Here is a 56,158-nt window from a genome sequence, read left to right as displayed (position 1 = left end):
CGTTCTCCATCGCGCCCTTAGGCGCGGGTGATCAATTCGTCGAGCACCCGGTCGACGCCTAAGCGCCAGTCGGGCAGAGAGAGGTTGAAAGCGGTTTCGAATTTGCGGCAGTCAAGGCGGGAATTGGCCGCCCGCCGTGCCGGCGTCGGATAGTCGCTGGTGGCGATGGGCTCGATGCGTTCGGGCGTGGCACGCAAGGACTGGCCGCGCGCCATCGCTCCGGCGACGACGTGCCGGGCGTAGGCGTGCCAGTTCGTTTCGCCGCCCGCCGCCAGATGATAAAGGCCGGCCTGCTCGGGACATTCGAGTGCGCGACGCAAGGCATGTGCGGTCGCATCGGCGATCAGCTCGGCGCCGGTCGGCGCCCCGTACTGGTCTGCGATCACGCGCAGGGTCTCGCGCTCGCTCGCCAGGCGCAGCATCGTGCGCAAAAAATTGGCACCGCGCGCGGCATAGACCCAGCTCGTGCGCAGCACCAAGCGGCGCGAACACGCCTCGACCGCCAACTCCCCCGCGCGCTTGCTCGTGCCGTAGGCGTTGAGCGGTGCGCAGACATCGTCCTCACGCCAAGGCGTTTCACCCTGGCCTGCGAAGACATAGTCGGTCGAGTAATGCACCAGCCAGGCGCCGAGGCGTTCAGCCTCGCATGCCATCGCGCCCGGCGCTTCGGCATTGATCGTGTGTGCCCGCTCGGGCTCGCTTTCGGCCTTGTCGACTGCTGTGTAAGCGGCGGCATTGACGATGACCTGCGGCGCCACGGCACGCACGGTCGCCGCGATGCCGTCCGGATCGGCGAGGTCACCGCACAAACCGTCCGCTCCGGCACGGTCGAGGGCGACCAGTTCGCCAAGCGGCGCCAGGCTGCGCTGCAGCTCCCAGCCAACCTGTCCGTTCTTGCCGAAAAGCAGAATTTTCACGCGCCGCGCCCATCGTAATTCTTGTTCACCCACTCGCGGTAGGCCCCGGACTGCACGTTGGCCACCCACTGCGGATGATCAAGGTACCACTGCACGGTCTTCAGGATGCCGGTGGCAAACGTCTCCTGTGGTCGCCAGCCCAGCTCGTGCTCGATCTTGCGTGCGTCGATCGCATAGCGACGGTCGTGCCCCGGGCGGTCGGTGACGTAGGTGATCTGCGCCCGGTAGCTCTTGCCGTCGACGCGTGGCCGCAAGGCGTCGAGCAGGTCGCAGATGGCATGCACAATGTCGATGTTCGGCTGCTCGTTCCAGCCGCCGACGTTATACGTCTCGCCGACCTGCCCCGCTTCGAGCACCCGGCGGATCGCCGCGCAGTGGTCGCTCACATAAAGCCAGTCGCGAATCTGCCGTCCGTCGCCGTAAATTGGCAGCGCTTTCCCGGCCAAGGCGTTGACGACCATCAGCGGAATCAACTTTTCCGGAAACTGGAAAGGCCCGTAGTTGTTCGAACAGTTGGTGGTCAGCACTGGCAAGCCGTAGGTGTGATGGTAGGCGCGCACAAGGTGGTCGGACGCCGCCTTCGACGCCGAATATGGGCTGTTCGGCTCGTAACGATGCGCTTCGGTAAAGGCCGGCGCCTCCGGCGCGAGCGAGCCGTAGACCTCGTCGGTCGACACATGCAGGAAGCGGAAAGCAGCCTGTCCGGCATGATCGAGGCCGGCGTAGTAGGCGCGTACGCTGTCGAGCAGCTTGAAGGTCCCGACGATATTGGTCTGGATGAATTCGCCCGGGCCATGGATCGAGCGATCGACATGGCTTTCCGCGGCAAAATTCACCACCGCGCGCGGCGCGTGCTTGGTGAGCAGGCTCTCGATCAGCGCCTGATCGGCGATATCGCCCTGCACAAAGGCGTAACGCGGATCGCCGGCCAGCTCGGCCAGACTCTCACAGTTGCCGGCATAGGTCAGTTTGTCGAGGTTGAGCACCGGCTCGTCGCTCACGCGCAGCCAGTCGAGGATGAAATTCGCGCCGATAAAGCCGGCGCCGCCGGTTACGAGGATCACAGCCGCCCCTTTCGATGTCGTCAGCATGCCTGCAAAACACGGACGCCCTCCACTGCTGGTCCGCAGCTTTTATAATGGACGTCGTTCCAACCTCGTATTCTACGTCCGATGCACGTCCTGCTGGTCAAAACCTCGTCGCTCGGCGATGTCATCCACAACCTGCCGGTGGTCAGCGACCTCAAGCGCATGCACCCCGAAGCCCAGATCGACTGGTGCGTCGAGGAATCCTGCGCGGCCATTCCCCGGCTGCACCCCGGCGTGCGCGAGGTGATTCCCGTCGCCCTGCGCCGTTGGCGCAAGACGCCCTTCGCCGCCGCGGTCTGGCGCGAATTCGCCGATTTCCGCCGCCGCCTGGGTGCGCAACGCTACGACTTCGTGCTCGACACTCAGGGCCTCGTCAAGAGTGCCCTGATTGCCAGCCAGGCCAACGGCCTGCGCTGCGGCTACGCCGCCGGGGTCGCGCGCGAGCCTTTTGCGGCACGCTTCTACGACCGGACCTTCGTCATCCCGACCAACGCCAACGCCGTGCTGCGCAACCGCTGGCTGGCCGCAGCGGCGTTCGACTACCCCGTCGACCTGCCGCTGGACTATGGCCTCGCCGCGCCCGAGTTGCCGCTGCCCTGGCTGGAAAAGTCTAGCCACGCCCCCCGGCACGCGGTGCTGCTCACCGCGACGAGTCGTGACGACAAGCTGTGGTCCGAAGACGCTTGGGGTACGGTGGCGCGCGAACTGCTCCGCCAAGGCATCACCCCCATCCTCCCCTCGGGCAGCGCCCGTGAACGCGAACGCACCGAGCGCATCGCTGCGCAGGCGCCCGGCTGCTGCGTCGCACCGCCGCTCGGACTGCCCGAACTCGCGGCGCTCACCGGACGCGCCGCGGTCGCCGTCGGCGTCGACACCGGCCTCGTGCATCTGGCAGCGGCGCTCGCTACGCCCACCATCGCCCTGTACACAGCGACCGACCCCGAGCGCACCGGCGTCCTGGGCACGGGCTTCTTCCGCAACCTCGGCGGCCCCGGCCTCGCGCCCTCGCCCGACGCCGTCCTCGCCGCCATCGACCAAGGCCTGCGCGCATGAGCCGCCTCGTTTATTCGCTTTGCTTTTACCTCGCCCAGCCGCTCGTCTGGCTGCGCCTGGCGTGGCGCGCCCGTCAGCAACCCGAGTACCTGCAGCACCTCGGCGAACGCTACGGGTTGTATCCGGCGCGGCCGGCGGGACGCCTGCTCTGGCTGCACGTGGTCTCGGTCGGCGAAACGCGCGCCGCGGAGCCGCTGATCAAGGCACTGCTCGCCCGCTACCCAGAACACGGCCTGTTGCTCACCCACATGACGCCCACCGGCCGCGCCGTCGGCACCGAACTGATCGCCAAGCTGGGCGCACGTCTGCATCAAGCCTACCTCCCTTACGACCTGCCCGACGCCAGCGCACGCTTCTTCGCTCACTTTCGCCCCGAATTCGGCCTGCTGATGGAAACCGAGCTGTGGCCGAACCTCATCGCCGCGGCCAAAGCACGCGGCGTTCCGCTGGCGCTGGTCAACGCTCGCCTCTCTGCCCGCTCGCTGCACGGCTACCGTCGCTTCCTGCCGCTGATCGGCCCGGCCGTCGCCGCGCTCGACCTCGTTGCCGCGCAAACCGCCGCCGACGCCGAGCGCCTCGCCGAACTGGGTGCCCGCACACCACACGTATGCGGCAACATCAAATTCGACGTCACTCCGCCGGCCGACAAGCTCGAACTGGGCCGACAGTGGCGCGCCACCCTCGATTCACGCCCAATATGGCTGTGCGCCAGCACCCGCGAAGGCGAGGAAGCTCCACTGCTCGACGCCTTGATGCTGCACGCGCCTTCCGACGTTCTGCTCCTCCTCGTGCCGCGCCACCCGCAGCGTTTCGATGAGGTCGCAACGGCCATCGAGGCGCGCGGCTTGCCGTTCAAACGACGCAGTTCGGGTGACTTTCCCGACGCGGGAACCCGCGTCTGGCTCGGCGACAGCATGGGGGAGATGGCAGCGTATTACGCGCTGGCCGACCTCGCGCTGATCGGCGGCAGCCTGCAACCGCTCGGCGGACAGAACCTGATCGAAGCCGCGGCCTGCGGTTGCCCCGTGCTCGTCGGTCCACACACGTTCAATTTTGCCCAAGCGACCGAAGACGCCCTGGCGTGCGGTGCCGCACGCCGGGTCGAAGACGCCGAGGCGGCCGCCCAGGCGGCGAGTGCGTTGCTGGCGCCGGACGGTTCGGGCCAGACGGCGCTCGCGGCAATGCGCCAAGCGGCGGTGGAATTCAGCGCCGCGCACCGCGGCGCCACGGCACGCACCCTTGAGCTGATCGCCGAACGGCTGACGTCGCCCCGCCCGGACGCGCCTGGAAAATGAGCGACGTGTCGGAATGAGCGGCAACCACCGCTGAACCCGCAAAAATTGACCCGCCCCCGCCGGTCTAAAAGGCGACGACAGCGATAACAGCGCCCCCAAGGTGGCGGCGCTGCGCCTTCCCGATCAGTTCGCCGGCGGCTCGAACAACGGATTGATCTGCTCGAGATCGGTCTCGCTAAGGGCGCCGACGGAGGCCTTGAGCTTGAGCTGGGCGAGCAGGGTGTCGAAGCGAACCTTGGCCAGATCGCGGCGGGTGTTGTACACCTGCTGCTCGGCGTTCAGGACGTCGATGTTGATGCGTACCCCGACTTCATAGCCGAGCTTGTTCGATTCCAGCGCGCTGCTGCTCGACACCAACGCAGCCTTCAGTGCATTGATCCCGGCCAGGCCGTTGACCACTCCGAGGTAGGACTGGCGGGCGCCCAGCGCCGCCGTCCGCCGCGTATTTTCCAGGCTGGCATTGGCCGCCGTGCGGTTGGCCTCGGCCTCACGCGTTTTGGAATTGACGTAACCGCCCTGGAAAATCGGAATGTTGAGCTGCAGACCGACGTTGCGCGAAGTGGTGTCGAGGGTATCGTTGCCGACGAAGGAAAGGGCGCTGTTGTTCTTGCCGTAGTTGGCGACCACGTCGACGGTCGGGTAATGCCCGGCACGCATCCGGTCGACTTCCTTTTCGGCCACTGCGGCAGCGGCCTGCTGAGCCTGAACGGTAAAGCTGTCCGTCTCGGCCGAAGCGACCCACGGGTCCATGCTCGCAGGCTGCGGCGGCGCGAGTTCGGCGTCGGCACGCAGGCGATTGAGCGACGGATAATCCTTGCCGACGATCACCCGCAGGGCGTAGCGCTTGACCTCGCGCTCGTTCTCGGCCGCGATCTCCTGCGCGCTCGCCAGGTCGTAACGCGACTGCGCTTCTTGCGAGTCGGTGATCGTCGCCGTCCCGACCTCGAAATTCTTTTTCGCCTGTTCGAGCTGCTGCGCGATCGCCTGCTTGTTGGCACGCACTGCGCGCAGGTTTTCCTCGGCGTAGAGGACGTCGAAATACGCCTGCGCCACGCGCAGAATCAGATCCTGCGACGCCTGGGCGAAATTCGCCTCGGCCTGCACCACCTGCAGCTTGGCCTGCCCGTACTGGACGATGTTCTGCCAGCGGAAGAGCGGCTGGGTCAGGCTGACGTTGTACGCATGCGTGTTGTAGTCCTTGCGGATGACGTCCGTGCGGTTGCTGGCTTCGTACTTGTTTTCGTTCCACAGCGTGTTGGCGCTGGCGCCGAGCGTCGGCAGCAGCCCGGCCAGCCCTTGCGGCAGTTTTTCGCGTCCGGCCTCGGCCGTCGCCCGGGCCGCCATGTACTGGGCGTCGTTGGCCAGCGCGTCGCGATAGACCTGGACGATGTCGGCGGCCTGCAGCGGCGCGGCGAACACGGTCGCCAACAGCAAGGACGAATAACGAAGACGGGCGGGCATGCGCATGAAAGCGACCTCGGTGCGACTAGAAGACGAAGGCCGAACGCGCCTGGGCATTGACCAGCGGCGCGGCGACCGTCTCGAAAACGGTGATGGCGGTGTAGGCGTCCTCGCCGGTGCGGGTCACCAACTTGACCTGCATCGCCGGCGCCTCGCCGACGATGGCCACCAGGCGGCCGCCGATGCGCAGCTGCTGCTGGATCGCCTCGGGCAGAACCGGCGTCGACCCCGACAAAACGATGACGTCGTAAGGCGCATAGAGCGGCCAGCCGTGAGCGCCGTCGCCGAGATCGACGCTGACGTTGGCGACCCCGGCGCGCTTCAGGTTGGCGCGGGCGAATTCGACGAGTTCGGGCACGATCTCGACGCTATAGACGAACTCGGCCTTGGCCGCGAGCAGCGCCGCCATGTAGCCGCTGCCGGTCCCGATCTCGAGCACCTTGTCGGTGTTCTTGATCGCCAGCTCCTGCAGGATGCGCGCTTCGACGCGCGGCGCCAGCATGCTCTGGCCATAGCCCAGCGGCAGTTCGACGTCGGCAAAGGCGAGGTCGCGTTGCGCCTCGGGGACGTACGCCTCGCGGCGTACCACGGAGAGCAGGGAGAGGACGCTCGGATCGAGCACCTCCCACGGACGAATCTGCTGCTCGATCATGTTGAAACGTGCCTGCTCGGTATTCATTGTCGTTGCGGCCATAGTCGTTCCGATCACCTAAAGTCGAGGGTCCAGTTATCGAGGAATTATACCTTCACCCGATACCACGCCGCGTAGAGCGCGGGCAGGAAAAACACGGTCAATACGGTGGCCACGATCAGTCCGCCCATGATGGCCACCGCCATCGGCCCCCAGAATACGCTGCGGGTGAGCGGAATCATCGCCAGGATGGCCGCCGCGGCGGTCAGCATGATCGGCCGGAAACGCCGCACGGTCGAGCCGACGATGGCTTCGAACGGTGACTTCCCGGCCTTTTCGTCCTGCTCGATCTGGTCGACGAGAATCACCGAATTGCGCATGATCATTCCCGAAAGCGCGATGACGCCGAGGTTGGCGACAAAGCCGAAAGGCACATTGAACACCAGCAAAGCTATGGCAACGCCAATGAGCCCGAGCGGGGCGGTAAGCAGGACCATCAGCGTGCGCCCGATGTTTTGCAGTTGGATCATCAGCAGGGTGACGACGGTCATCAGCATCCATGGCATCACCGCTTTGATCGAGTCCTCGCCTTTGGCCGATTCCTCGGTCGCACCACCAACCTCGATCTTGAACCCGGCCGGCAAGGTCTCGCGCACCGGCGTGAGCAGACGATCGATCTGCGCGGCGACCACCGGCGCCTGCACGTGGTCGCGCAAGTCGGCGCGGACGGTGATGGTCGGCAAGCGGTTGCGCCGCACGATCAGGCCGTCTTCGAGTACCGGCTTCAATTTCGCCACCTGCGCCAGCGGCACGTAGCGTCCACTGGCGGTGCGCACGTTGATCCCGGACAGTTCGGCCAGTTGCGCGCGCTCTTCGCCACGCGCCCGCACCACCACGTCGATCAGCTGATCACCCTCACGGAACTGGGTCACCGCCAAGCCCGAAAGCAGCAGGTTGATCGAATTCGACAACTCCTGCGAGCTGATCCCGAGCGCACGCGCACGATCCTGATCGACGTCGAGACGCACCGTCTTGCTCATCTCGTTCCAGTCGAAATGCACGTCCTTGACGTGCGGATTGCCCCGCACCACCTCCGCCACCGCCTCAGCCCCCCGGCGCAGCGCGCCGAGGTCTTCGCCCGAAACCCGGAACTGGATCGGATATCCGACCGGCGGCCCATTTTCCAGGCGCAGCACCCGGGTCCGGGCGTTGGCCAGGCCGGCCTGCCATTCAGCATTTTCGCTGGCGAAATGCGCCTCGAGCCGACGTTTGAGATCCTCGCGCGCCGCCGTATCGTGCGTCACCACGACGAACTGCGCGAAATTGTCGTTGAACAGCTGCTGATCGAGCGGCAAATAGAACCGCGGGCTGCCGTTGCCGACGTAGCTGACAAAATCCTTGACCGAGCGCTTCATTTCCGGCGTTTCGCGCAGCAGACGCTCGATCTGCATCACTTGCGCCTCGGTCGCCTTGAGCGAGGCGCCTTGCGGCAGCCAGACGTCGATCATGAGTTCGGGCCGGCTGGCCGGCGGGAAAAACTGTTTCTGCACGCCAACGCTGAAGGCCGCGATGGACAGCGCAAAAGCCAGCACCGTGGCGCCGATCACCGTCCAGCGACGACGCACGCACCACGCCACGGCCGTCTGCACCCGACGATAGAAGGGCGTGGCGTAGATGTCCTCGCCATGCTGCTGCGCCTTGGCGTGGAGCTTGGCCGGATCGAGCAGCTTGTAGCCGAGAAAAGGGGTGAACACCACGGCGACGACCCACGAGACAAGCAAGGCGATCGTCACCACGGCGAAGATCGAGAACGTGTATTCGCCGGCCGCTGAGCGCGCGAACCCCACCGGCATAAAGCCGGCGGCGGTAATCAAAGTCCCGGTGAGCATCGGAAAGGCGGTCGAGGTGTAGGCGAAAGTCGCGGCGCGGAAACGATCCCAGCCCTGCTCCATTTTCACCACCATCATCTCCACCGCGATGATTGCGTCATCGACAAGCAGGCCAAGGGCGATGATCAGCGCGCCGAGCGAAACGCGCTGCAGGTCGATGCCGAAGATCTCCATGCACACGAAGGTGATCGCCAGCACCAGCGGGATCGACAACGCCACCACCGTCCCGGTGCGCAAACCGAGACTGAGGAAGGACACCACCAGGACGATGACCACTGCTTCGCTGAGCGAGGCCACGAACAGGCTGATCGATTCGCGCACCACCTCGGGCTGATCGGCCACCGTATGCAAATCGATGCCGGTCGGCAGGGTTTGCTGCAAGCGCCCAATTTCCGTACGCAAGCGCTCGCCCAGATGAATCACATCGCCACCCTTGCTCATCGTCACCGCGATGCCAACTGCCGGCTCGCCACCCACGCGCATGCGCGGTGCAGGCGGGTCGACGAAGCCACGCCGCACTTCGGCCAGGTCGCCCAGACGGAAGGCCCGCCCGCCAACCTGGACGCTCAAGGCGCGCACGCTCTCCACACCATCGAATTCACCGGTCACCCGGAGGCGTACGCGATCGCTTGCCGTCTCGAAGAAACCGCTCGGCGCCATCGCGTTCTGCTTCTGCAAGGCATCGAAGATCAGCGCCGGATCGACGCCCAACGCCGCCAGCTTGGCTTGCGCCAGTTCGACGTAGATCTTTTCATCCTGCACCCCGATCAGCTCGATCTTCTTCACGTCCGGCACGGCACGCAGCTCGCGCGCGATCCGATCAGCCTCGCGCCGCAGTTCGGCGAGGTCGAAACCATCGCCGGTCAGGGCGAAAATATTGGTGAAGGTATCGCCAAACTCATCGTTGAAGAACGGCCCCTGCACGCCCGCAGGCAAGGTGTGGCGGATGTCGCCGAGCTTCTTGCGCACCTGGTACCAGGCTTCGGGCACTTCTTTCTTGGGCGTGTAGTCCTTCAGCAAGATGAACACCAGCGACTCGCCCGCCTTGGAATTCGAGCGCACGACATCGACCCAGGGCACGTCCTGCAGCTTCTTCTCGATCCGCTCGGTGAGCTGCAGCTCGACCTCGCCCGCTGTCGCGCCGGGCCAGAGCGTACGCACGACCATGACCTTGAAGGTGAAGTCGGGATCTTCCGCCCGCCCCAGCTTGAGGTAGGAGAAAACACCGCCGAGCATCAGCACGACGATCAGGTAGGCCACCATCGAACGGTGGCGCAGCGCCCATTCGGAGAGGTTGAGGTGGGTCATCGCTCGGTCGCCAGCTGGCGTTCAACCGCTTTGATCTTTTCTCCGGCCCGCAGCTTATGCACTCCGGCCACCACGATGCGTTCGCCCACCCGCACTCCGCCGCGTTCGCCGGGCGCCAGCACGGCCGCGCGTTCCCCGAACCGCAGCACCTCGACCGGACGCAGCACCAACGCCTGCTCCGCATCGACGATCCACAACGCCGGTTTTCCATCCTTCTGGAACACCGCCCCCAGCGGCACGCTGAGGCTTTGCGACGGCGCATCGGTGGTGGCAAAGCGTACGCTGGCGGTCATCCCCAGCAGGACGCGCGCATCGGGCGCCTTGATCTTCACCCGTGCCGCATAGGTCCGGGTCTGGGCGTCGGCCACCGTCGCCAGTTCGCGCAGTTCGCCGGCGTAGCGGGCTCCTTCCTCGGCCCACAGGCTCACTTCCGCCGCCATGCCCGGACGCAGTTCGCGCACCCGCGACTCGGGCACGGCGATCGCCACCTCGGGCGCGTCGGCGCGCGCCAGGCGCAATACTCCCTGCCCGGCGCTGACCACCTGCCCGACCTCGGCCAGAACCTGGGCCACGACACCGTCGTGATCGGCGCGCAGGGTCGCATAAGCCGTCTGGTTGCGCGCCAGATCAGCCTGCGCCCGAGCCGCGCGGTAGGCGGTTTCCTTCGCATCAAGCGCCGCCTGGCTGACGAATTGGCGGGACTGGAGTTCGCGAAAGCGGCGCACATCGGCCTCGGCCAGCTCGAGCTGCGCCGTCGCCGCCGCCGCGTTCAGGGCCAGGTCGCTCGGGTCGAGCGTCGCCAGCGCCTGCCCAGCCTTGACCACGCTTCCGGCATCGACGAGGCGAGTGCTGATTTTGCCCGGAACGCGGAAACCGAGCTGGGTTTCATACCGCGCGCGGACCTCGCCCGCGTAGGGCACGTCGCTTTCGGCATCGCCCGCCCCGACGCGCTCAGTCAGCACCGGACGGGGCGGATCCTGCGGTGGCGACGCCGAATTGCACGCGGACAACCAAGGCAGGGCGCACAGCAGCAATGCCGCGGCGCCTCGAGCAACAACAGGAGATGAGTTCATCATTACCGTACCCGCAGAGCGCGCAAGAGAAATTCGTAATGCGTACGTAAATAGGCTTGGGGATCGATCTCACGCCCGTGCAGGGGCAAGGAATGGCGCCAGATCATCAGCATCAGCATCGGCGCGAACGCCACGTCGACTGCCGATTCGATATCGACCGCCACGAATTCGCCGCGCGCGATGCCGCACTCCAGAATCGAGCGCACCAGACTGCGGGCGCGGACAATCACGGTGTCGTGGTAATAGCGGGCAACTTCGGGGAAGTTGTTGGCTTCGGCGTGGATCAGCTTCACCACCCCGGTCAAGCCCCGCTGGTCGTACATCGCCCACCAGCCGAACAGCAATTCACGCAGCAATTCGGTAATCGGTCCCTGATAGGACGCCACCTGCGCTTCCGCCGCGCTCAAGGTCGGGACGATGCTCTCCTCGACCACCGCCTTGAACAGGGCTTCCTTGCTGTTGAAATACAGGTACAGCGTCCCCTTGGAGACGCCGGCGCGGGCGGCGACATCGTCCAGCCGCGTCGCCGCATAGCCCTTTTCGACGAAGAGCGCGAGCGCCGCGGCGGTCAACTCCGACGGCCGTGCTTCTTTGCGTCGACGCCGGGGTTCGGACGCCGCAGATGCATCGCGACCGGAAGTCGCGGAAGGCGAATTTGGAGACATGGCGCACCACAAACTGACTGACTGGTCAGTAAATATATGAAAAACCCCGGCCTGCGTCAATGCTCACCATACGACAATTCAATCCATCTCCCTCCCAAGGACAGGGATAATTACGGATTGCGGTATTTGAGGGACAGGAAGACTGTTTCGCTGTGGACACACCGAACCAAGCCTGCCGGCATGGGAAGCGCCGTCGTGCGTGGGCGGAGGATCGCACCGAACGGGAAGCGCAGCAGCGCGCCCCGCGCGGTGCCGATCGGCTTTTCCAGCGGGGTGCGTTCGCCAGGGCGACGCGCTTCAAGAACTCAGGATACCCCAATTAATGCTGTTTGCAACTCTCCGGACAGCGTGTGGTGTTGCCTTCGTCGTGAGACGACTGACGCCGTCCGGACATTATCCGTCGCCCGCGGTTGCGCACGCCGGGGGAGATACATCAGGAGAAACTGTATGACGTGGATGGACAATTTCACGCAAGCCACAGTGATCATGTCGCTCGGCATGGGTCTTGTGTTCTTGTTCGTGGCCTCGCTGGTCGTGCTGATTCAGGTATCAGCCCGCCTGCTCGCCAAATATGCCCCGGAAGAGCCGGCGCCTGCTCCTGTGAAGGCCGCGCCCGCCCAGAACGACGGGGCCGTCGTCGCCGCCATTGCGGCCGCTCTGCGTCAGTATTCTTCCGATAAGAAGTAGCAAGTCAGATTTTCAAGGGGAAACAATAGCCATGGCTAAAATCAGAATCAGTGAAAACGTCCTGCGCGACGCCCACCAGTCGCTCCACGCCACCCGCATGGTCACCGCCGACATGCTCCCGATCGCCGAGAAGCTCGACAAGGCCGGCTTCTGGTCGCTCGAATCCTGGGGCGGCGCCACGTTCGACTCCTGCATCCGCTTCCTGAACGAGGATCCGTGGGAGCGCATGCGCCAGCTCAAGAAGGCGATGCCGAACACCCCGCACCAGATGCTGCTGCGCGGCCAGTCCATCCTCGGCTATCGCCACTACGCCGACGACGTCGTCGAGAAGTGCGTCGAGCGCATGGCCGTCAACGGCGTCGACGTCTTCCGTGTCTTCGACGCACTGAACGACCCGCGTAACTTCCTGGTGCCGCTGAAGGCCGTCAAGAAGGCCGGCAAGCACGCCCAAGCCGCGATCAGCTACACCATCTCGCCGGTGCACACCATCGAGAGCTACGTCAAGCTGGCCAAGGAACTCGCCGAAATGGGCGCCGACAGCCTGTGCATCAAGGACATGGCCTCGCTGCTCAGCCCCTACGTCGCCTACGACCTGATCAAGGCGATCAAGAAGGTCACCGACCTGCCGATCCACGTCCACTCGCACGCCACCACCGGCATGTCGGTCGCGACGCTGGTCAAGGCCGCCGAAGCCGGCGCCGAGATCATCGACACCTCGATCTCGTCGATGTCGATGGGCCCCGGCCACTCGCCGACCGAAGCGATGGTCGAAATCTTCAAGGGCACCGAGTTCGACACCGGCCTCGACATGCACCTGCTGCTCGACATCTCGGCCTACTTCCGTGACGTCGTGCGTCCGAAGTACGCCCAGTTCGAAAGCTCCTTCGTCGGCGCCGATGCCCGCATCCTCGACGCGCAAATCCCCGGCGGCATGCTCTCCAACCTGGAAAGCCAGCTGCGTCAGCAGAACGCTTTCGACAAGCTGGACGAAGTGCTCAAGGAAAACGCCCGCGTCTGCAAGGACTTCGGCTACCCCCCCCTCGTCACCCCGACCTCGCAGATCGTCGGCACGCAAGCCGTCCTGAACGTTCTGATGGGCCGTTACAAGAACCTGACCGCCGAATCGATGAACCTGCTGGTCGGCAACTACGGCAAGACCCCGGCCGCCGCCGATCCGGAGCTCGTCAAGCAGGCGCTCAAGGGCCTCAACATGGACAAGCCGGTCACCGAGCGTCCGGCCGACACGATCCCGAACGAACTGCCGAAGATCGAAGCCGAACTCAAGGAAAAGCTGGGCGTCTCGAGCGTCGATATCGACGACGTGCTGACCTATGCCATGTTCCCGCAAGTCGCGCTCAAGTTCTTCGCCACCCGCGCCAACGGCCCGGTTTCGTTCGAAGCGCCGAAGGCTGCCACTGGTGCTGCCGCCGCTCCGGCCAAGGCCAGCGGCACGCAGAACTACGTCATCACCGTCGACAGCAAGAACTACAACGTCACCGTCGCTGACGGCAACGTCAAGGTCAACGGCAAGGACTACAAGGTCGACCTGCGCGAAGCCAGCGCTGCCGACGCCGCCGCTGCTGCCGCTCCGGCCGCCTCGTCGGGCGCCGAAACCCCGGTCGAAGCGCCGGTCGCCGGCACCGTCCTGCGTTACGTCCGTTCGAACGGCGATCACGTCGAGCAGGACGAGCTGGTGCTGATCCTCGAATCGATGAAGATGGAGCTCGAAGTCAAGAGCAAGGTCGCCGGCACCATCACCTACAAGGCCGACACGGGCGCCTCGGTTTCCGCTGGCCAAGTCATCGCCGTCGTTTCCTGAGGTTTTTCGCCATGCAAAAGACTCTCAAGAAACTACTGATGGGCCTCGCCTGCGGTCTCGCTTTGACCGTCGGCGCCGGCATCTCCAGCGACGCCAACGCCACCGAGACCACCGCAGCACCGATGGTGCTGGCTTCGGCGGCCACGGCCGCGCCGACGGCCGCTGACGCGGCTGCCGCGCCGGCCAAGGCGGAAACCAAGCGTGCCGTGCAGAAGCATGAAATCTCGGTCGGCAGCGGCATCAAGAGCATCGCCGAACGCACCGGTATCTACGGCTTCATGCAAGAAGGTGGCTGGAAGAACCTGATCATGATCCTCGTCGGCTGCGTGCTGCTCTACCTTGGCGTCGCCAAGGACTTCGAGCCGATGCTGCTGGTGCCGATCGGCTTCGGCACCCTGCTGGTGAACGTTCCGTTCGCCGGCATGGGCGAGCCGCCGCACGGTCTGCTCTACATGATCTTCGAGTACGGTCTGAACAACGAGTTGCTGCCGCTGCTGATCTTCATCGGCATCGGTTCGCTCTCCGACTTCGGCCCGCTGCTGGCTAACCCGCGCATGGCCATTCTCGGCGCGGCGGCCCAGTTCGGCGTGTTCGGCACGCTGCTCGGCGTCATGGCGCTGAACCTGCTGCCCGGCTTCGATTACAACCTGATGGAAGCCTGCGCGATCGCCATTATCGGTGGCGCCGACGGCCCGACCTCGATCTACGTGTCGTCGCTCTTCGCGCCGCACCTGATGGGTTCGATCGCTGTTGCCGCGTACTCGTACATGGCCCTCGTTCCGCTGATCCAACCGCCGATCATGCGCGCGCTGACCACGGAAGCCGAGCGTAAGATCCGCATGCACCAGGTCCGTCCGGTGCACAAGATGGAGAAGGTCCTCTTCCCGCTGTTCATCACCGCCCTGTGCGCGCTGATCCTGCCGGCGGCCCTGCCGCTGATGGGCTGCTTCGCCTTCGGCAACTTCGTCAAGGAATCGGGTTGCATCGAGCGTCTGACCAAGACGATGCAGAACGAACTGATGAACCTGGCGACCATCCTCCTGGGTCTGGGCGTCGGCATGCAGATGACCGGTGGCAAGTTCCTCAACCTCGAAACGCTGGGCATCCTGCTCCTGGGTATGGTCGCGTTCTCGCTCGGTACCGCCGGCGGCGTGATCTTCGCCAAGATCATGAACCTGATCTGGCCGAAGAACCCGATCAACCCGCTGATCGGTTCGGCTGGCGTGTCGGCCTTCCCGATGGCGGCTCGTGTGTCGAACAAGCTCGGTCTGGAAGCCGATCCGCACAACTTCCTGCTGATGCACGCCCTCGGCGCCAACGTGGCCGGCCAGATCGGCTCGGTCGTGGCCGGTGGTGTCATCCTGGCGATCTTCGGCTTCTAAGCCCGGATCGTTCCAAACAAAACGGGGTGCCGGTTTTCCGGCACCCCGTTTTTTTCGCCTGCCGGCCGCGGTCAGCCGCCAGCGCTCAACCCACGGCCCTAAACGCCGCCCTCAAGCGTTTCGATCTCTTCGCCGAGCGTCAGCCACTGCGCTTCCAGCGTTTCGAGCTGACCGGCATGGGCTTCGATCTCCAGCCCCAACGCCCCGATCTCCTGCGGCGCCAATGGTTCGCTAAGGCGCGCTTCGAGCGCATGTTTCGCGGCCTGCACCTCAAGCATCTGTGCTTCGATCTTGCCTTGTTCGCGCCGCAAGGTCTTGGCCCGGGTCGCGTTCTTCTTCGCCTGCTGGGCGACCGCCTGCGACTGCACGACAGCGGACTCACCGGCGCGCGTCTCGCGGACGGCTTCGCGCACGCTCTCGCGCACCCGCTTGGCTTCGTCGAGCAGGTAGCGTTGATAATCGTCGAGGTCGCCGTCGAAGGGTTCGACGCGGCCGCGCGCAACCAGCCAGAACTCGTCGCACACCGCGCGCAGAAGCGCCCGGTCGTGGCTGACCAGCATCACCGTGCCTTCGAACTCGTTGAGCGCCATCGACAGCGCCTCGCGCGTCGTCAGGTCGAGGTGGTTGGTCGGTTCGTCGAGCAGCAGCAGGTTGGGGCGCTGCCAGACCAGCATACACAGCACGAGGCGCGCCTTTTCGCCCCCACTCATCGTGCCGACGGCCTGCTTGACCATGTCGCCGGTGAAATTGAATGAGCCGAGGAAGTTGCGCAGGTCCTGCTCACGCCCACTCTCGCCCTCGGGCAGCTTCTCCTTGGCGAGGCGGATCATGTGTTCGAGCGGCGTTGCGTCGGGACGCAACACGTCGAGCTCCTGCTGCGCGAAGTAGCCGACCGAGAGGCCCTTGCCCTCAGTCACCGTGCCGGCGAGCGGCATCAGCGCCCCAGCCACCGTCTTCACCAGCGTCGATTTTCCCTGGCCGTTAGCACCGAGAATGCCGATGCGCTGGCCGGCGGCGACCGCACGGCTCACGTCGCGAACGATCACCTTGGGCGGCGTCCCCTCCGGAGCCTCGTCCGGCGGCGGATAACCGAAGGCGGCATCACGCAGCGCCAGCATCGGGTTGGGCAGGTTGGCCGGCGGCTTGAATTCGAAGGTGAACTCGGCGCTGGTCAGCACCGGCGCCAGGCGCTCCATGCGTTCGAGGGCCTTGACCCGGCTCTGTGCCTGCCGCGCCTTGGTGGCCTTGGCCTTGAAGCGGTCGATGAATTTCTGCAGGTGGGCGATCTTGTCCTGCTGCCGCGCGTAGGCATTCTGCTGCAGCTCGAGCTGCTGCGCCCGCGTTTCCTCGAAGGTGCTGTAGTTGCCGCCGTAGCGTGTCAACTTGCCCTGTTCGATGTGCAGGGTGACGTTGGTCACCGCGTCGAGAAATTCGCGGTCGTGGCTGATCACCAAAAGCGTGCCGGGATAGCGCTGCAACCAGGCCTCCAGCCAGACCAGGGCGTCGAGGTCGAGGTGGTTGGTCGGTTCGTCGAGCAGCAAAAGGTCGGACGGACACATCAGCGCGCGCGCCAACTGCAGACGCATGCGCCAACCGCCGGAGAAGCTGTTCACCGGCCGGCACAGTTCGTCGACCTGGAAGCCGAGCCCGAGAATCAGTGCCTGCGCCCGCGCCTGCGCGTCGTGCGCCCCGGCATCGTGCAGGGCGGCATAGGCGTGGCCCATGCGCTCGCCATCGCCGGCCGCTTCGGCGGCATGCACTTCGGCCTGTGCGGCCATCAGCCGGGTGTCGCCGGCAATGACGAAATCGGTTGCCGACTCAGCCGTCTCGGGCATCTCCTGTGCCACCTGCGCCATGCGCCAGGTCGGCGGAATCTGGAACTCGCCCGCGTCTTCGTGCAGAACACCGGAGAGCAGGGCAAAGAGCGAGGACTTGCCGGCGCCGTTGCGGCCGACGAGGCCGATCTTCTCGCCCGGATTGAGCGCGACCGTCGCCCCCTCGAGCAGCACTTTGGTGCCGCGACGCAGGGTGACGCCTTTGAGCGTGATCATGTCAAAACCTTGTTGAAACGATTCCCGGCGCAGAAAGCAGAACGGCGAAAAGCCCGCGGTTGCTGCCGCCAGCCTTTCGCCGTGGGCGCCGGATGCGCAGAATTCACTGCGCGATTAACGGAACACCACCGTCTTGTTGCCATGCACCAGGACACGGTCTTCGAGGTGGTAACGCAGGCCGCGCGCAAGCACCGTCTTCTCGATGTCCTTGCCGTAGCGGACCATGTCGTTCACCGAGTCGGAGTGGTCGATGCGGATCACGTCCTGCTCGATGATCGGCCCCTGATCGAGTTCGCTGGTCACGTAGTGGCAGGTCGCGCCGATCAGCTTGACGCCACGTTCGAAGGCCTGGTGATACGGCCGCGCGCCGACGAAACTGGGCAGGAAGCTGTGGTGGATGTTGAGGATGCGGCCCGGGAAGCGCGCGCAGAGGTCCGGCGAAAGGATCTGCATGTAGCGCGCGAGCACCATGGTGTCGCCCTTCACTTCCTCGAACAGGCGTTCGATCTCAGCGTAGGCGGCCGGCTTGGTGTCCGGCGTCACCGGCACGTGGTGGAAGGGGATACCGTGCCACTCGACGACGCCGCGGAACGTCTCGTGGTTGGAGATGACGCAGGGAATCTCGATGTCGAGTTCCTTCGACTGCCAGCGCGCGAGCAGATCGTAGAGGCAGTGCTCCTGCTTGCTGACCAGGATGACGACGCGCTTCTTGACCGCCGAATCGGTGATCTTCCAGTCCATGCCCAGCTCGTCGGCGAGGGGGCGGAAACGCTCACGGAACTCGGCCAAATGAAAGGGCAGCGAATCGGCCTTGACCTCGATGCGCATGAAATAACGTCCGCCGTCGATGCTGTCGTCGGAGTGGTAGCGCGATTCGAGAATCCAGCCGTTGTGCTCGGCGATGAAAGTGGACACGCGGGCGACGATGCCCACCCGGTCCGGGCAGGAGGCGGTCAAGGTGTAGAAACGTTGGTTGTGCATGGCCTGAGCTTCCTTACGCAGCGACGCGGGCAAACGCGGCGTCGATCTCGCGGCGCAGCGCGTCGAAGTCGCGCGTCACCGGGAACTGCGGGAACTCGCGCACCACGTTCTCGGGCGGATGGAAGAGGATGCCGGCATGCGCCTCGCCGAGCATCGCCGTGTCGTTGTACGAATCGCCGGCGGCGACGACGGTGAAGTTCAATTCCTTGAAACGCTTGACCGCTTCGCGCTTCTGGTCGGGCATGCGCAGGTGGTAGTTGACCAGCATGCCGCTGGCGTCAGCTTCCAGGCTGTGGCAGAAGAGCGTCGGCCAGGCCAGCTGACGCATCAGCGGATGGGCGAATTCGTAGAAGGTGTCCGAGAGGATGATGACCTCGTAATCCTCGCGCAACTGGTCGAGGAAAGCGCGTGCGCCGTCCATCGGGCCCATCTCGCCGATCACCTTCTGGATGTCGGGCAGGCCGAGTTTGTGCTGTGCCAGGATGCCCAGGCGGTACTTCATCAGCGTGTCGTAGTTCGGCTCGTCGCGGGTGGTGCGACGCAGCTCCGGAATCCCGGTGCGCTCGGCGAAGGTGATCCAGATTTCGGGGACAAGGACGCCCTCAAGGTCGAGGCAAACGATCTTCACGGAATACTCCTACGGTTCGGTCAGGACAAACAGGCAATTCTAGCAAAATTAAGGGCCTTCCTTCCCGCTCCGGCAGGCGGCGGCGAAGAATGGTAGAGTTCGGCCCTCGGAGGATCTCATGTTGTACAGCCCATCCCGCCCCCTGCATCGCCGCCTCGCGCATCTGGCCTTGGCCGCCTTCGCCCTGGCGCCCTTCGCGCATGCAGCCCCCCCCGCGCCCCGCACGCTGGAAGAAGCCGATGCGCAACGCGCACGCGCCAGCGAAATTCGCAACCAGGCCGAAAAAAACCTGGCTGCCGAACAAGCCGCGTGCTACCAGAAATTTCTGGTCAACAGCTGCCTCGAGGACGCCAAGAAGAAATACACCAATACCGTGATCGAGGCCCGTCAGCTCGATCAGCCGGCGCGCGACTTCCAACGCGAGCACAAGCGCGCAGAAGTCGAGGCCAAGGAAAAGCAGCGCGCCAGCGACAACGCCCAGCGCGCCATCGACCAGCAACAGCAAGCCACCGACTACCGCAACAAGGAAGCCGAACGCGCCGCCGAGCGCGAGCGCAAGAAGGCGGCCAAGGCCGAGAAAGCGGCTGCGGGGCGCGCCAAACGCGCCGAAGAAGAAGCCCAGCGGCAGAAGAAGAACGAGGAACGCGCCCGGCGCGACGCCCAGCGCGCCGAACGCAAGGCGCAGCGGGAAGCCAAGGAAGCCGCGGCGGCGAAGGCGCCACCGCCCTGAGCAAGAAGCAGGCGCCGGCTCAGCCGGCCGGCGAGCGGAAGCGGATGTCGCCGGCTTTTTCCGGCGCGTAACCCTGCTTGTCGGCGTAGTAGGCGCGGATCACCTCAAGGTCGGCCTCGACTTCGCCGGAAAGCGAGATCCAACGCTCGACCCCGGCCTCCTTACGGCCGAAATCGATGAAGCCCAGACCGACCGGAACACCGGCCTTGGTTGCCAGACGATAGAAGCCCGACTTCCAGTGATCGGTCCGTGCCCGCGTCCCTTCCGGGGTGATGCACAAGAACAGGCTGTCGTTGCGCGCGAACTCGTCGGCCAGCTGGTCGATCAGACCGACCGGATTGCGCCGGTTGATCGGCACCCCGCCGAGTCGCAACAGCAGGCCACGGATCGGCCAGCGAAAGAGCGAGTCCTTCGCCGCCCAACGGATCGGCACCCGGTAAAAAAACCGGAACAGCATGCCAACGGCAAAATCCCAGTTGCTGGTGTGCGGATAGACGATGATCACGCCCTTGGGCACCGGCCCCGGCCGATAGACCGTCCGCCACCCGAAGAGCCGCAACAACAGCGCGGCCAGCCGACTCAACATTGCTCCTCCCCGTTCCCTTTTTTTGTGCGGCTCGATGAGCCTTTGCCGGAGTTGCCTGCCAACGGCGCTCCGGATTATTCGATGCCCTGGCTGGCCAGATACTCCTCGTAGGTGCCGGGGTAGTTCACCAGCGTGCCGTCCTGACGGATCTCAAGGATGCGCGTGGCCAGCGACGAGACGAACTCGCGGTCGTGCGAGACGAAGACCAGCGTGCCCTTGAACAGCTCGAGCGCGGTGTTGAGCGACTCGATCGACTCCATGTCGAGGTGGTTGGTCGGTTCGTCCATGACCAGCACGTTCGGCTTTTGCAGCATCAGCTTGCCGAACAGCATGCGCCCCTGCTCGCCGCCGGAGATCACCCGCACCGCCTTGCGCACGTCGTCGCCGGAGAAGAGCAGGCGGCCGAGCGTGCCGCGGATCAGCGTTTCAAGGTCCTCGCCGGCATCGGCATTGGCGCGCGCGTACTCGGAGACCCAGTCGGTCAGGTTGGCGTCGCTGTCGAAATCAGCGGCGTGGTCCTGCGCGTAGTAGCCGTAGCGCGCCTTTTCAGCCCAGCGAATCTCGCCGCCCTGGGGCGCGAGCTCACCGGTCAGCAACTTGAGCAGCGTGGTCTTGCCGACGCCGTTCTCGCCGATCACGGCCAGCCGGTCACCCGCGTTGAGGGACAGGGTCAGGTCGTTGATGACCTTGCGCTCGCTGCCCGGATAGGCGAAGGACAGGTTCTCGATCTCCAGCGCCTGACGGTGCAGCTTCTCCTTCTCGTCGTACTCGAAGCGGATCCACGGGTACTGGCGCGACGAAGGCTTGATGTCCTCGGGCTTGAGCTTGTCAATCAGCTTCATCCGGCTGGTCGCCTGCTTGGCCTTGGACTTGTTGGCCGAGAAGCGGCGCACGAACTCCTGCAGTTCGGAAATGCGTTCCTTGGCCCGCGCGTTGGCATTGGCCTGCTGCTGCCGCGCCTGCGACGAAGCTTCCATGAAGTCGTCGTAGTTGCCCGGGTAGACCGTGATCTTGCCGTAATCGAGGTCCGCCATGTGCGTACACACCTGGTTCAGGAAGTGGCGGTCGTGCGAGATGATGATCATCGTGCTGCCGCGCTCGTTGAGCACTTCTTCGAGCCAGCGGATGGTGGCGATGTCGAGGTTGTTGGTCGGTTCGTCGAGGAGCAGGATCTCGGGGTTGGAGAACAACGCCTGCGCCAGCAGCACGCGCAGCTTCCAGCCCGGGGCGACTTCGCTCATCGGACCGAAATGCTGTGCCGACGGAATGCCGACGCCAAGCAGCAGTTCGCCGGCACGCGATTCGGCGGTGTAGCCACCGTATTCGGCGAAACGCGTCTCCAGCTCGGCGGCGTGCAGGTAGTCTTCTTCGCTGGCCTCCGGATTGGCGTAGATCGCGTCCTTCTCCTGCATGCAGGCCCACATCTCCTCGTGCCCCATCAGCACCACGTCGATGACGCGCTGCTCTTCGTAGGCGAACTGGTCCTGGCGCAGGAAGGCCATGCGCTCGTGCGCGTCCTTGCTGACGTTGCCGGCCGATGACTCGAGTTCACCGGCGAGGATCTTCATGAAGGTCGACTTGCCGGCACCGTTGGCGCCGATCAGGCCGTAGCGATAGCCCTCGCCGAACTTGACGGAGACGTTCTCAAAAAGGGGCTTGGCCCCGAACTGCATGGTGATGTTGTTGGCGACGAGCACGCGTTAACCCCGCAAAGCCTTTGATTCAAAAGGGCGCTATTGTACCCGAGCCACCCGTCCGCGTCCTCCGTTGCGACACAATAACGGTCAACCCGGCTTGCCGGAGGCCGCCGCCAGCGCCTGCTTGTCGGCGTACATGCGCTGATCGGCCAACTCCAGCAGGCCTGCCGCGGAAACGGCTTCTTGTGGAAAGAAAGCCATGCCGAAGGCTGCGGTCACCGTCACCGGCGTACCGTCGACGCGGAAGGGCGCCGCGACGATGGAGCGCAAACGATTGACGAGGTGCGCCACTTCTTCGGGTTGCGCGTCCTCGACGATCAGCGCGTACTCGTCGCCCGCCCAGCGCGATACGGTGTCGGACAGCCGCACTTCATCGCGCAGACGGCGGCCGACCACACGCAGCACGGTATCGCCAAAGCGGTGCCCGTGGTTGTCGTTGTAGGCTTTGAAACCGTTGAGGTCGACGAAAACCACCGCCACCGCGCGCTGGTTGTCGCGCGCCTGGCGACGCAGGCTTTGCTCCAGGCGGTCGTCGAACAGTCGCCGGTTCGGCAACTCGGTCAGGGCGTCGATTCCGGCCTGATGCGACAGCGCGCGTCGCTGCCCGAGCACGGTATGCACCACCGCCCCGGCCAACGCCGCGAGCAGGATCGCGAGCAAGCGGAACAACCAAGCCGCCCGCCCGTCCTCGACCTCCAGGTTGCGCACCGCATAAATCCAGTGCCCGCCCGGAACGTCGGACTCGAGACGGACACTGGCGGGATCGTCGAAGAGCGCCGCACGCCCCCACAGCAGCCCTCCGGCCATCGCTTCCGGCTCGACACTGCGCACCGCGAACTCGAAATTCGGCGTGCCGCTGCTGCGCAGGACTGCGGCATGAAAATCCGCCATGTCGATCACCGCGGAGAGCATGCCCCAGTACTTGTGATCGACGAAGATCGGCATCCGGTAGATCAGCCCCGTGCCGCCCTGAACCAGCAGCACCGGCCCGGTCAGCGTGCTGCTGTGACGTTCGATGGCACTCTTGACGATCGGCCATTGCCCCGGGAGCTGACGATAATCCTGGCCGAGGATCGACTCGTTCCCGGCACGCGGGTAGACGAAACTCGGCTGGTAACCGATCGCGACCACGATGTTGCGCAGGTGCCGTCCCTGGCCGTAGACCTCCTTGAGCAAGGCTTCGATCTCGACCGGATCGATCGTGGTGTGCCGGACGACGAAATACGCGGCCATCCCGTTCGCCAGATTGAGCACCGCGTTGAGTTCGCGATCGGCGCGGGCGCGCAGCTCGGAGGCATACGCCAAAGTTCTGGCGTTCCGGGCCGCAGCGCCTTCCGCCGCCCGGTAGGCCAAGAGCACCTCGCCCACCATGAGTACCGCCAGCACCACCCCCAGGGTCGTCCAGTAGGCGAAAGAGCGCGACAGCGTGGCGTTGTGCAGGGGCACCACGACCCGGTCGAACCAGCCCGACGCCAGACGCCGCCAAGCCAGCACGGAGGTCGGACGCAGCCCGCTCACGCCGCAACCCCACGGCGACAACGAGCGCGCGGCAGGCCATTCCGAAGGAGGCGGGCAGTCACGGACATAAGGCCACTGTAGTCCGGCCCCGGGCCGTTTGCATCCCGTGCCACCACACGGATACGAGGTCGCCGCGGATAGGCAATAGTTTTTCTATATCAAACATGTTTAAACAATCGATTGGAACTATTTCACGACGATCCTTAACATTCACCCATCGCCTCACATCAACCACCGACACACAAGGAGTTACACCATGAAATCGCTGATCAACACCGAAATCCTGCCCTTCAAATCGACCGCCTACCATCAGGGCAAGTTCATTCCCGTCACCGATGCCGACCTGCGCGGCAAGTGGTCGGTGGTCTTCTTCTACCCGGCCGACTTCACCTTCGTCTGCCCGACCGAACTCGGCGACCTCGCCGACGAATACGCCGACCTGCAGAAGATGGGCGTCGAGGTGTACTCGGTGTCGACCGACACCCACTTCACGCACAAGGCCTGGCACGACGCCTCGGAGACGATCAAGAAGATCAACTACCCGATGCTCGGCGACCCGACCGGCACGATCACCCGCAACTTCGGGGTGATGATCGAGGAGGAAGGCCTCGCCCTGCGCGGCACCTTCGTGATCAACCCCGAGGGCGTGATCAAGGTTTGTGAAATCCATGACCTCGGCATCGGCCGCGACGCCAAGGAATTGAAGCGCAAGATTCAGGCCGCGCAGTACGTCGCCGCGCACCCGGGCGAAGTCTGCCCCGCCAAGTGGACCCCGGGCGACGCCACGCTGGCCCCCTCGCTCGACCTCGTCGGCAAGATCTAAGGCCCGACGCCCCGCCCCCGCCACGGCGGGGGCGTTTTTTTGCCGCACGCCTCACCGCACATCCCAAGGGAGAATAAAAAATGCTCGACGCCGCGCTCAAAACCCAACTGTCCGCCTACCTCGAAAAACTGCAGCAGCCGATCGAACTCGTCGCCACGCTCGACGCCAGCGCCGCCGCGCAAGACATGCGCCGCCTGCTCGCCGACCTCGCTGCGCTCTCGCCCAAGGTTGCAGTGCGCGAAGACGGCCAGGACGCGCGCCGTCCCTCGTTTTCCGTCGGACTGCCAGGTACGGCCGCCCGCATCCGTTTTGCCGGGCTGCCGCTCGGCCACGAATTCACCTCGCTGGTCCTCGCCCTCCTACAGACCGGTGGCCACCCGCCGCGCGTCGAACCCGCGGTGATCGAACAGATCCGTGCGCTGCCCGTTGGCCAGCAAGGCCTGCGTTTCGAAACCTACATTTCCCTCTCCTGCCACAACTGCCCGGACATCGTGCAGGCGCTCAACCTGCTGGCCGTACTCAACCCCGGCATCGAGCACACGATGATCGACGGTGCCCTAGCGCAGGATGAAGTCGCCGCCCGCAAGATCATGGCCGTGCCGACGATTTACCTGAACGGCGAAGTCTTCGGCCAGGGCCGGATGGCGCTCGAGGACATCCTCGCCAAGCTCGACAGCGGCAGCGCCGCGCGCGAAGCCGCCACCCTCGCCGACAAGGCGCCCTACGACGTGCTTGTCGTCGGCGGCGGCCCGGCCGGTGCCGCGGCGGCGATCTACGCCGCGCGCAAAGGCGTGCGCACCGGCATCGTCGCCGAACGTTTCGGCGGCCAGGTGCTCGACACGCTGGCGATCGAGAACTTCATTTCGGTGCCGGCGACCGAAGGCCCCAAACTGGCCGGCGCGCTCGAGCAGCACGTCCTCGACTACGACGTCGACTTGATGAACCGCCAGCGCGCGGCAGGCCTCGTGCCGGGCGCGGACGGGCTGACCGAAATCCGCCTCGAGAACGGCGCCGTGCTGCGCAGCAAGACGGTGATCCTGAGCACCGGCGCCCGCTGGCGCGAACTCGGCGTGCCCGGCGAACGCGAATACCGCGGCCGCGGCGTTGCCTACTGCCCGCACTGCGACGGGCCACTGTTCAAGGGCAAACGCGTCGCCGTCGTCGGCGGCGGCAACTCGGGCGTCGAAGCAGCGATCGATCTGGCCGGTGTCGTCGGCCACGTCACCCTGCTCACCCGCAACGCCCTGCGCGCCGATGCGGTGCTGCAAAAGCGGCTGCGCAGCCTGGCCAACGTCACGATCATCGAGCACGCCGTCCCGGCAGCGATCGAAGGTCAGGGCGGCAAGGTGGGCGCGCTCGCCTACACCGACCGCAACAGCAACGAAACGCGGCGCATCGAGCTCGAAGGCGTCTTCATCCAGATCGGCCTGTTGCCGAACACCGAATGGCTCGACGACACACTGGCGCGCAACGCGCGCGGCGAAATTGAGGTCGACGCGCACGGCCGCACCTCGCTGCCCGGCGTTTTCGCCGCCGGCGATTGCACCACCGTGCCGTTCAAGCAGATCGTGATTGCCATGGGCGAAGGCGCCAAGGCTTCGCTCGCCGCCTTCGAACACCTGCTGCGCCAGCCCGTTCCCGCCTGACGCTACGCCGGCACGGCCTGAAAACAAGCCCCGGCGCGCCTTGTAACGGCGCCCGGGGCCGCGTCTTTGTTGGGCTCTAGGCCGATGCCGCCAGACGGCGCCGGTCGTAGGCCTGCAGGTGCGAGTAGGCCAGTGCCAGATTGGGCGCCGCGACGCCCTTCGCCTGCGCCCGAGCGACCAGGTCGCCGAGGATGTGCTCGGCCTCGGTCGGCCCGCCGCGCTCGACGTCGCGCAGCATCGAGGCCATCAGGCCGGAGGCCGGGTCGGTCAGCTGCCCGAGGTAGGCCACCTGCTGCGCTTCGCCCAAAGGCTGACCGCTGGCGGCGGCGATCGCCACGCCTTCGGCAAACAGGGCTAGCACGAAGGCCTCGCCGGCCAGGGTGTGCATGATGTCGCCGACGCTGGCGCGCATCAGGCAGGTCGAGCCGGCCAGGGTGGCGAGGAAGACGACCTTGTCCCACATCGCCTGCACGACGTTGGGCGAAGGGGTGAAATCGACGCCGCACTTGCCCAGCAGTTCGACGAGCGGCGCCAGCCAACGGTTTTCAGATGCCGAGCGGCTGCCGACGATGAGTTTGTGCACCTTGTTGAGGTGTTGCACCGTGCCGTCGGCGGCCAGCGCCACCGAGATCAGCGCTACGCCGCCCTGCACGCGCGCCGCGCCGAAGCGCTCGACCAGCAGGTCGACGTGGCGGATGCCGTTGAGCAAGGGGATGACCGCCGTCTCCGGACCGACCGCCGGAGCAATGGCCTCGATCGCCGAAGCCAGGTCGTAGGCCTTGCACGAAACAAAGACGACGTCATAGGTCGAATCCAGCGTTTCCTGCGTGACCGTCTGTGCCGGCAGCGTGAGGTCGCCGAACGGGCTCTGCACGCGCAGCCCGTCGTGTGCCAGCTGCGCCGCCCGCCCCGGACGCACGAGGAAGCTCACATCGCCGCCCGCCGCCTGCATCCGCCCGCCGAAATAACCGCCGATACCGCCGGCCCCAAGCATCAGAATCCGCATGACGTTCTCCCTTGGTTGTTGGACTGTTGTTGGAAATTCCGGGCCAGTGTAGCCCATTCGCCGAGGGGCGTACGGCCATGCAGACGAAAACGGCGCCGGAACACGCCGGCGCCGTGGCGGGAAGGCCAAAGACGATTATTTCCGGCCGTAGGTCAGCACCTGCAAGGTGTCGGGGAAATACGTGTTGGGGTAAAACGGCCCGACCCCGGTGTTGATCTTTTTGTCGAAGTCAGCCGAGCCTTCGGCCACCAGCGTGTAAAGCTTGCGCGTCTTCTCGTCGAGGGCGATCGTCCGCGCGCCCGGGCGCGTGCCCAGCGCTTCGACCGGTTTGTAGGTGTCCGGCCCGTACTGCTGGAAGACGACCAGGAACGCGTCATAGCCGTTGGCGGTGAAGATGCGCTTGCTGCCCGCGTCGTAGATCACCCCTCCGTTCTGGCGGCCGATCTCGTGCGTGAACACGGTCTTGCCCGACTGCGTATCGAGCACCGCGAGCACCGGCTTGACCTCGCCCTTGCCGCGGCAACCGACGAACAGGCGCTGGTTATCGGGGTCGATGTCCATCCCGCTCGGCACTTCGCAGTGGTCGATCTTCCATTCGGCATTGACCTGCAAGGTCTTCATGTCCACACGGAAGACGACGTTCTTGTCGCGCGCATCGACGAACAGCAGGCCCTTGCCATCGACCGCCGTGCCGTCGAGCCGCTTGGACGGCAGCTTGATCGTGCCCACCTTCTCCAGCGACGGAATGGCGAGCACCACGAATTCGGTCGCATCGCCCTTGGCGCCCATTTTGACGACCAGGCGTTTGGTGGCCGGATCGTAAACGCTGTCTTCGAGTTCGCCGCCCATGGCGATGGGCGCCGCCGCCTTGCCGGTCGACAGTTTGAAGGGGGTGATCGAACCCGCCGCGTTATTCGAAATGCCCAGGTCGAAATCCGGAATCAGGGTGCCGCCGCTCGAGCCCTCGGTGCCCGCGATCGTCCGGACCACCTTCTTCGTCTTCAGGTCGAAGACCTGCAGCCCCTCCTTGCGCAAACCGAGGTACAGCTTGCCCCGCTCCTGATCGAGGCTCACCCCGTCCCAGCCGCCGCCCTTGTTCTTGAGGGTGGTGGCCGACTCAAGCCGGTAACCGTCGAAAGCCTGAGCCGGAACGGAGAGTGCGGCGCACACCGCGAGTGTTGCTGCTGCAAATGCAAATTTCATCGTCTTACTCCTTTTCCCTGAGCGTAATGGTCATGAACTGAAGTAATGCTCATCGTTATGGTTCTAGCAGCGGGCGACACCGCCGCGCCCCGAGAGATGCGGCAGGCAACCCGCAAGCATCGTAGTCCCGGGTTTCGACGGCCATTCATCACCGTTCGCAATCGTTACCATCGGCCAGAGGCGCCGCGCCGGACGGGCGGGCTTTCCGGCGTATACTCGCGCTTTCCTTTGTTTCCCTTGCCCTCCATGCCGCCTGCCGATGCTTCCCGCCTGATTTCCGACTACGACCGGATCGCGCTCGGCCAGGTGTTCACCCCGCCGGCCATCGTCGACTGCATGTTGCGTCTCGTCCACAACCGTGGCCGGGTGCTTGAGCCGGCCTGCGGCGACGGCGCTTTCCTGCAGCACCTCCCGGACGCGCTCGGAATCGAGGTCGACCCGCGCCACGCGCCGCCGGGGGCGGAAGTGATGAACTTCTTCGAACTCGGCGAGGACGAGCGCTTCGACACCATCATCGGCAACCCGCCCTACGTCCGCTACCAGGACATTGCCCCGGGCACCCTCGGCCTGATCGGCGAGAGCGTGCTCGACAAGCGTGCCAACCTCTACCTGTTCTTCATCGAAAAATGCCTGCGCCTGCTCGAACCGGGCGGCGAGCTGATCTTCATCACCCCACGCGACTTCCTCAAGGCGACGTCGGCCGTGCCGCTCAACGCGCGGCTCTTCGAAGTCGGGACGATCACCGACTTCATCGACCTGGGCGACCTGCACCTCTTTGACGACGCGACCCCGAACTGCGCCATCTGGCGCTTCGTGCGCGGCGACGAGACCCGGCGCACGCGCTACGCGGCGCTCGGCGCCAGCGACGGCATCACCGGCTTGCAGACACTGGTCTGGGAAGAACGGCGCTTCGTCGAGAGCGGCGGACACCTGCTCTTCGCCCGCCACGACTATCCGATGCGTCTGGCCGACATCGCCTTCGTCAAGGTCGGCGCGGTCTCCGGCGCCGACGAGCTGTATGCCGACGAAATCCACGGCAACCGCGACTTCGTCTGTTCGTCGACCGCCCGCAACGGCAAGACGCGGCGCATGATCTGGTGCGAACCCGGGGAACCGCCGCCCGAAGCGCTGCTGCCGCATCATGCCCGCCTGATCGCGCGGCGCATCCGCAGCTTCGACGAATACAACTGGTGGCAATGGGGACGCGGCTACTATCAAAGCGAGCAGCCGCGGGTCTACGTCAACAACAAAACGCGCCGGGCAAAACCTTTTTTCGTCCACGACTGTCCACACTACGACGGCGCCGTGATGGCGATCTTCGCGCACGATCCGAAGGTCGACGTGCATGCGCTGGCCGCAGCGCTCAACGCCGTCGACTGGGACGACCTTGGTTTCGTCTGCGACGGCCGCTTCCTGTTTACCCAGCGCAGCCTCGAACAATGCCCGCTGCCGGCGGGCTTCCAGTCCTTCGCCCCGTCCACCGGTGTAACATGGTGGGCCAAACTCAAGACAATATTCTGACGCCTGGACGCGTCAGCGGAGACGACATGGTTCCTCATCTGATGACTGCCCTCAATGGCCCGGTGCTCGAACTCGAGGCCAAGATCATCAACGCCGCGCCGGAGATCGAGCGCTGGTTCCGCGGCCAGTGGCAGGAGCACACGCCGCCGTTCTATGGTTCGGTCGACCTGCGCAACGCCGGCTTCAAGCTCGCGCCGGTGGACATGAACCTTTTCCCCGGCGGCTTCAACAACCTGCACGAATCCTGTCTGCCGCTCTGCGTACAGGCGACGATGACGGCGATCGAGAAGATTTGTCCGAACGCCCGCAGCCTGCTGCTGATTCCCGAGAACCACACGCGCAACCAGTTTTACCTGCAGAACGTCGCCCGCCTGGTCGACATCCTGCGCCTGACCGGCCTCGACGTGCGCCTGGGCAGCCTGCTGCCCGAAGTCACCGCGCCGACCCGCGTCGATCTGGCCAACGGCGCCTCCCTGCTCCTCGAACCGCTGCGCCGCAGCGCGCACCGCCTCGGCCTCGACGGTTTCGACCCCTGCGCCGTGCTGCTCAACAACGACCTGTCGGCCGGGGTGCCGGAGATCCTGCGCGGCCTCGACGAACAGTTCGTCCTGCCGCCACTGCACGCCGGCTGGGCGACGCGGCGCAAGTCCAACCACTTCGCCGCCTACGACGAGGTCGCCGAAGACTTCGCCCGCCTCGTCGGCATTGACGCTTGGCGCATCAACCCGTATTTCTCGGTCTGTGACCAGGTCAATTTCCACGACCGCCAGGGCGAGGACTGCCTTGCCGCCAACGTCGACGCGGTGCTGACCCTGATCCGCGAGAAATATGCCGAATACGGCATCCAGGAAACCCCGTATGTCGTTGTCAAAGCCGACGCCGGCACCTACGGGATGGGCGTGATGACGGTCAAGGACGCCTCCGAGGTCGTCGGCCTCAACCGCAAGCAGCGCAACAAGATGTCGGTGATCAAGGAAGGCCTCGAAGTCTCGCAGGTCATCATTCAGGAAGGCGTGCATACCCACGAACACGTCGGCGAGGGCGATCAGGCCGGCGTCGCCGAGCCGGTGGTGTACATGATCGACCGCTTCGTGGTCGGCGGCTTCTACCGCGTCAACAACGGCCGCGGCATCGACGAGAACCTCAACGCGCCAGGCATGCACTTCGAACCGCTGGCCTTCGAAACCAGCTGCTCGCTGCCCGACTGCTGCCAGAAGCCGGACGCGCCGCCCAACCGCTTCTACGTCTATGGCGTCGTCGCCCGCCTCGCGCAACTGGCCGCGGCGCTCGAGATCGAACGCACCGAACCGGTCGAAACGCTGATCTCGGCCACCGCCCACGCCTGACCGCCCGCGGCCGTCTTTTCCGGAAACTGCCATGCGCCTCGCTTTCATCGTCGACCCGCTCGACCACCTCAAACCGGCCAAGGATTCAAGCATCGCCATGATGCGCGCGGCGCAGGCCGCCGGCCACGCGGTGTGGACCATCCAGTTGCCCACGCTTCACTGGGACGCGCTGCACGGCGTCTGCGCCGAGGCGGTGCACCTCGAACTCTTGCCCGACGACGCCGAGTGGCACGTCGAACTGATCCGCCATACGGTTCCGCTGCGCGAGTTCGCAGCCGTGGTGATGCGCAAGGACCCGCCCTTCGACCTTGAATACGTCGCCGCCACCTGGCTGCTCGAACGCGCCGAGGCCGAGGGCGCACGCGTTTTCAACCGGCCGCGCGCCCTGCGCGACCACTCGGAGAAGCTCTCCATCCTCGAGTTCGCCCACCTCGCTGCGCCGACCCTGGTGGCACGTGATGCGGCGCGCCTGCAGGCCTTCATCGAGCGCGAGGGCGACACCGTCCTCAAGCCGCTCGACGGCATGGGGGGCAGCCAGATCTTCCGCGTTCGCCAGGACGACCCCAACCGCAACGTCATCATCGAGACGCTGACCCTGAACGGCCAGCGCACGATCATGGCCCAGCGCTTCCTCCCCGCCATCACCGAAGGCGACAAGCGCATCCTGCTGATCGGCGGCGAAGTCGTGCCCTACTGCCTGGCGCGCATCCCCAAGGCCGGCGAGACGCGCGGCAACCTCGCCGTCGGCGGCCGTGGCGAAGCTCGCCCGCTGTCGGCCAGCGACCGCGCCATCGCCAACGAGCTGGCGCCGGTCCTCGCCGCGCGCGGCCTGCTCCTGGTCGGCCTCGACGTGATCGGCGACAAAATCACCGAAATCAACGTCACCAGCCCGACCTGCATGGTCGAGATCGCCGCGCAGACCGGCTTCGACGCGGCAACGATGTTCGTTGCCGCGCTGGAGAAGGCGTGCCGGGATTGAGTTCGGGTCGCACCTGGGCGCTGCCCGCCCGCCTGCTTTTCATCCTCGCCGCACTGCTTGCGTTGCCTGCGCTGACCGCCTGCCGCCCGGCGCCGCCGCTCGTCCAGCAGGAAGCCTTCGTCTTCGGTACCCGGGTCGAAGTCATCGTCGCCGGCCAACCCGAAGCCGAAGCGCGCGCCGCCACCGGCGCGGTGTTGCGCGAATTCGACCGCCTGCACCGCAGCTACCATGCCTGGCAACCGTCCGAGTTAAGCACGCTCAACGCCGCGCTCGCCGCTGGCAAGAGCGCCGAAGTCAGCGAGGAACTCGCCGCCTGGCTGCTCGAAGCGCAAGCGCTTTCGGCCGCGGCCGATGGCCTGTTCGACCCCGGCATCGGCCGCCTGATCGCCCTCTGGGGCTTCCAGAACGACGAATACCCAGCCCAACTGCCCGACCCGGCGGCGCTCGCCGCATGGCGCGCCGCGCCGGCCGGGATCGCCGACCTTCGCCTCGACGGGCGCCGCGTCAGCAGTCGCTCGCGCCAGGTCGCCATCGATTTCGGCGGCTACCTCAAGGGCGTCGCCCTCGACCGCGCCGCGGCCATCCTGCGCGCACACGGGGTCGGCAACGCGCTGATCAACATCGGCGGCAACGTCATGGCGCTCGGGCGCAAGAACGGCGAGCCCTGGCGCGTCGGCATCCAGCACCCGCGCCAGCCCGGCGCGCTGGCCACGCTCGAACTCGCCGACGGCGAAGCGGTCGGCACCTCGGGCGACTACCAGCGCTATTTCGAGGTCGGCGGCCAGCGCTATTCGCACCTCATCGACCCACGCAGCGGCGAACCGGCGCAGCACACCCGTGCGCTGACCGTGCTCATTCCCGGCGGCGCGCAGGCCGGAATGCGTTCCGACGCGCTCTCCAAACCGTTGTTCATCGCCGGCGCAAGCTGGCCCGCACTGGCCGAACGCCTGGGCGTCACCCACGTCCTGCGCGTCGACGCCGACGGCAGCCTCGAAATCAGCGCCGCCCTGAACGCGCGCCTGAAGTTCGTCGCCACGCCCGAGCCCGCGCCACGCATCGTGCCCTGAAACGCGACGGCGCCACGCACCGCTTATGACGAGAATCGTTCCGATACGGCCCGAATCCCCTTAAAATGCGGGCTAGCCCCGGAGGAACACCACGATGATCGGCATCCTTCTCATCTCTCACGGCACCTTCGGCGAAAGCCTCGTCCAGAACGTCTGCCACGTACTGAACAAGCGCCCGCCGCAGCTGGCCCAGCTCGGCGTCGCCGCCCAGGACGACCCGCTCGACCTGTTGCCGACGGCCCGCCGCCTGCTGACGGAGGTCGATTCCGGCGACGGCGTGCTCGTGCTCACCGACATCCACGGCGCCTCGCCCGCCAACCTGGCGCTCAAACTTCTCGTCCCGGGACGCATCGAAGGCGTTGCCGGTGTCAACCTGCCGATGCTCTTGCGCGTCATCACCTATCGTACGCACGACATGCCGACTGTATTGCAGAAGGCCGTCAGCGGCGGTCACGACGGCGTCATCAACATGCTCGGCAACTGACCTCTTTCATTTTTCTACCGGAATCGACTCCCATGCCCCGCGCCGAAATCGAGATCACCAACAAACTGGGCCTGCACGCCCGCGCCTCGGCCAAGTTGACTCAATTGGCCGGCGGTTTCCAGAGCGAAGTGTGGATGGAAAAAGGCAGCCGCAGGATCAACGCGAAAAGCATCATGGGGGTGATGATGCTGGCTGCCGGCAAAGGCTCGATGGTGGTCATCGAGACCACCGGCAGCGACGAGCACGACGCCCTCTCGGCCCTGGTGCGGCTAATCGAAGACAAGTTCGGCGAAGGAGAATAGGCCCGCCATGAGCTTTACCCTGCACGGACTGCCGGTCTCCGGCGGCATCGCCATCGGCCAGGCGCACCTCATCTCGCAGGCCACGCTCGAGGTTTCCCACCTCCTCATCTCGCCGCGCCTCGTCGAGAAGGAAGTCGCCCGTTTCGAAGCCGCGCTGCTGCGCGTGCGCGAAGAATTCGCGGCGATGAAGAACAATCTCGAACACGCCCCGGCCGACATCGGCGCCTTCATCGACCTGCACCAGATGATCCTCGCCGACCCCGAACTTTCGGAGACGCCCAAACAGCTGATCCGCGAGCGGCGCTGCAATGCCGAGTGGGCGATCGTGCAGCAAATGGAAGTGCTGGTCGAACAGTTCGAGAAGATCGACGACATCTACCTGCGCGAACGCAGCTACGACGTGCGTCAGGCGGTCGAGCGCGTGGTGCGCGAACTCTCCGGCCAAGGCTCGCCGCACCTCACGGCGCGCGCCCGCGGAGTCAAGGGGCAGACCCAGATCCTGGTCGCGCACGACCTCTCGCCGGCCGACATCATGGCCTTCAAGGATCAGGCCTTTGCCTCCTTCGTCACCGACGTCGGCGGCGCCACCTCGCACACCGCGATCCTGGCGCGCGGCATGGGCATGCCGGCGGTGCTCGGCCTGCACAACGCCCGCCAGCTGATCCGCGACAAGGAAACGGTGATTGTCGACGGCACGCGCGGCGTGCTGATCGTCGACCCCGACCCGCGCATCCTCGAAGAATACGAGCTGCGCAAAAGCCAGTACGAACTCGAACGCTCCAAGCTCAAGCTGCTCAAGACGGCACGGGCCACCACCCTCGACCGGGTCAAGGTGGACATGCTGGCCAACATCGAAGTGCCCGAGGACATCCCGGCCGCGCTCGAGAACGGCGCCGAAGGCATTGGCCTCTTCCGCACCGAATTCATCTTCCTCGGGCGCGGCGACATGCCCAGCGAGGAAGAGCAGTACGAGGCCTACCGCAAGGTGGTCAAGGGCATGGACGGACGCCCGGTGACGATCCGCACCTTCGACCTCGGCAACGACAAGAACCTCGAGTCGGAAGAAGCCGTCGACGAGCGCCAGCGCAGCAACCCGGCGCTGGGCCTGCGCTCGATCCGCCTGTCGCTGACCGAGCCGCGCTCGCTGCTTGCCCAGCTGCGCGCCATCCTGCGCGCCTCGCGCCTGGGCAAGACCAAGATCCTGATCCCGATGCTCTCGCACGCGCACCAGATCGAGCAGACCCTGGCCCTGCTCGAGCAGGCCAAGGAAAGCCTGCGCCGGGAAAAAGTGGCCTTCGACGAACACATCGAGGTCGGCGCGATGATCGAAGTGCCGGCCGCCGCGCTGGCGATCAACATGTTCCTGCGCAAGCTCGACTTCGTCTCCATCGGCACCAACGACCTGATCCAGTACACGCTGGCCATCGACCGTTCCGACGAGCAGGTGGCCCACCTCTACGACCCGTTGCACCCGGCGGTGCTGCTGTTGCTGGCACACGTCATCTCAAGCGCCGAGAAGGCCGAGAAGCCGGTTTCGATGTGCGGCGAAATGGCCGGCGACCCCAACCTCACCCGCCTGCTGCTGGGCATGGGGCTGCGCCAGTTTTCGATGCACCCGGCGCAGATTCCGGCGGTCAAGCAGAAGGTCAAGCAGAGCGACGCGAGCGAGCTGACGCCGCTCGTCAAACGGCTGGTCCGCCTCGACGACAGCGTGCGCATCCAGGAACAGCTGGAAAAGCTCAACACCGCGACGCCCGGCGCCTGAGGCCCCGACACTCGCCGCAAGATATGGCCATTCGCCGGGAGGCGCGAGGCCGCGAATTTGACTTTTGCCAGCGCCGACGGTAACTTGCCCCCCATAGCGCCGATTTGAAGATCAGCTTGCGGGCGCTCAATAAATCCGGCTAAAGCGGCGTCGCCCAGTCCGCTTTGTTCGTGCCGACTGGGCGTTTGTTTTTCCGAAACCGACCGCAATGTCCGCAGAAACCTCCGTCGGCCCGGTTGCGCCGCAACGGGCCCGCTTCGCCGAGCCGATGCCGCTCAAGTCCGGCGCCGTGCTGCCCGGCTTCGAACTCGTCTACGAAACCTACGGCACGCTCAACGCCGCGCGCTCGAACGCCATCCTCGTCTGCCATGCCCTCTCCGGCGGCCATCACGTCGCCGGCTACTACGAAGACAACCCGCGCAACGTCGGCTGGTGGGACAACCTCGTCGGCCCCGGCAAGGCGCTGGATACCGACAAGTTCTTCGTCGTCGGGGTCAACAACCTCGGCGGCTGCTACGGCTCGACCGGCCCGCTGTCGATCAATCCCGAAACTGGCAAGCGCTACGGCGCCGACTTCCCGATGGTCACCGTCGAGGATTGGGTCGCCGCGCACGCGCGCCTCGCCGACCACCTCGGCATCGACACCTGGGCCGCGGTGCTGGGCGGCAGCCTCGGCGGCATGCAGGCGCTCGAATGGACGCTGCAATTTCCCGAGCGGGTGCGCCACGCCATCGTCGTTGCCTCGGCGCCCAAGCTCTCGGCGCAGAACATCGCCTTCAACGAGGTCGCCCGCCAGGCCATCCTCACCGACCCCGAATTCCACGCCGGCCACTACGCCGAGCATGGCGTCGTCCCGGCTCAAGGCCTGCGCCTGGCGCGCATGGTCGGGCACATCACTTACCTCTCCGATAGCCAGATGGGCGAAAAATTCGGCCGCCAGCGCCGGCACGCCGAAAACCGCTTCAACTACGACGTCGAATTCGAGATCGAGTCCTACCTGCGCTACCAGGGCGACAAGTTCTCGACCTTCTTCGACGCCAACACTTACCTCATCACCACCAAGGCGCTCGATTACTTCGACCCGGCCTACGCCTACGGCGGCGACCTCAAGGCTGCGCTCGCGCGCGCCACGGCCGATTTCCTGGTGGTCAGCTTCACCACCGACTGGCGCTTCGCGCCGGCCCGCTCGCGCGAGATCGTCAACGCGCTGATGCACAACCGTCGCCACGTCGCCTACGCCGAAATCGACTGCGATGGCGGCCACGACTCCTTCCTGCTCGACGACGCGCACTACCACGCGGTGATGCGCGCCTACCTGGAGAACATCCGCGTATGACCCCGCACGTCGCCCTCAATACCGCGCCGCCGCTGCCCCTGATCCCCGGCGCCAAGGAACGCGAGCGTTTCGACTTCGCGGTCATCGCCAACTGGATTCCGCCGGGCGAACATGTCCTCGATTTGGGCTGTGGCGACGGCAAGCTCCTGCGCTACCTCCGCGAGACCAAGAACGTCTCGGGCTACGGCGTCGAGATCGACCACGAGGGCGTGCTCGGCTGCATCCGCAACGGCGTCGACGTCATCCAGAGCGACATCGAGGCCGGCCTCTCCGGCTTCGAGGACCGCGCCTTCAACCACGTCATCATCTCGCAGGCGTTGCAGGCGATGCACGCCACCGAAAGCATCCTCGGCGAAATGCTGCGCGTCGCCGAGGAAGCCGTGGTCAGCTTCCCCAACTTCGCCTTCCGCGCCAACCGCGAGGCCATTGCCTCCGGCCACATGCCGGTCTCTGAAGACTTGCCCTACGCCTGGTACGACACGCCCAACGTGCGCTTCTTCACCATCGTCGACTTCGAGGCCCTGTGCGCCCAGCTCGGCATCGTGGTGCGCGAGCGCCTGGCCTTCGACGAAGCCGGCCGGCCGGTGACCGACGACCCCAACCTGAACGGCAGCCTGGCCTTCTACCGCCTCGGCCGGACCTGAGCCGGTGCACGCGTCCAGCCGCTCACGCCCCCTCGACCGCATCCGCCGCCTGCATCGTCTGGCGGCGATCCTCCTGCTCGGCTTCGCCTCCGGCCTGCCGCTGGCCCTCACCGGGCAGGCGATGCAGGCCTGGCTGGCGATCGACGGGGTCAGCATCGCCACCATCGGCTTCTTCGGCCTGGTCGGCATCCCCTACACCTTCAAGTTCCTCTGGGCACCGCTGATGGACCGCTTCGAGCCGCCCTGGCTCGGGCGCCGGCGCGGCTGGCTGGTGCTCACCCAGCTGGCGCTCGCGGCCGGGCTGTTCTTCATGTCCACCCTGTCGCCGCACGCGCAGCCGATGCTCTTCGCCCAGATCGCGCTGCTCATCGCCTTTCTCTCGGCTTCGCAGGACGTGGTCGTCGACGCCTACCGCGCCGACCTCCTACGCGACCCGACCGAGCACGGCCCGGGCGCCTCGCTGCACGTCTTCGGCTACCGCCTGGCGATGATCCTCTCGGGCGGCATCGCCCTGATCTGGGCCGACCAGTGGCAATCCTGGCCGCGCGTCTACGCCACCATGGGCGTGCTGATGGCCGGCGCCGCGGCCTTCTCGCTCTTCGCCATCCCCGGCCTCACGCGCGACGCAGCCACCATCCCGGCCTCGGCCCTTCCACAATCCGATGCGCGCGGCGAACTCCTCGGCTTCGCGGCGATGCTCGCCGGCGTCGTCGCCGGCTACCTGATCGCGCGCCAGGCGTTAATCCTCTGCGGCCTTGATCCCGACGACCGCAACCATTGGGTGCAGCTTATCTTCGTGCTCGCCGAGATCGCGCTGGCCTTGCCGCTGGCCTGGTGGGCGGCACGCAAGGCCGGCTTCGCCACGCTCAATGCTTCACTGGAGAGCTACTTCGCCCAGCCCGGCGCGGCGCTGTTCCTCGTCCTCATCGTGCTCTACAAGCTCGGCGACGCCTTCGCCGGCAGCCTGACCACGGCCTTCCTGATCAAGGGGCTGACCTTCACCCAGGCCGAAGTCGGGATCGCCAACAAGATCATCGGCCTGTGGCTGACCATCTTCGGCGCCCTCGTCGGCGGCCTCCTGATGATGCGCCTGCGCCTCTACCGCGCGCTGCTGCTCTTCGGCGTCCTGCAGCTCCTCTCCAACCTCGGCTTCTACGGCATCGCCGTGCTCGGCAAGGGCGCCTGGGGGAGCGTTCTGGTGCCGCCCTTCGACTGGACGCTGATCGCCCTGCGCGAAGCGGCCTCGCTCGACTTCCTGCTGCTCGCCGTCGTCGCCCTGGAAAACGTCACCGGCGGCATGGGCACCGTGGCCCTGGTCGCCCTGCTGATGGCGCTGTGCAACCGGCGCTTCACCGCCACCCACTACGCGCTGCTCTCGGCGCTCGCCGCCGTCGGCCGCATCTATGTCAGCCCGGTCGCCGGCGTGCTCACCGAAACCATCGGCTGGCCGGCCTTCTACCTCTTCTCGGTGCTCGTCGCCCTGCCCGGGGTGCTGATGGTCTACGCCATGCGCCGCCCGCTCACCGCGCTGGGCGAAAAAAACGATGCCAACGACCCCGACTGATTCCTTCACGCCCATGTCAGATACCGCCCAGCACCTGATTGACGCCGCCCGCCGCCTCTCGGCCAAGGTCGATGCGCTCGCCTTCGCCCCGCCCGTCAGCCACGTCTACAACCCGCTCGACTACGCCTGGGCGCCGCACGAGAAGTATCTGCGCCGCTACGGCGCGAGCAAAAAGCGCATCGTTTTTCTGGGCATGAACCCCGGCCCCTTCGGCATGGTGCAGTGCGGCATCCCCTTCGGCGAGATCGCCGCCGCGCGCGACTGGCTCGGTGTCGAAGCCCCGGTCGGCAAGCCGGCGCAGGAGAACCCCAAGCGTCCGGTCGAAGGCTACGCCTGTACCCGCTCGGAAGTTTCCGGCCGCCGCCTGTGGGGCCTCTTCGCCGAGGAATTCGAAAGTGCCGACGCCTTCTTCGCCGAGCACTTCGTCGCCAACTACTGTCCGCTCGCCTTCTTCGACCACGGCCGCAACCTGACGCCGGACAAGCTTCCGGCACACGAAGCCGCACCGCTCTACGCGGCCTGCGACGAACACCTGCGCGAACTCGTCGCCGCCGTTCAAGCCGAATGGGTGGTCGGCATCGGCGCCTTCGCCGAAGGCCGTGCCCGGGAGGCGCTCGCCGGCACGCCGGTGCGCTTCGGGCGCATCCTTCACCCCAGCCCCGCCAGCCCAGCCGCTAACCGCGGCTGGGCTGCGGCGGCGAGAAAGCAGCTCGGCGAACTCGGGATCTGGTCGCCAAACGCCTGAGCATCGCCACCACTCATCCGGCAGCGGACGCCCACGACGCTCGCCGCCGGCGATCAGGTCGCAAGCCCCGTCTTGCCTCGCCCCCGTCGATAAACGAGAACGCTCAGCACCAGCGCAACGCTCCCCAGAAACAGCAGATAAAAATACTGGGGCAGGAAGAGAACAGCGGCCACGAGGCTGAGCGTGGTCACCGGTGGGCGCACCAGCAGCACGAAAACGACGAGCGCCGCCCAGAACAGGATGTTCATCTTCGCCAGGACGATTTTTTCTTCGGGCCGCCCATAACGCAAAACCAAGCCAAAATAGGCGAAGATGAAAGTCACCACGAGATTCTCAGTCAACAGAAATTCTCGATAAATCCCCTCGGCGGCCAGCAGATCAATTTGAAAAACCGCATGAAAAAGCGCGCACAAAAGATTGATCAGCGCCAGTGTCCCCAGCGCGATTCCATTTTTATCGGAACTCGCCATTTCACGCACTCCAGCTCGAAAAAGCCTGGTCGATTTCAGCCGTATAGCCGTAATGCTGGGTCAGCAAATACTTGAACCCACCCATATCCCGGAGCTTGCTGATGCTTGTTCTGTGCTGCGCTTCGTCGCGATTGAGAAAATGATTGAACGGCTCCACACGCCCTTCTAGCAGACTCAAGGCATCGCCGACGAAAGCGTATTTGTCATTGACGATATAACTCGTCAAACCCTGGGTATGCCCCGCGATCAGCGCCACATCGACCTTCGTTCCGGAAAAATCCAGCCGCCCTCCGTCGCGCACCAGCTGATAGCTCGAAGCGATCCGGTTTTTCAGGAAGGAAATGGTTTTTCCCTGCGCGGTCTCGACGACCTCGCAGTCGTCTTCCGGCCAGAACTCGGCCTCGCCGAACAGGTTTTCTCCGGCCGCAGGAACAAAGTCCGCGTAGCGGACGCAGGCGTCCGCCCAAGCCTGCTCCGACATCGATATCCGGTACTTGCCGAGCATCTGCAGCTCAGCCTCCGGCAGGAAGACTTCAGCCGCGGGAAAGGCCCCGAGTCCATAAACGTGATCGATGTCCGAGTGCGTGATCAAGACCGCCTTCACGGCCGAAGGCTCGATCCCAAGGATTTTCATCTCCCGCGCGATATTCTGGGGGTTGATTCCGGCATCGATGGCGATGAAGCCATCGCCGGTGTTGACCAGGAAAACATTGGCAAAGCCATCCTGGATCACGTAAAGGTCTGCGCAAAGCCTTTGCGTTTCAAGCGGTCTCATGCGCCGCGTTTCTTCTGCGATCAAACCGGCCACGACCGACATTCTCAATTTCATAGCAAATCATCCTCACGATAGAATCAAAAAACAACCGGGCATCCTGGAATTCACCAGACGCAACCCTTATTTCGAGTCTATTTACGCAAATCGATTTGCACAAGCACGGTCATTTACTGGAATTAATCCGCAAAATGAAACCAGTATTTAAAAAGATACCAGGTACTCTTTTTGACAGTGGATTGCCTTTGATTCACGCCTGCGTTACGCTTGCGGCACCCAAAGGATATGAAGCAATGACCATCCAACTCGGCAGCAAATTTCAATACAGCCCGGAAAGCCAGTGCGTTTCGATGCGCACCCTCCAGTCCGTCCTGAACGGCAAATGGAAAATTCTCATTCTCTGGTACATCGCCAGTTTCAAAGTCCGCCGCTTTGGCGAACTTCGCCGTCAGATCAGTGAAATCACCCAATCGACACTGACCAAACAGCTGCGCGAACTTGAGGACGACGGTTTTGTTTCCCGAACCGTCTATCAGGAAATTCCGCCCAAGGTCGAATACACACTGACGGAAAGGGGAAGAAGCTTCATTCCCCTCCTGGTGTCGATGATGGAGTGGAGCCAACAACATCTGTGCGCCGGCGCGACACCACAAGCGATGCCGCCCGCTAAGCCCACTCAAGCCAACGGGGCCAAAAACGACACTCAAACTTGCGCCTAACCGGAATCCACCGGTCCGGTTAGGCCTGCCTGGCCAATCCCCGCTTACTCGCGCGTCGCGCTCTGCTGTTCGCTGGTGATCAGGCGCGCGCCGCGCTTGAAGGTGAGGAAGGACCACAGCCAGTTGATCGATACCGTGAGCCGGCTACGGAAGTCGATCAGGAAGTAGATGTGCACGATGCCCCACAGCCACCAGGCCACCCGCCCGCGCAGCGACACCCAACCGAAATCGGCAACACCGGCATGGCGCCCGATGGTCGCCATGTTGCCCGGATCGCGGTAGCGGAAGGGCGCAGGTTTGGAGCGGCCAGCAAGCGCCGCGCGAATCACCCCGCCCACGTAGTGCCCGGCCTGCTTGGCGGCGGGCGCCACGCCCGGCACCAGGCGCTCGTCGGCATCGACGAGCGAAGCCGTATCGCCGATCACAAACACGTTGCCATGTCCGGGAACGCTGTAATCGGGCTCGACCTTGACCCGACCGGCCCGGTCGGCCTCGGCGCCGAGCCAGGCTGCGGCCGGCGAAGCCTTGACCCCGGCGGCCCAGATCACCGTCTCGGCCGGTACGCGCCGGTCGCCGATGGTGACGCTGCCGGCCTCGCACTTGGTCACCCGCGAATTGACCTTCACCTGCACGCCGAGCTTCTCCAGCGAACGCTTGGCAGCCACCGAAAGGTGCTCGGGGAAGGCCGGCAGCACACGCGGCCCGGCCTCGACCAGCAGCACGTGCGCCTGACGCGGGTCGATGCGACGGAAATCCTTGACCAGCGCCGCGCGCGCCAGCTCGACGATGGAGCCGGCCATCTCGACGCCGGTCGCCCCGGCGCCGACGATGACGATGGTCAGGTGCGCATCGCGCTCCTCGGGGTCGGTCGCCATCTCGGCGCGCTCGAAGGCCATGAGCAGGCGCTCGCGGATGCCGATCGCATCGTCGAGCGTCTTCAGGCCCGGCGCGAAGGCCTCCCACTGGTCGTTGCCAAAGTAATCGTGGCGGGCGCCGGTGGCCAGCACTAGGTAATCGTAGGCTTGCTCGTAGACGTGCATGCCGTTGTCGATGGTCAGGTTGTTGCCCCCGGCATCGACTGCGACCACCTTGCCGAGCACCACCGACAGGTTCTTCTGGCGCGAAAACACGTTGCGCACCGGCGCCGCGATGTCCGCCGGCGACAGCCAGGCGGTCGCCACCTGATAGAGCAAAGGTTGAAACAGATGATGATTGTGCTGATCGACGAGAACGATATCGACCGCTTCCTTCTCCAGCGCCCGAACGGCAGCCAGACCTCCAAAACCCGCGCCAACGATGACGACGACGGGACGCTTACTCTCCATGCAAACCTCTCAAAAACCGCAAATCGCGAAAATCAGACGGGCCGAAAGACCCTTCAGCTGAATAGACCGCATTTTTCCGTCACCGTTGCATGCGATCTCCACTAACGCGATTCCGGTCTTGCCGCCTCCGTCCCTCAGGGCTTCCGGGGCACACTGTCCACTTAGAATGCCGCCTTCATCCCGTAGTTTTCAGCGATGCCCCTCAGGGCGCCGCTGCGTATCAGCTGCTGCAGGGTGGCGAACATTTTTTCCGCCTGTTCGGGCGTATATTTCTGTTTTGACAGGCCAATCACGTAATACGCCTTTTCCAGATCGATGGTGGGCACCACGTCATCGATCTGCAACTGCGTCAGCATCGCGTTACCCAGGTCGCGATTAACAATGGCGACGCCGAACTCACCGTAACGCCCGCCACGCAATTTCTTGAGCGCGGTCTCGTTGCTGATTTCGCGGATCACCGCAGCCCGGGGCTGCACGGCCTCGGCGGCGCGGTGCGCCACCAACTCGGTGCCCGAAGGGCCATAGACGCCGATGGTATGCCCGGCCAGATCGCTCGAGGCGCGGTAAAGCCCGGCCTGCTTGCGCCGCGCAAAGACCGCATAACTGCCCTGTATCAAAGGCGGCGAGAGGTAGAACTTGCTCTCGCGCTCCGGCAGCCGGACCAGGCCGAGCAGCCCGTCGACCTCGCCCACTTCGCCCGCCTGCAGCGCCCGACGCCACGGATTGAATTTCAGGATGCAGTCGACCTTCATCGCCGCGCAGAGCTTGTGCATCATCTCCGGCATCGGGCCGCGCGCAACGCCATTGTCGTCCCGAATCATCGGGGGAAAGGGCTGCATCAGGAAGGTCATCGTTTCGGCGCTGAGCGGCCCGGCAAGCGAAAACGCCATGGCACCCACGAAGCATGGCAAAAACAAGGAGCGGCGGTGTTTTCTGGGCGGAAGCGTCTTCACTCTAAACTCGATCCGCAGGCGCGGAAGATTTCCAATCGGTGCTTCATTGTCTGACACCCTGCCCGAATGTCAAATAAGTCATGCGAGATAGATCGTCGGCCCAGCGTGGGCGCGAACGATCTGCTGCCTTTACCTCAAATTCGAGCCGCCCTGCGCGGCGCATCCAGATGCGCTTTCCCAACATGCCAGGCTGGAATGACCGCTGGATACGCCCTCCAGGCCATCGCCAAGGCGCTTCGATGGTTGGCTGCGGGGACCCAGAGAACGAGGATTTGTGGCGCGGCCGCCGTGTCAGGGCGGGGGGAGGCGTTCTTGGCGCGGACGGTCGCGCCGGTCGAGCCACCAGGCGTAGATCGGCAACAGGATGGCCGAGCCGGGCAGGAGCAGCAGAAGCAGCACCGGGGAGACGCGCGAGAGGCGGCGCATCTGGTCGAGCAGTTCGGCTTTTTCCTCCGGTGACCAGGCGCCGCCGTTGCGGTTTTTCATCAACAGCGGCATCAGGCCGCGCATGCGCACGAGGTCGCCGACGACGGCGCCGGCCTGTCGCTTCTGGGCTTGCATCAACTGGCCCAGAAAACTCGTCGGAGGGGGTGTTGCGGAAGACGACGGCGGGGTTTCGGGCGAAGGCGGCTCGGGCGCGCGGCTCACGGACGCACGCGCCAGCCGAGGTCGCGCAGACGGCTGTCGAAGGTCCGCCACAGGCGCCAGGCGACGAAGCCGCGCCGGGCCCATTGCCAGAGGCGGCCACCGCGCACGAAGAGCAAGGCAGCGACGCCCGCGGTGGCGAGGCTGGGATGGGCCTTGAGGTAGTCGGTGCCGCGGCGCAGGTGGCCGAGGTAACGGTCGGTGGTGGTCAGCACCGCGACGAGCGGCTGCGCCTCGCGCGCAAGCGTGGCACGCTGCCCGGCAATGCGCTCGAGCAGCCGGCCGCGTTGCAACTGCAGTTCACTGAGTTTTTTGCTGCCGTTCATGTTCGAGCGCCGCCTTGAGCTGGCGGATGTCTTCCTGCAGTTCGGCCATGCTGGCGTCGAAGGCACGTTGCGGCCGCTCGGCGTAGAAACACACGAAGCGGTAGCCGACGAAGGCGAGCCCGAGGAAGACGAGGGTGCCGAGGCCGAGGATGATCAGGCGGGCGTCCCAGAACCGGGCGCACAGCCAGGCGAATCCAAGGACGATGCCGAGGCCCAGGCAGAACAGCATGGCCTGTGCGGCAATGAACAGCCGCAGCGCGCGCAGTTTCTCTTCCGCAACCTCGTTGGAGAGCAGTTCGAGGCGCGTGCGCGCGGTGGCGAGCAGGGTCGTGGCGAGGTTGATGGCGGCGGCGAAGACACCCCCACCACCGCCCTCGCTTCCCGGCGTAGCACTCATGCCGGGCGGCCGCTTAGCGACGGCCGATGATGACGCCGAGCAGGAAGCCGATGCCAGCAGCGATGCCGACGGCCTGCCAGGGGTTGTCGTTCACGTAGTCGTCGGTGGCGCGCGCGGCGGCCTTGGTCTTGTCGACCAGGGCGGCTTCGGCGTCAGCGATGCGCAGCTTGGCGTCGCGCAGGCGCTCGCCGATGCGCTCGCGCAGGTCGCTCATCTTGTCGCCGGCGACTCCGGCGGTAGCACGCAGGATTTCCTCGGCGTCGGAAACGACGACCTTCATGTCGGAAACGAGTTTTTGCTTGTTGGCGTCGGCGATATCGGGCATGGCGAACCTCATGGGATGGGTGGAGAAGTGGCGAAAAAGGCCCGGCGCCGGTAAGCGCCGACCACTGCATGCAGATTATCGAAATAATTCGCCCAGATCAATGAAGGCGCGCATCATCGTGGTGCAATGCCAAGCACGGCGCGGCTTTGCATCCACCTCGTCGGTGTGGCAGCATGGCCGTTCGTCCGCCTGCGTCGCCAGCGGGCGAAGTCAGGAAATCACGCACCACGATCACGATTACGCTCACGTCATGGAAGGGCTGCAATGAGTTGGGATCCCGCGCAATACCTCAAGTTCAGCAATCACCGTCTGCGTCCGGCGCTTGACCTGCTGGCCCAGATTCCGCTCGCCGCGCCCGAGCACGTGGTCGACCTCGGCTGCGGCGCCGGCAACGTCACCCGTTTCCTCGCCGAACGCTGGCCGCAGGCGCAGTTCACCGGCGTCGACAACTCGGCCGAGATGCTGGCCAAGGCACGCACCCAGCTGCCGCAGGCGGCCTGGGTCGAGAGCGGCATCGCCGAGTGGCAGCCCGAAGCGCCGGTCGACCTGATCTATTCCAACGCCGCCCTGCACTGGCTGCCCAAGCATCCGGCGCTGTTCGCGCGCCTGCTCGGCTTCCTCAAACCCGGCGGCATTCTCGCCGTGCAGATGCCGCGTAACTTCGCCGCGCCTTCGCACACCTCGATCGACGCCGCGCTCGACGCGCTGGCCCTGCCGGCCGAACAGCGGGCCGCGATCGACGCCGACAAACTGGGCAGCCCGGTCGCCGAGCCCACCGATTATTACGACTGGATCAAGCCGCTGGCGACCAACGTGGACCTCTGGGAGACGCTGTACTCCCACGTTCTCGAAGGCGAGAACGCCGTCGCAGAATGGGTCAAGGGCACCGCGCTGATCCCGGTGATGAACGGCCTCGGCGGCCCTGAGGCTCCGCTTTGCCAGCGTTTCCTGGCCGACTACAGGGCCCGCACCAACGCCGCCTACCCGCGGCGCCCGGACGGCACGACGCTGTTCCCCTTCCGCCGCCTGTTCATCGTCGCCACGCGCTGAACGAAAAAAGGCGCGGCCTCGGCCGCGCCTTTGTCTTGTCGCTGGCGGCGGATCAGGCGTCCTTGCGCTTGCCCGTCGCGGCGTCGAAGTAGTGCAGCCGGTCGGGGCGCGGGATGACGTGGATCACGTCGCCCAGCTTCGGCGCCTGATGCGCCTCGTCGGCGCGGATGACCACCAGCTCGTCGCCGTTGCCGTGCTGCCAGCGGCCATACAGCAGGCGCTCGGCACCGAGCATTTCAATGGCATCGACGGTCAGCGCCCAGCCGGCGTTCTCGTCGGTGGTGAAGTCGAGGTGCTCCGGACGAATGCCGACGATCGTGTCGGCAGCGGCACCCGGCGCGCTCTTGAGCAGGTTCATCGGCGGCGAGCCGATGAAGGTGGCGACGAAGGTCGAGGCCGGCCGGGCATAGACTTCCTCGGGCGTGCCGAACTGCTCCATGACGCCGCCGTTCATGACGATCATCCGCTGCGCCAGGGTCATCGCCTCGACCTGATCGTGGGTCACGAACAGCGAAGTGATGCCGAGGTCGCGGTGCAACTTCTGGATTTCCAGACGGGTGTGCGCGCGCAGCTTGGCGTCGAGGTTGGAGAGCGGCTCGTCGAAGAGGAAGACCTGCGGCTGGCGCACGATGGCCCGCCCCATCGCGACGCGCTGGCGCTGACCGCCGGAGAGCTCGCGCGGGCGGCGGGCCATGTAGGGGCCGAGCTCGAGGATCTTGGCCGCCTTGGCCACGCGCTCCTTGATCTCTTCCATCGGCAGCTTGGCGATCTTCAGGCCGTAGGCCATGTTGTCGAAGACGCTCATGTGCGGGTAGAGCGCGTAGTTCTGGAAGACCATCGCGATGTCGCGATCCGATGGCTCAAGGTCGTTGACCACGCGCTCGCCGATGGCGATTTCGCCGCCCGAGATTTCCTCGAGGCCTGCGACCATGCGCAGCAGGGTCGATTTGCCGCAGCCGGACGGGCCGACGACGACGACGAATTCGCCGTCCTTGATTTCGGCATCGACGCCGTGGATGACCTGGTTGGCGGTCTTGCCGCTGCCGTAGCGTTTGACGACCTTGCGAAGGGAGATGGAAGCCATGGTTATCGATGTCTGCGATGTCTGCGTTGAGCTTGAATGAAGGAGCGCCTTATTTCTCGGTGTCGACCAGGCCTTTGACGAACCATTTCTGCATCAGGATGACGACCATCGCCGGCGGCAACATGGCCAGGATGGCGGTGGCCATGACCACGTTCCACTCGGTGTAGGCCTCGCCACCGATCAGGCGCTTGATGCCCATCACCACCGGGTACATGTCTTCCTGAGTGGTCATCAGCAGCGGCCAGAGGTACTGGTTCCAGCCGTAGATGAACTGGATGACGAAGAGCGCAGCGATGCTCGTCGCCGACAGCGGCAGGAGCACGTCCTTGAAGAAGCGCATCGGCCCGGCGCCGTCGATCCGCGCCGCCTCGACGAGTTCGTCGGGGACGGTGAGGAAGAACTGGCGGAAGAGGAAGGTCGCCGTCGCCGAAGCGATCAGCGGCACCGTCAGGCCGGCGTAGGTGTTGAGCATCCCGAGCGCCGCGACGACCTCGTAGGTCGGCCCGATGCGCACTTCCACCGGCAACATCAGGGTGATGAAGATCAACCAGAAGAGCGCATCGCGGAAGGGAAAGCGGAAATAGACGATGGCAAAAGCCGAGAGCAGCGAAATCGTCGTCTTGCCGATCGGGATGATCAAGGCCGTCATCAGGCTCACCCACAGCATCCGCCCGGCGCCGGCGAAGCTCGAGCCGGCCGAGGTTTCGCCGCCGAAGAGCGCGGTCTTGTAGGTCTCGATCATGTTCGTCCCGGGAATCATCGACATCGGGATCGACTGGGTGATCTGCTCGGCCGTCTGCGTCGAAGCGACGAAGGTCAGGTAGAGCGGAAAGGCGATGATGATGACCCCGAGAACGAGGATCACATGCGAGAGCAGGGTCAGGCCCGGGCGACGTTCGACCATGTCAGTACTGCACTTTCTTTTCGACGAAACGGAACTGGATGACGGTGAGTGTCACCACGATGGCCATCAGCACCACCGACTGCGCGGCCGAGCCGCCCATGTCCATGGCTTTGAAACCGTCGTAATAGACCTTGTACACCAGGATCGAGGTGTCCTTGCCGGGACCGCCCTTGGTCGTCGCATCGACGATGCCGAAGGTGTCGAAGAAGGCATAGACGACGTTGATCACCAGCAGGAAGAAGGTGGTCGGCGACAGCAACGGGAAAACGATGGTCCAGAAACGGCGCCAGGGCGAGGCGCCGTCGATCGCCGCCGCTTCGATCAACGACTTGGGAATCGATTGCAGGCCGGCGAGGAAGAACAGGAAGTTGTAGGAAATCTGCTTCCACACCGCGGCGACGACGATCAGCGTCATCGCGTGGTTGGAGTTGAGCAGGTGGTCCCAGTTGATCCCGACCGCGCGCAGCCAGAAGGCGATGACGCCCATCGGCGACGCGAACATGAACACCCACAGCACCCCGGCAACCACCGGCGCGACGGCGTAGGGCCAGATCAGCAGCGTTTTGTAGAGGCGTTCGCCGCGCACCACGCGGTTGGCCATGACGGCGAGCAGCAGCGAGATCGACAGGCCGCACACGGCAACCAGGATGGAGAACATCGCCGTGGTCTTGAACGAGGCGAGGTAGCCCGGATCGCCGAACAGCTGCCGGAAGTTGTCGAGGCCGACGAACTCGCGGTTGCCGCCGAAGGGCGAATCGACCATCACGCTCTGCAAGAGCGCCTGGGCGGCGGGCCAGTAAAAGAACACCAAAATGATGGCCAATTGGGGCGCAACGAGTGCCCAAGGCAACCACTTCGACTTAAAGCGAACGCGTTTTTCCATGGAAAGACGCCCGGCCTTTCGGGCCGGGCGGAGCGGGAAGGTTATTTATTGGTCTTGGCGAAACGCTCGAGCTGCTCGTTCCCGCGCTTGACGGCGATGTCGAGCGCCTCTTTCGGCGCCTTCTTGCCGGCCCAGACGTGCTCCATCTCTTCGTCGACGATGGTGCGAATCTGCACGAAGTTGCCGAGGCGGATGCCGCGCGACTTTTCAGTGGTCTTGCGGATCATCTGCGTCACCGCCACGTCGGTGCCGGGATTCTGCTTGTAGAAGCCGCTCTTCTCGGTCAGCTCATAAGAGGCGATGGTCACCGGCAGGTAACCGGTGCGCTTGTGGCTCTCGGACGCCACTTCGGGCTTCGAGAGGTAGGCGAAGAACTGGCCGACGCCCTTGTATTCGTCGGCCTTCTTGCCCGACATCACCCACAGGCTGGCGCCGCCGATCACGGTGTTCTGCGGCGCGCCTTCGACGTCGGGGTAGTAGGGCAGCGTCGACGTGCCCGAGGCGAACTTGGCGTTGCGCTTGATGTTGGCGTAGAGGCCCGAGCTGCCGGTCATCATCGCGCACTCGCCGGAGACGAAGGTCGCGTCGGCGGCATTGGCACGGCCCTTGTACACGAACAGGCCCTGCTTGGCCATGTTCGAGAGGTTCTCGATGTGGCGCACGTGCAGCGGCGAATTGAAGAGCAGGCGGGCGTCGGTGCCGCGCATGCCGTTGCCCTTGGAGGCGAATTCGACGTTGTGCCAGGCCGAGAAGCTCTCAAGCTGCGTCCAGCTCACCCAGCTCGTGGTGAACGGGCAGCTGTGCCCGCTCGACTTGAGCTTGGCGGCGGCCTGAGCGACTTCGATCCAGGTCTGCGGCGGCTTGTCGGGGTTAAGGCCGGCGGCCTTGAAGGCGTCCTTGTTGTAGTGGAAGACGGTGGTCGAGCTGTTGAACGGGAAGCTCAGCATCTGCCCGTTGGGCGCGGTGTAATAGCCGGCCACGGCGGGCACGTAGGCGCCCTGATCGAACTTCACGCCGGCGTCGGCCATCACCTTGCCGACCGGAACGATGGCGCCCTTGCTGGCCATCATCGTCGCGGTGCCGACTTCGAACACCTGCAGGATGTGCGGGGCGTTGCCGGCGCGGAAGGCGGCGATCGCCGCAGTCATCGATTCATCGTACGTGCCCTTGAAAGTCGGCACGATCTTGTAGTCCTTCTGGCTGGCGTTGAAGTCCTTCGCCAGGTCGTTGACCCATTCGCCCAGGGCGCCGCCCATCGAGTGCCACCATTGGATTTCGGTTTGGGCTTGCACCGGCACGGCAAACGCCGCCGCCAAGGCAAAAACGGAAAGTTTCATGCGCATGACTTCTCCTTGGATGAACAACAAGACGCTGTTGATGACGACTGCGACCGCGAGCGCTCCGGCATTCCTGAGTCTTTTATTTTTTTGCCGACACCGGAATGCTGACCATCCCGGCACAGACTGTCAAGTTTTGTTTCGCAATCGATCACAAATCGCACAAAAACACCGAAATTACGTTCGATCACGAAAATTTAACCCGTACAACGACCATCAGACGAAAATCTTCCGCGTCCTCGACCTCACGGGCTGCTCCGCAGCATGCCAGAGAAATATGACCGAAAGATGACGCCAGCCCCCGCGTGGTGTTCATGGCAACGAAGGCGGCGCTTGCTGCCCCCTCGCCGGGGGCAGCGCCAAGTGTCCACTGTTTTTTTCAACAGCGCGTCAGCGAATCAAGGTTCGATGCGGTCAATGCGCAGGCGCAGATTGCGGCTCCCGGGCTTGACCTTCTCCAAGGTTCCGTAGAAATCGCCGCTCGCGGTCTGCGCCTGGCCGGAGCGCGCCACGCGCGCCTCGACGATCACCGTGCCTTGCTCCGCCAGACGCGCGCTGCCGGGCAGGGCGCTGCGCTCGTCGAGCACGAAACGGTAGGGCAGGTCGGCAACGCGCACGCGCAGCACGGCCAGCGGCATGCGCGAGCCGTCGGCCGGACGCGCAAAAATGAACACCAGATCGTCGGCCTTGGCCTGGGCCGCCAAGGCCCCGCTCAGGCTCACCTCACCGCTGATCGCCGCTTTGCTGGGCGGCGGCGCCTTGGTGTCGCGCTTGGCGGCGGCCAGTTCGCGCGCCCGCACGAGCGCCCCTTCGATCGCCTTGGCTTCGTCCGAACCCGCCGCCAGCTGCGGCAACAGGCGCTCCCAGTGGCGCACCACGGCCGCGTAATCCTCGCGCTCGCCCGCCGCCGCGCCGGCCAGGAACAAGGCCTGCGGCTCGTCGGGCTCGAGCGTCAGCGCCCGGGCGATGAGCTGTTCGGGACGGCCGGCGAAGCGCCCGTCGTTCAGCTGGACGAGGACGTCGGCGTAGTCGAGGAGCAGGCTCACGTCGTTGTCGACCAGCGAACCGCCACGACCGTAGGCTTCGGCGGCCTCGGCGTAGCGGCCGAGCGTTTTGTACGAACGGGCCAGCATCACCCAGCCCTTGAGGTCGTCGGGCTGCGCCTCGAGGCGGGCCTTGAGCTTGCCGAGCATGGCCTCGATCTCCTGCGGATCGAGCCGGGCCTGGGTATGCACCGGGTCGAGCGCCTGCGGCTGCCCGAGCCAGGCGTAACCGGCGGCGGCGAAAATCGGCAGGGCGAAGAGCAGGACCAGTGCGCTGCGCGGGCTGCGGCGCGCGCCTGCCGTCGCGTCCGCGGACGCGCCGTCGCTCCGCTCTTCGAGCAGACGCTGGCGCAGCTCGTCGCGTGCCTGCGCGTATTCGGCCTCGGCCAGCGTGCCGGCGGTACGGTCGCGCTCAAGCTCGGCCAGCTGGTCGCGGTAGATCGCGAGGTTGGCAGCGCTGCGGTCGCCGGCTTCGGGTGAGCCCGTGCGTGCACCGCGCAGCAGCGGCGGCAGGATCAGCGCCAGGGCGACGGCCAACAACAGCGCGGCCCCCAAGAGGAAAACGACGGTTGGGGTCATGCCTCGCGGTCTCCGGAGTCGAGCAGGCGGTCGGCCTGGCGGCGTTGCGCGTCGGTCAGCGGCGTCGCTTCGGGCGCCGAAGCACGCCACCGCAGGTAACGGATCATCGCCACCAGGGCGACGAGCAGCAGGAGCAGGGGGCCGAACCACAACAGCAGCGTGCTGCCCTTGAGCGGCGGCCGGTAGAGGACGAAGTCGCCGTAGCGGCTGACCATGAAGTCGGTGATCTCGGCGTCGCTCTTGCCGGCGCGGATCATCGTCCGGATCTCGCGACGCAGGTCGTTGGCCAGTTCGGCGTTGGAGCCGGCGAGCGATTCGTTCTGGCAGACGAGGCAGCGCAGCTCGGAGGAGATCGTCACCAGCCGCTTTTCGGTCGCTTCGTCGGCGGCCAGCGGCGCGGCCTCGCGCGCCTGCAGCGGCAAGGCAAGCACCAGGGCGAAGAGAAGGCCCAGCAGACGCAGGCGGCTCATTTGCTCAGCTCCGCGACGAGCGGTCGGATCTTGTCCCGCACCACCTCGGGCGTCAGCGGCCCGATGTGCTTGAGCCGGATCACGCCGGCCTTGTCGATGACATAGGTTTCCGGGACGCCATAGACGCCGTAGTCGATCCCGACCCGGCCGTCGATGTCGAGCACCGACAGGGTGTAGGGATCGCCGTGCTTGCCGAGCCACCCGCGCGCCCGTTCGATCGCCAGACGCCGCTCTTCCTCGGCCGACAGTTTGCTCGCGTCGAGCGCGCCGTCGCCGCGGACTTCCTTGTAATTGAGGCCGACGAGCTGGATCGCCGGCGCATTCTGCTGGCGCATCATCTCGACCAGCACCGGGTGTTCGACCCGACACGAAACGCACCAGCTGGCCCAGACGTTGAGCAGCCACACCTGGCCGCGCATGTCCTGCGGCGAGAAGGTTTTTTCCGGCGCGTCGAGGCGCGCCAACGTAAAGGCCGGCGCCGGCTTGCCGACCAGCGGCGACGGCACTTCGCGCGGGTTGAGGTTCAGGCCGACGGCCAGCAGCACCACGAGCAGGACGAAGCCGACCAGCGGCCAGACGAAACGGTTCATGCGGACACCTCGAAAGCAGTGGAATCGGCCGCCGAGCGACGCGCCGGCAGCCGGTAGCGCCGGTCGCTGGCGGCGAGCAGGCCGCCGAGCGCCATGATCAGACAGCCGCCCCAGATCCAGCCGACGAAGGGCTTGTGATAGACGCGCACCGCCCATTCGCCGTCGGGGCGGGCGCGGTCGATCGGCTCGCCGAGCGAGACATAGACGTCACGCAACAGGCCACTGTCGATCGCGGCCTCGGTCATCGGCATCGACGAGGCGAAGTAATTGCGCTTCTCCGGCTTGAGCTGGCGCAGCACGCGCCCGTCGCGCAGGAGGGCGACGTCACCGACCAGCGCCTGATAGTTCGGTCCCCGCTGCGCATTCACGCCGTTGAAGCGGAAGCTGTAGCCGCCGACCGAAACGGTATCGCCCGGCGCCATCTTCACGTCCTTCTCGGTCTGGTAGCCATTGACCAGCGCGACGCCGACGACGAAGACCGCGATGCCGACGTGCGCCAGATGCATGCCGAAGAAGCTGCGCGGCTGGCGCCCGAGCGCCGCACCGAAGCTGCCGCCGGCACGCGTCGCCTGCACGCGCTGGACGACGTTCAGCCCGGCGGTCAGGACGATCCACACGGCGAGCAGGAGACTCAGCGCGACCATCGGCTTCCACGCCCCGCCGAGCAGCGGCGCCAGCGCGCCGACCAGCGCCGCGACGACGAAGGCCCAGCGCAGCAGGCGCGCGAGTTCGGCCAGGCTGGCCGCCTTCCAGCGCGCGAACGGGGCGACACCGATGAGGAACAGCGCCGGCAGCATCAGCGGCACGAACACCGCGTCGAAGTAGGGCGGTCCGACCGAGAGCTTGCCGCCGCCGAGCGCGTCGATCAGCAGCGGGTAGAGCGTGCCGAGCAGCACCGAGGCGCAGGCGACGACCAGCAGCACATTGTTGGTGAGCAGCAGCGACTCGCGCGAGACGGCGGCAAAGCGCCCGCCCAGGCCGACCTTGGGCGCGCGCCAGGCGAAGAGGGCGAGCGAAGAGCCGATCACCGCGACGAGGAAGATCAGGATGAAGATCCCGCGCCGCGGATCGGTGGCGAAGGCATGCACCGAGGTGAGCACGCCCGAGCGGACGAGGAAGGTGCCGAGCAGCGAGAGCGAGAAGGCCGAGAGCGCCAGCAGCACCGTCCAGTTCTTGAAGCTGCCGCGCTTTTCGGTCACCGCCAGCGAATGCACGAGGGCGGTTCCGATCAGCCAGGGCATGAACGAGGCATTCTCGACCGGGTCCCAGAACCACCAGCCGCCCCAGCCGAGTTCGTAATACGCCCACCACGAACCGAGCGCGATGCCCAGGGTGAGGAAGACCCAGGCCACCGTCGTCCACGGCCGCGACCAACGCGCCCAGGCGGCGTCGAGCCGGCCCGAGAGCAGCGCAGCGACGGCGAAGGCGTAGGCCACCGAGAAGCCGACGTAGCCCATGTAGAGCATCGGCGGGTGGAAGATCAGGCCCGGGTCCTGCAGCAGCGGATTGAGGTCGCGCCCTTCGTCGGCGGCCGGCAGCAGGCGGATGAAGGGGTTGGAGGTGAGCAGGATGAAGAGCAGGAAGCCCGCCAGCACCAGCCCGAGCACACCAAGCACGCGCGCCACCATGGCGTCGGGGAGTTGGCGCGAGCAGACGGCGACGGCCAGCGTCCACCAGGCCAGCATCAGCGCCCAGAGAAGCAGCGAGCCTTCGTGCCCGCCCCAGGTCGCCGCCAGGCGGTACTGCATGGGCAGCAGAGTGTTGGAGTGCTGGGCGACGTAGAGCACCGAGAAATCGTTGACTGCGAACGAGATCGCCAGACACAGAAAGGCGACGCTGAGCAGCAGACCACCGGCCCACGCCGCCGGACGCGCCAGCGCGATCCAGGCCGGCAGGCCGCGTTGCGCGCCGATCAGCGGCAGCACGCCTTGGACCAGCGCCACGCCGAGCGCGATGATCAGGGCCAGCTGGCCAAGTTCGGGAATGACGGTCTGCATCGGCCTGTCCTAAGGTTTGACGGTCTTGGCCGTCGCTTCGATGGCCTGCTTCTGCAGGGCGCGGGCGTGGGCGTCGCCGACGGCCTTGGCGGCCTCGGGCGGCATGTAGTTCTCGTCGTGTTTGGCCAGCACCTCCTTGGCCACGAACACGCCGTCGTCGCCCAGGCGGCCCTGCGCCACGGCGCCCTTGCCCTCCTTGAAGAGGTCGGGAAGGATGCCCTTGTAGGCGACGACGATGTCTTTTTCGGTGTCGGTAATGACGAAGCGCAGCGTCACCCCGTCGGCCTCGCGCTGGATCGTGCCGTCCTTGACCATGCCGCCGATGCGGAAGGGTTTGCCCTTGGGGGCTTCGCCGGCGGCGACCTGGGTCGGCGAGAAGAAGAAGACGAGGTTGCTCTG

Annotated in this window: 54 protein-coding genes (1 of these 54 cut by a window edge); 22 read left to right on the top strand and 32 right to left on the bottom strand. The window is 65.5% G+C overall.

Annotated elements, in window-relative coordinates; translation table 11 throughout:
• Window positions 1-17: 17 nt before the first annotated feature.
• Together rfbD and rfbB are read right to left on the bottom strand one after the other, a co-directional pair.
• Window positions 18-917: a dTDP-4-dehydrorhamnose reductase gene (gene rfbD, locus QMB55_RS12900; RefSeq protein WP_497589124.1), complete on the bottom strand. Its 900-nt coding sequence runs from the start codon at window positions 915-917 to the stop codon at window positions 18-20.
• Window positions 914-1,981, bottom strand: coding sequence for a dTDP-glucose 4,6-dehydratase (rfbB, locus tag QMB55_RS12895; protein ID WP_497589123.1), 1,068 nt, complete (start codon window positions 1,979-1,981; stop codon window positions 914-916). Before rfbB ends, rfbD begins: the two co-directional genes overlap by 4 nt.
• Before the next feature lie 108 nt (window positions 1,982-2,089).
• Here rfbB and waaC point away from each other — a divergent pair, with 108 nt between their 5' ends.
• On the top strand, window positions 2,090-3,058 hold the full coding sequence (gene waaC / locus QMB55_RS12890; protein WP_497589122.1) for a lipopolysaccharide heptosyltransferase I: 969 nt from the start codon (window positions 2,090-2,092) through the stop codon (window positions 3,056-3,058).
• Window positions 3,055-4,353 (top strand): lipid IV(A) 3-deoxy-D-manno-octulosonic acid transferase, encoded by a 1,299-nt coding sequence (gene waaA, locus QMB55_RS12885; protein WP_497589121.1) that lies wholly within the window; start codon window positions 3,055-3,057, stop codon window positions 4,351-4,353. Before waaC ends, waaA begins: the two co-directional genes overlap by 4 nt.
• 123 nt (window positions 4,354-4,476) lie before the next feature.
• Here waaA and QMB55_RS12880 read toward each other — a convergent pair whose 3' ends face one another.
• The 5 genes from QMB55_RS12880 to QMB55_RS12860 form a co-directional block, all read right to left on the bottom strand.
• On the bottom strand, window positions 4,477-5,814 hold the full coding sequence (locus QMB55_RS12880; protein ID WP_497589120.1) for a TolC family outer membrane protein: 1,338 nt from the start codon (window positions 5,812-5,814) through the stop codon (window positions 4,477-4,479).
• 25 nt (window positions 5,815-5,839) lie between these two features.
• Complete coding sequence (locus QMB55_RS12875; RefSeq protein ID WP_497589154.1) at window positions 5,840-6,493, bottom strand: protein-L-isoaspartate O-methyltransferase family protein; 654 nt, start codon at window positions 6,491-6,493, stop codon at window positions 5,840-5,842.
• Between the two features lie 59 nt (window positions 6,494-6,552).
• Complete coding sequence (locus tag QMB55_RS12870) at window positions 6,553-9,642, bottom strand: efflux RND transporter permease subunit (protein ID WP_497589119.1); 3,090 nt, start codon at window positions 9,640-9,642, stop codon at window positions 6,553-6,555.
• Complete coding sequence (locus QMB55_RS12865; RefSeq protein WP_497589118.1) at window positions 9,639-10,604, bottom strand: efflux RND transporter periplasmic adaptor subunit; 966 nt, start codon at window positions 10,602-10,604, stop codon at window positions 9,639-9,641. The genes QMB55_RS12870 and QMB55_RS12865 overlap by 4 nt, the downstream gene beginning before the upstream one ends.
• A gap of 113 nt (window positions 10,605-10,717) precedes the next feature.
• Window positions 10,718-11,287 (bottom strand): TetR/AcrR family transcriptional regulator, encoded by a 570-nt coding sequence (locus tag QMB55_RS12860; protein ID WP_497589117.1) that lies wholly within the window; start codon window positions 11,285-11,287, stop codon window positions 10,718-10,720.
• Between the two features lie 540 nt (window positions 11,288-11,827).
• Between QMB55_RS12860 and QMB55_RS12855 the strand changes: the two genes are divergently transcribed.
• From QMB55_RS12855 to QMB55_RS12845, 3 genes are read left to right on the top strand one after another with little or no spacing between them, the layout of a single operon-like run.
• The gene (locus tag QMB55_RS12855) at window positions 11,828-12,067 is read left to right on the top strand and encodes an OadG family protein (protein ID WP_497589116.1); all 240 of its coding nucleotides are present in this window, start codon (window positions 11,828-11,830) and stop codon (window positions 12,065-12,067) included.
• A 31-nt stretch (window positions 12,068-12,098) separates the two neighbouring features.
• Window positions 12,099-13,886, top strand: a complete 1,788-nt coding sequence (gene oadA, locus QMB55_RS12850) for a sodium-extruding oxaloacetate decarboxylase subunit alpha (RefSeq protein ID WP_497589115.1) — start codon at window positions 12,099-12,101, stop codon at window positions 13,884-13,886.
• A gap of 11 nt (window positions 13,887-13,897) precedes the next feature.
• Complete coding sequence (locus QMB55_RS12845; RefSeq protein WP_497589114.1) at window positions 13,898-15,268, top strand: sodium ion-translocating decarboxylase subunit beta; 1,371 nt, start codon at window positions 13,898-13,900, stop codon at window positions 15,266-15,268.
• Between the two features lie 98 nt (window positions 15,269-15,366).
• Here QMB55_RS12845 and QMB55_RS12840 read toward each other — a convergent pair whose 3' ends face one another.
• The 3 genes from QMB55_RS12840 to thrH all read right to left on the bottom strand — a co-directional run bounded on the left by QMB55_RS12840 (window position 15,367) and on the right by thrH (window position 18,928).
• Window positions 15,367-17,319, bottom strand: coding sequence for an ATP-binding cassette domain-containing protein (locus tag QMB55_RS12840; RefSeq protein ID WP_497589113.1), 1,953 nt, complete (start codon window positions 17,317-17,319; stop codon window positions 15,367-15,369).
• A 114-nt stretch (window positions 17,320-17,433) separates the two neighbouring features.
• On the bottom strand, window positions 17,434-18,300 hold the full coding sequence (purU, locus tag QMB55_RS12835; protein WP_497589112.1) for a formyltetrahydrofolate deformylase: 867 nt from the start codon (window positions 18,298-18,300) through the stop codon (window positions 17,434-17,436).
• A gap of 13 nt (window positions 18,301-18,313) precedes the next feature.
• Entirely contained in the window at window positions 18,314-18,928 is a 615-nt protein-coding gene (thrH, locus tag QMB55_RS12830; protein ID WP_497589111.1) for a bifunctional phosphoserine phosphatase/homoserine phosphotransferase ThrH, read from the bottom strand.
• 118 nt (window positions 18,929-19,046) lie between these two features.
• Here thrH and QMB55_RS12825 point away from each other — a divergent pair, with 118 nt between their 5' ends.
• Window positions 19,047-19,658, top strand: a complete 612-nt coding sequence (locus tag QMB55_RS12825) for a hypothetical protein (RefSeq protein ID WP_497589110.1) — start codon at window positions 19,047-19,049, stop codon at window positions 19,656-19,658.
• Window positions 19,659-19,677: 19 nt separating this feature from the next.
• On the opposite strand, the gene QMB55_RS12820 is transcribed toward QMB55_RS12825, so the two are convergent.
• The 3 genes from QMB55_RS12820 to QMB55_RS12810 form a co-directional block, all read right to left on the bottom strand.
• Window positions 19,678-20,244, bottom strand: coding sequence for a 1-acyl-sn-glycerol-3-phosphate acyltransferase (locus tag QMB55_RS12820; protein WP_497589109.1), 567 nt, complete (start codon window positions 20,242-20,244; stop codon window positions 19,678-19,680).
• A 74-nt stretch (window positions 20,245-20,318) separates the two neighbouring features.
• The gene (locus QMB55_RS12815) at window positions 20,319-21,941 is read right to left on the bottom strand and encodes an ABC-F family ATPase (protein WP_497589108.1); all 1,623 of its coding nucleotides are present in this window, start codon (window positions 21,939-21,941) and stop codon (window positions 20,319-20,321) included.
• 87 nt (window positions 21,942-22,028) lie between these two features.
• Window positions 22,029-23,459 carry a diguanylate cyclase domain-containing protein gene (locus QMB55_RS12810; RefSeq protein WP_497589107.1) on the bottom strand — a complete coding sequence of 477 codons (1,431 nt, stop codon included), beginning with the start codon at window positions 23,457-23,459 and terminating at the stop codon, window positions 22,029-22,031.
• Window positions 23,460-23,715: 256 nt separating this feature from the next.
• Here QMB55_RS12810 and ahpC point away from each other — a divergent pair, with 256 nt between their 5' ends.
• Together ahpC and ahpF are read left to right on the top strand one after the other, a co-directional pair.
• On the top strand, window positions 23,716-24,282 hold the full coding sequence (gene ahpC, locus QMB55_RS12805) for an alkyl hydroperoxide reductase subunit C (RefSeq protein ID WP_497589106.1): 567 nt from the start codon (window positions 23,716-23,718) through the stop codon (window positions 24,280-24,282).
• An 80-nt stretch (window positions 24,283-24,362) separates the two neighbouring features.
• On the top strand, window positions 24,363-25,928 hold the full coding sequence (gene ahpF / locus QMB55_RS12800) for an alkyl hydroperoxide reductase subunit F (RefSeq protein ID WP_497589105.1): 1,566 nt from the start codon (window positions 24,363-24,365) through the stop codon (window positions 25,926-25,928).
• Between the two features lie 76 nt (window positions 25,929-26,004).
• Here the strand turns inward: ahpF and QMB55_RS12795 are convergent, their stop codons facing one another.
• Window positions 26,005-26,934: a ketopantoate reductase family protein gene (locus QMB55_RS12795; protein ID WP_497589104.1), complete on the bottom strand. Its 930-nt coding sequence runs from the start codon at window positions 26,932-26,934 to the stop codon at window positions 26,005-26,007.
• 135 nt (window positions 26,935-27,069) lie between these two features.
• Window positions 27,070-28,137, bottom strand: a complete 1,068-nt coding sequence (locus QMB55_RS12790; protein WP_497589103.1) for a YncE family protein — start codon at window positions 28,135-28,137, stop codon at window positions 27,070-27,072.
• A 246-nt stretch (window positions 28,138-28,383) separates the two neighbouring features.
• Between QMB55_RS12790 and QMB55_RS12785 the strand changes: the two genes are divergently transcribed.
• The 11 genes from QMB55_RS12785 (at window position 28,384) to QMB55_RS12735 (ending at window position 39,890) form a co-directional block, all read left to right on the top strand.
• Window positions 28,384-29,658: an Eco57I restriction-modification methylase domain-containing protein gene (locus tag QMB55_RS12785; protein WP_497589102.1), complete on the top strand. Its 1,275-nt coding sequence runs from the start codon at window positions 28,384-28,386 to the stop codon at window positions 29,656-29,658.
• 26 nt (window positions 29,659-29,684) lie between these two features.
• The gene (gshA, locus tag QMB55_RS12780) at window positions 29,685-31,004 is read left to right on the top strand and encodes a glutamate--cysteine ligase (RefSeq protein WP_497589101.1); all 1,320 of its coding nucleotides are present in this window, start codon (window positions 29,685-29,687) and stop codon (window positions 31,002-31,004) included.
• Window positions 31,005-31,035: 31 nt separating this feature from the next.
• On the top strand, window positions 31,036-31,983 hold the full coding sequence (gene gshB / locus QMB55_RS12775) for a glutathione synthase (protein ID WP_497589100.1): 948 nt from the start codon (window positions 31,036-31,038) through the stop codon (window positions 31,981-31,983).
• Window positions 31,971-33,050 (top strand): FAD:protein FMN transferase, encoded by a 1,080-nt coding sequence (locus QMB55_RS12770; RefSeq protein ID WP_497589099.1) that lies wholly within the window; start codon window positions 31,971-31,973, stop codon window positions 33,048-33,050. The genes gshB and QMB55_RS12770 overlap by 13 nt, the downstream gene beginning before the upstream one ends.
• A 94-nt stretch (window positions 33,051-33,144) precedes the next feature.
• A complete protein-coding gene (locus tag QMB55_RS12765) occupies window positions 33,145-33,534 on the top strand; it encodes a PTS sugar transporter subunit IIA (RefSeq protein ID WP_497589098.1) in 390 nt (129 codons plus the stop codon).
• A gap of 32 nt (window positions 33,535-33,566) precedes the next feature.
• On the top strand, window positions 33,567-33,836 hold the full coding sequence (locus QMB55_RS12760) for an HPr family phosphocarrier protein (RefSeq protein WP_497589097.1): 270 nt from the start codon (window positions 33,567-33,569) through the stop codon (window positions 33,834-33,836).
• A gap of 7 nt (window positions 33,837-33,843) precedes the next feature.
• On the top strand, window positions 33,844-35,601 hold the full coding sequence (gene ptsP / locus QMB55_RS12755) for a phosphoenolpyruvate--protein phosphotransferase (RefSeq protein ID WP_497589096.1): 1,758 nt from the start codon (window positions 33,844-33,846) through the stop codon (window positions 35,599-35,601).
• A gap of 208 nt (window positions 35,602-35,809) precedes the next feature.
• Window positions 35,810-36,937 (top strand): homoserine O-succinyltransferase MetX, encoded by a 1,128-nt coding sequence (gene metX / locus QMB55_RS12750; protein ID WP_497589095.1) that lies wholly within the window; start codon window positions 35,810-35,812, stop codon window positions 36,935-36,937.
• Entirely contained in the window at window positions 36,934-37,581 is a 648-nt protein-coding gene (gene metW / locus QMB55_RS12745; protein WP_497589094.1) for a methionine biosynthesis protein MetW, read from the top strand. Before metX ends, metW begins: the two co-directional genes overlap by 4 nt.
• Before the next feature lie 4 nt (window positions 37,582-37,585).
• Complete coding sequence (locus tag QMB55_RS12740) at window positions 37,586-39,145, top strand: AmpG family muropeptide MFS transporter (RefSeq protein ID WP_497589093.1); 1,560 nt, start codon at window positions 37,586-37,588, stop codon at window positions 39,143-39,145.
• Window positions 39,146-39,158: 13 nt separating this feature from the next.
• A complete protein-coding gene (locus QMB55_RS12735; protein WP_497589092.1) occupies window positions 39,159-39,890 on the top strand; it encodes a uracil-DNA glycosylase family protein in 732 nt (243 codons plus the stop codon).
• Window positions 39,891-39,943: 53 nt separating this feature from the next.
• Here QMB55_RS12735 and QMB55_RS12730 read toward each other — a convergent pair whose 3' ends face one another.
• Together QMB55_RS12730 and QMB55_RS12725 are read right to left on the bottom strand one after the other, a co-directional pair.
• Window positions 39,944-40,360 carry a hypothetical protein gene (locus tag QMB55_RS12730; RefSeq protein WP_497589091.1) on the bottom strand — a complete coding sequence of 139 codons (417 nt, stop codon included), beginning with the start codon at window positions 40,358-40,360 and terminating at the stop codon, window positions 39,944-39,946.
• A gap of 1 nt (window position 40,361) precedes the next feature.
• The gene (locus QMB55_RS12725) at window positions 40,362-41,189 is read right to left on the bottom strand and encodes an MBL fold metallo-hydrolase (RefSeq protein ID WP_497589090.1); all 828 of its coding nucleotides are present in this window, start codon (window positions 41,187-41,189) and stop codon (window positions 40,362-40,364) included.
• Between the two features lie 236 nt (window positions 41,190-41,425).
• Here QMB55_RS12725 and QMB55_RS12720 point away from each other — a divergent pair, with 236 nt between their 5' ends.
• Window positions 41,426-41,851: a winged helix-turn-helix transcriptional regulator gene (locus QMB55_RS12720; protein ID WP_497589089.1), complete on the top strand. Its 426-nt coding sequence runs from the start codon at window positions 41,426-41,428 to the stop codon at window positions 41,849-41,851.
• Window positions 41,852-41,895: 44 nt separating this feature from the next.
• On the opposite strand, the gene QMB55_RS12715 is transcribed toward QMB55_RS12720, so the two are convergent.
• The 6 genes from QMB55_RS12715 to QMB55_RS12690 form a co-directional block, all read right to left on the bottom strand.
• A complete protein-coding gene (locus tag QMB55_RS12715; RefSeq protein ID WP_497589088.1) occupies window positions 41,896-43,176 on the bottom strand; it encodes an NAD(P)/FAD-dependent oxidoreductase in 1,281 nt (426 codons plus the stop codon).
• Window positions 43,177-43,337: 161 nt separating this feature from the next.
• On the bottom strand, window positions 43,338-44,129 hold the full coding sequence (locus QMB55_RS12710; protein ID WP_497589087.1) for a substrate-binding periplasmic protein: 792 nt from the start codon (window positions 44,127-44,129) through the stop codon (window positions 43,338-43,340).
• 291 nt (window positions 44,130-44,420) lie between these two features.
• Window positions 44,421-44,690: a hypothetical protein gene (locus QMB55_RS12705; RefSeq protein WP_497589086.1), complete on the bottom strand. Its 270-nt coding sequence runs from the start codon at window positions 44,688-44,690 to the stop codon at window positions 44,421-44,423.
• 83 nt (window positions 44,691-44,773) lie between these two features.
• Window positions 44,774-45,100 (bottom strand): YqjK family protein, encoded by a 327-nt coding sequence (locus QMB55_RS12700; RefSeq protein WP_497589085.1) that lies wholly within the window; start codon window positions 45,098-45,100, stop codon window positions 44,774-44,776.
• Window positions 45,075-45,497 (bottom strand): phage holin family protein, encoded by a 423-nt coding sequence (locus tag QMB55_RS12695; RefSeq protein WP_497589084.1) that lies wholly within the window; start codon window positions 45,495-45,497, stop codon window positions 45,075-45,077. The genes QMB55_RS12700 and QMB55_RS12695 overlap by 26 nt, the downstream gene beginning before the upstream one ends.
• Before the next feature lie 13 nt (window positions 45,498-45,510).
• The gene (locus tag QMB55_RS12690; protein ID WP_497589083.1) at window positions 45,511-45,822 is read right to left on the bottom strand and encodes an ElaB/YgaM/YqjD family protein; all 312 of its coding nucleotides are present in this window, start codon (window positions 45,820-45,822) and stop codon (window positions 45,511-45,513) included.
• Between QMB55_RS12690 and QMB55_RS12685 the strand changes: the two genes are divergently transcribed.
• Window positions 45,821-46,090, top strand: coding sequence for a hypothetical protein (locus tag QMB55_RS12685; protein ID WP_497589082.1), 270 nt, complete (start codon window positions 45,821-45,823; stop codon window positions 46,088-46,090). The two genes, QMB55_RS12690 and QMB55_RS12685, sit on opposite strands and share 2 nt — an antisense overlap.
• Window positions 46,087-46,872, top strand: coding sequence for a methyltransferase domain-containing protein (locus QMB55_RS12680; protein WP_497589081.1), 786 nt, complete (start codon window positions 46,087-46,089; stop codon window positions 46,870-46,872). The genes QMB55_RS12685 and QMB55_RS12680 overlap by 4 nt, the downstream gene beginning before the upstream one ends.
• A 52-nt stretch (window positions 46,873-46,924) precedes the next feature.
• Here the strand turns inward: QMB55_RS12680 and ugpC are convergent, their stop codons facing one another.
• From ugpC to ccmE, 9 genes are all read right to left on the bottom strand, one after another.
• Window positions 46,925-47,956 (bottom strand): sn-glycerol-3-phosphate ABC transporter ATP-binding protein UgpC, encoded by a 1,032-nt coding sequence (ugpC, locus tag QMB55_RS12675; protein ID WP_497589080.1) that lies wholly within the window; start codon window positions 47,954-47,956, stop codon window positions 46,925-46,927.
• 49 nt (window positions 47,957-48,005) lie between these two features.
• On the bottom strand, window positions 48,006-48,860 hold the full coding sequence (gene ugpE / locus QMB55_RS12670) for a sn-glycerol-3-phosphate ABC transporter permease UgpE (RefSeq protein ID WP_497589079.1): 855 nt from the start codon (window positions 48,858-48,860) through the stop codon (window positions 48,006-48,008).
• A 1-nt stretch (window position 48,861) separates the two neighbouring features.
• Window positions 48,862-49,743: a sn-glycerol-3-phosphate ABC transporter permease UgpA gene (ugpA, locus tag QMB55_RS12665; protein WP_497589078.1), complete on the bottom strand. Its 882-nt coding sequence runs from the start codon at window positions 49,741-49,743 to the stop codon at window positions 48,862-48,864.
• Window positions 49,744-49,784: 41 nt separating this feature from the next.
• On the bottom strand, window positions 49,785-51,080 hold the full coding sequence (ugpB, locus tag QMB55_RS12660) for a sn-glycerol-3-phosphate ABC transporter substrate-binding protein UgpB (RefSeq protein WP_497589077.1): 1,296 nt from the start codon (window positions 51,078-51,080) through the stop codon (window positions 49,785-49,787).
• Window positions 51,081-51,478: 398 nt separating this feature from the next.
• Window positions 51,479-52,702: a c-type cytochrome biogenesis protein CcmI gene (gene ccmI, locus QMB55_RS12655; RefSeq protein ID WP_497589076.1), complete on the bottom strand. Its 1,224-nt coding sequence runs from the start codon at window positions 52,700-52,702 to the stop codon at window positions 51,479-51,481.
• On the bottom strand, window positions 52,699-53,172 hold the full coding sequence (locus QMB55_RS12650) for a cytochrome c-type biogenesis protein (RefSeq protein WP_497589075.1): 474 nt from the start codon (window positions 53,170-53,172) through the stop codon (window positions 52,699-52,701). Before QMB55_RS12650 ends, ccmI begins: the two co-directional genes overlap by 4 nt.
• A complete protein-coding gene (locus QMB55_RS12645) occupies window positions 53,169-53,762 on the bottom strand; it encodes a DsbE family thiol:disulfide interchange protein (RefSeq protein ID WP_497589074.1) in 594 nt (197 codons plus the stop codon). The genes QMB55_RS12650 and QMB55_RS12645 overlap by 4 nt, the downstream gene beginning before the upstream one ends.
• Window positions 53,759-55,759, bottom strand: coding sequence for a heme lyase CcmF/NrfE family subunit (locus QMB55_RS12640; protein WP_497589073.1), 2,001 nt, complete (start codon window positions 55,757-55,759; stop codon window positions 53,759-53,761). The genes QMB55_RS12645 and QMB55_RS12640 overlap by 4 nt, the downstream gene beginning before the upstream one ends.
• 9 nt (window positions 55,760-55,768) lie before the next feature.
• Window positions 55,769-56,158: the 3' portion of a cytochrome c maturation protein CcmE gene (ccmE, locus tag QMB55_RS12635; protein ID WP_497589072.1), read on the bottom strand. The gene runs 87 nt beyond the window's last position; 390 of the gene's 477 nt are visible here — the last part of the coding sequence; the start codon falls outside the window, past its right edge — the gene reads right to left on this strand; its stop codon occupies window positions 55,769-55,771.

Origin of the sequence: Propionivibrio sp., from assembly GCF_041441355.1 — a bacterium.
GTDB lineage: Bacteria > Pseudomonadota > Gammaproteobacteria > Burkholderiales > Rhodocyclaceae > Propionivibrio.
Note: the sequence above shows the minus strand (reverse complement) of the source record. Positions and strands in the feature narration are given on the sequence as shown.

Bases quoted from the DNA above. Each gene is read 5' to 3' on its own strand.
- QMB55_RS12855 (WP_497589116.1), top strand. From the start codon at position 11,828: ATGACGTGGATGGACAATTTCACGCAAGCCACAGTGATCATGTCGCTC.
- QMB55_RS12715 (WP_497589088.1), bottom strand. From the start codon at position 43,176: ATGGAGAGTAAGCGTCCCGTCGTCGTCATCGTTGGCGCGGGTTTTGGA.
- QMB55_RS12640 (WP_497589073.1), bottom strand. From the start codon at position 55,759: ATGCAGACCGTCATTCCCGAACTTGGCCAGCTGGCCCTGATCATCGCG.
- ahpF (WP_497589105.1), top strand. From the start codon at position 24,363: ATGCTCGACGCCGCGCTCAAAACCCAACTGTCCGCCTACCTCGAAAAA.
- QMB55_RS12720 (WP_497589089.1), top strand. From the start codon at position 41,426: ATGACCATCCAACTCGGCAGCAAATTTCAATACAGCCCGGAAAGCCAG.
- QMB55_RS12645 (WP_497589074.1), bottom strand. From the start codon at position 53,762: ATGAACCGTTTCGTCTGGCCGCTGGTCGGCTTCGTCCTGCTCGTGGTG.
- ptsP (WP_497589096.1), top strand. From the start codon at position 33,844: ATGAGCTTTACCCTGCACGGACTGCCGGTCTCCGGCGGCATCGCCATC.
- waaA (WP_497589121.1), top strand. From the start codon at position 3,055: ATGAGCCGCCTCGTTTATTCGCTTTGCTTTTACCTCGCCCAGCCGCTC.
- QMB55_RS12765 (WP_497589098.1), top strand. From the start codon at position 33,145: ATGATCGGCATCCTTCTCATCTCTCACGGCACCTTCGGCGAAAGCCTC.
- oadA (WP_497589115.1), top strand. From the start codon at position 12,099: ATGGCTAAAATCAGAATCAGTGAAAACGTCCTGCGCGACGCCCACCAG.
- QMB55_RS12840 (WP_497589113.1), bottom strand. From the start codon at position 17,319: ATGATCACGCTCAAAGGCGTCACCCTGCGTCGCGGCACCAAAGTGCTG.
- ahpC (WP_497589106.1), top strand. From the start codon at position 23,716: ATGAAATCGCTGATCAACACCGAAATCCTGCCCTTCAAATCGACCGCC.
- QMB55_RS12785 (WP_497589102.1), top strand. From the start codon at position 28,384: ATGCCGCCTGCCGATGCTTCCCGCCTGATTTCCGACTACGACCGGATC.
- QMB55_RS12680 (WP_497589081.1), top strand. From the start codon at position 46,087: ATGAGTTGGGATCCCGCGCAATACCTCAAGTTCAGCAATCACCGTCTG.
- QMB55_RS12730 (WP_497589091.1), bottom strand. From the start codon at position 40,360: ATGGCGAGTTCCGATAAAAATGGAATCGCGCTGGGGACACTGGCGCTG.
- metX (WP_497589095.1), top strand. From the start codon at position 35,810: ATGTCCGCAGAAACCTCCGTCGGCCCGGTTGCGCCGCAACGGGCCCGC.
- QMB55_RS12760 (WP_497589097.1), top strand. From the start codon at position 33,567: ATGCCCCGCGCCGAAATCGAGATCACCAACAAACTGGGCCTGCACGCC.
- ugpA (WP_497589078.1), bottom strand. From the start codon at position 49,743: ATGGAAAAACGCGTTCGCTTTAAGTCGAAGTGGTTGCCTTGGGCACTC.
- metW (WP_497589094.1), top strand. From the start codon at position 36,934: ATGACCCCGCACGTCGCCCTCAATACCGCGCCGCCGCTGCCCCTGATC.
- QMB55_RS12725 (WP_497589090.1), bottom strand. From the start codon at position 41,189: ATGAAATTGAGAATGTCGGTCGTGGCCGGTTTGATCGCAGAAGAAACG.
- QMB55_RS12650 (WP_497589075.1), bottom strand. From the start codon at position 53,172: ATGAGCCGCCTGCGTCTGCTGGGCCTTCTCTTCGCCCTGGTGCTTGCC.
- QMB55_RS12845 (WP_497589114.1), top strand. From the start codon at position 13,898: ATGCAAAAGACTCTCAAGAAACTACTGATGGGCCTCGCCTGCGGTCTC.
- QMB55_RS12870 (WP_497589119.1), bottom strand. From the start codon at position 9,642: ATGACCCACCTCAACCTCTCCGAATGGGCGCTGCGCCACCGTTCGATG.
- QMB55_RS12735 (WP_497589092.1), top strand. From the start codon at position 39,159: ATGTCAGATACCGCCCAGCACCTGATTGACGCCGCCCGCCGCCTCTCG.
- purU (WP_497589112.1), bottom strand. From the start codon at position 18,300: ATGCACAACCAACGTTTCTACACCTTGACCGCCTCCTGCCCGGACCGG.
- ugpB (WP_497589077.1), bottom strand. From the start codon at position 51,080: ATGAAACTTTCCGTTTTTGCCTTGGCGGCGGCGTTTGCCGTGCCGGTG.
- QMB55_RS12690 (WP_497589083.1), bottom strand. From the start codon at position 45,822: ATGCCCGATATCGCCGACGCCAACAAGCAAAAACTCGTTTCCGACATG.
- QMB55_RS12880 (WP_497589120.1), bottom strand. From the start codon at position 5,814: ATGCCCGCCCGTCTTCGTTATTCGTCCTTGCTGTTGGCGACCGTGTTC.
- gshB (WP_497589100.1), top strand. From the start codon at position 31,036: ATGCGCCTCGCTTTCATCGTCGACCCGCTCGACCACCTCAAACCGGCC.
- QMB55_RS12825 (WP_497589110.1), top strand. From the start codon at position 19,047: ATGTTGTACAGCCCATCCCGCCCCCTGCATCGCCGCCTCGCGCATCTG.
- QMB55_RS12700 (WP_497589085.1), bottom strand. From the start codon at position 45,100: ATGAACGGCAGCAAAAAACTCAGTGAACTGCAGTTGCAACGCGGCCGG.
- ccmI (WP_497589076.1), bottom strand. From the start codon at position 52,702: ATGACCCCAACCGTCGTTTTCCTCTTGGGGGCCGCGCTGTTGTTGGCC.
- gshA (WP_497589101.1), top strand. From the start codon at position 29,685: ATGGTTCCTCATCTGATGACTGCCCTCAATGGCCCGGTGCTCGAACTC.
- QMB55_RS12875 (WP_497589154.1), bottom strand. From the start codon at position 6,493: ATGAATACCGAGCAGGCACGTTTCAACATGATCGAGCAGCAGATTCGT.
- QMB55_RS12820 (WP_497589109.1), bottom strand. From the start codon at position 20,244: ATGTTGAGTCGGCTGGCCGCGCTGTTGTTGCGGCTCTTCGGGTGGCGG.
- QMB55_RS12705 (WP_497589086.1), bottom strand. From the start codon at position 44,690: ATGCAAGCCCAGAAGCGACAGGCCGGCGCCGTCGTCGGCGACCTCGTG.
- ugpC (WP_497589080.1), bottom strand. From the start codon at position 47,956: ATGGCTTCCATCTCCCTTCGCAAGGTCGTCAAACGCTACGGCAGCGGC.
- QMB55_RS12685 (WP_497589082.1), top strand. From the start codon at position 45,821: ATGGCGAACCTCATGGGATGGGTGGAGAAGTGGCGAAAAAGGCCCGGC.
- QMB55_RS12695 (WP_497589084.1), bottom strand. From the start codon at position 45,497: ATGAGTGCTACGCCGGGAAGCGAGGGCGGTGGTGGGGGTGTCTTCGCC.
- QMB55_RS12790 (WP_497589103.1), bottom strand. From the start codon at position 28,137: ATGAAATTTGCATTTGCAGCAGCAACACTCGCGGTGTGCGCCGCACTC.
- waaC (WP_497589122.1), top strand. From the start codon at position 2,090: ATGCACGTCCTGCTGGTCAAAACCTCGTCGCTCGGCGATGTCATCCAC.
- QMB55_RS12795 (WP_497589104.1), bottom strand. From the start codon at position 26,934: ATGCGGATTCTGATGCTTGGGGCCGGCGGTATCGGCGGTTATTTCGGC.
- ugpE (WP_497589079.1), bottom strand. From the start codon at position 48,860: ATGGTCGAACGTCGCCCGGGCCTGACCCTGCTCTCGCATGTGATCCTC.